The organism is Catenibacterium faecis (genome assembly GCF_014306455.1).
In the GTDB taxonomy this organism is placed as follows: Bacteria; Bacillota_I; Bacilli_A; order Erysipelotrichales; family Coprobacillaceae; genus Catenibacterium; species Catenibacterium mitsuoka_A.
Genome location: NZ_JACRWG010000005.1, coordinates 1 through 57671 on the forward strand (window position 1 = coordinate 1; position 57671 = coordinate 57671).

At 33.4% G+C, this 57671-nt stretch carries 49 protein-coding genes, 2 tRNA genes, 1 other RNA gene and 1 pseudogene (1 of these 53 running past the window's edge); 41 read left to right on the forward strand and 12 right to left on the reverse strand.

The window, feature by feature from the left end:
* Window positions 1-352 precede the first annotated feature (352 nt).
* Window positions 353-3586: a CAP domain-containing protein gene (locus tag H8909_RS02655; RefSeq protein WP_187011719.1), complete on the forward strand. Its 3234-nt coding sequence runs from the start codon at window positions 353-355 to the stop codon at window positions 3584-3586.
* Between the two features lie 92 nt (window positions 3587-3678).
* On the opposite strand, the gene H8909_RS02660 is transcribed toward H8909_RS02655, so the two are convergent.
* Window positions 3679-3755: transfer RNA gene (locus tag H8909_RS02660), tRNA-Arg, on the reverse strand.
* A gap of 163 nt (window positions 3756-3918) precedes the next feature.
* Here H8909_RS02660 and H8909_RS02665 point away from each other — a divergent pair.
* From H8909_RS02665 to H8909_RS02715, 10 genes and pseudogenes are all read left to right on the forward strand, one after another.
* Window positions 3919-4302: a YbaN family protein gene (locus H8909_RS02665; RefSeq protein ID WP_238928199.1), complete on the forward strand. Its 384-nt coding sequence runs from the start codon at window positions 3919-3921 to the stop codon at window positions 4300-4302.
* On the forward strand, window positions 4295-4621 hold the full coding sequence (locus H8909_RS02670; protein ID WP_187011721.1) for a nitrous oxide-stimulated promoter family protein: 327 nt from the start codon (window positions 4295-4297) through the stop codon (window positions 4619-4621). The genes H8909_RS02665 and H8909_RS02670 overlap by 8 nt, the downstream gene beginning before the upstream one ends.
* Window positions 4618-6357, forward strand: coding sequence for an ABC transporter ATP-binding protein/permease (locus H8909_RS02675; protein WP_187011722.1), 1740 nt, complete (start codon window positions 4618-4620; stop codon window positions 6355-6357). Before H8909_RS02670 ends, H8909_RS02675 begins: the two co-directional genes overlap by 4 nt.
* Entirely contained in the window at window positions 6357-8060 is a 1704-nt protein-coding gene (locus H8909_RS02680; RefSeq protein WP_187011723.1) for an amino acid ABC transporter ATP-binding/permease protein, read from the forward strand. The genes H8909_RS02675 and H8909_RS02680 overlap by 1 nt, the downstream gene beginning before the upstream one ends.
* 347 nt (window positions 8061-8407) lie before the next feature.
* The gene (locus H8909_RS02685; protein WP_187011724.1) at window positions 8408-8569 is read left to right on the forward strand and encodes a hypothetical protein; all 162 of its coding nucleotides are present in this window, start codon (window positions 8408-8410) and stop codon (window positions 8567-8569) included.
* A 174-nt stretch (window positions 8570-8743) separates the two neighbouring features.
* The gene (locus H8909_RS02695; RefSeq protein ID WP_202985886.1) at window positions 8744-10537 is read left to right on the forward strand and encodes a transposase; all 1794 of its coding nucleotides are present in this window, start codon (window positions 8744-8746) and stop codon (window positions 10535-10537) included.
* 211 nt (window positions 10538-10748) lie between these two features.
* Window positions 10749-11510: pseudogene (locus H8909_RS02700) on the forward strand (histidinol-phosphatase HisJ family protein); the annotation flags it as partial.
* A 127-nt stretch (window positions 11511-11637) separates the two neighbouring features.
* A tRNA-Arg gene (locus tag H8909_RS02705) sits at window positions 11638-11714 on the forward strand.
* Between the two features lie 151 nt (window positions 11715-11865).
* Complete coding sequence (locus H8909_RS02710) at window positions 11866-12360, forward strand: hypothetical protein (protein WP_117457998.1); 495 nt, start codon at window positions 11866-11868, stop codon at window positions 12358-12360.
* 5 nt (window positions 12361-12365) lie between these two features.
* Complete coding sequence (locus H8909_RS02715; RefSeq protein WP_117457999.1) at window positions 12366-12623, forward strand: DUF3592 domain-containing protein; 258 nt, start codon at window positions 12366-12368, stop codon at window positions 12621-12623.
* Here H8909_RS02715 and H8909_RS02720 read toward each other — a convergent pair.
* On the reverse strand, window positions 12604-13116 hold the full coding sequence (locus H8909_RS02720) for a hypothetical protein (RefSeq protein WP_117458000.1): 513 nt from the start codon (window positions 13114-13116) through the stop codon (window positions 12604-12606). The genes H8909_RS02715 and H8909_RS02720 overlap by 20 nt on opposite strands.
* Before the next feature lie 102 nt (window positions 13117-13218).
* On the opposite strand from H8909_RS02720, the gene H8909_RS02725 reads away from it, so the two are divergent.
* The 13 genes from H8909_RS02725 (at window position 13219) to H8909_RS02785 (ending at window position 28702) form a co-directional block, all read left to right on the forward strand.
* Complete coding sequence (locus tag H8909_RS02725) at window positions 13219-14916, forward strand: ribonuclease J (protein ID WP_187011726.1); 1698 nt, start codon at window positions 13219-13221, stop codon at window positions 14914-14916.
* Between the two features lie 46 nt (window positions 14917-14962).
* Entirely contained in the window at window positions 14963-17194 is a 2232-nt protein-coding gene (locus H8909_RS02730; protein ID WP_187011727.1) for a DNA translocase FtsK, read from the forward strand.
* Window positions 17195-17290: 96 nt separating this feature from the next.
* A complete protein-coding gene (locus H8909_RS02735; RefSeq protein ID WP_187011728.1) occupies window positions 17291-18388 on the forward strand; it encodes a BMP family lipoprotein in 1098 nt (365 codons plus the stop codon).
* A gap of 564 nt (window positions 18389-18952) precedes the next feature.
* Window positions 18953-20488 (forward strand): ABC transporter ATP-binding protein, encoded by a 1536-nt coding sequence (locus H8909_RS02740; protein WP_187011729.1) that lies wholly within the window; start codon window positions 18953-18955, stop codon window positions 20486-20488.
* A complete protein-coding gene (locus H8909_RS02745) occupies window positions 20478-21596 on the forward strand; it encodes an ABC transporter permease (RefSeq protein ID WP_187011730.1) in 1119 nt (372 codons plus the stop codon). The genes H8909_RS02740 and H8909_RS02745 overlap by 11 nt, the downstream gene beginning before the upstream one ends.
* A complete protein-coding gene (locus tag H8909_RS02750) occupies window positions 21593-22555 on the forward strand; it encodes an ABC transporter permease (RefSeq protein WP_187011731.1) in 963 nt (320 codons plus the stop codon). Before H8909_RS02745 ends, H8909_RS02750 begins: the two co-directional genes overlap by 4 nt.
* Window positions 22556-22641: 86 nt before the next feature.
* Window positions 22642-23934: an EF-P 5-aminopentanol modification-associated protein YfmF gene (gene yfmF, locus H8909_RS02755; protein ID WP_187011732.1), complete on the forward strand. Its 1293-nt coding sequence runs from the start codon at window positions 22642-22644 to the stop codon at window positions 23932-23934.
* Window positions 23906-25198 (forward strand): EF-P 5-aminopentanol modification-associated protein YfmH, encoded by a 1293-nt coding sequence (gene yfmH, locus H8909_RS02760; protein WP_187011733.1) that lies wholly within the window; start codon window positions 23906-23908, stop codon window positions 25196-25198. The genes yfmF and yfmH overlap by 29 nt, the downstream gene beginning before the upstream one ends.
* Before the next feature lie 34 nt (window positions 25199-25232).
* Window positions 25233-25390: non-coding RNA, 6S RNA (gene ssrS, locus H8909_RS02765), on the forward strand.
* A gap of 29 nt (window positions 25391-25419) precedes the next feature.
* Entirely contained in the window at window positions 25420-25647 is a 228-nt protein-coding gene (locus H8909_RS02770; RefSeq protein WP_187011734.1) for a DUF896 domain-containing protein, read from the forward strand.
* A gap of 97 nt (window positions 25648-25744) precedes the next feature.
* Window positions 25745-27715 (forward strand): transketolase, encoded by a 1971-nt coding sequence (gene tkt / locus H8909_RS02775; RefSeq protein ID WP_187011735.1) that lies wholly within the window; start codon window positions 25745-25747, stop codon window positions 27713-27715.
* Between the two features lie 123 nt (window positions 27716-27838).
* Window positions 27839-28042 carry a YneF family protein gene (locus tag H8909_RS02780; protein WP_006506632.1) on the forward strand — a complete coding sequence of 68 codons (204 nt, stop codon included), beginning with the start codon at window positions 27839-27841 and terminating at the stop codon, window positions 28040-28042.
* A gap of 27 nt (window positions 28043-28069) precedes the next feature.
* The gene (locus H8909_RS02785) at window positions 28070-28702 is read left to right on the forward strand and encodes a histidine phosphatase family protein (protein WP_187011736.1); all 633 of its coding nucleotides are present in this window, start codon (window positions 28070-28072) and stop codon (window positions 28700-28702) included.
* Window positions 28703-28716: 14 nt separating this feature from the next.
* Here the strand turns inward: H8909_RS02785 and plsY are convergent, their stop codons facing one another.
* Window positions 28717-29325 (reverse strand): glycerol-3-phosphate 1-O-acyltransferase PlsY, encoded by a 609-nt coding sequence (plsY, locus tag H8909_RS02790; RefSeq protein ID WP_187011737.1) that lies wholly within the window; start codon window positions 29323-29325, stop codon window positions 28717-28719.
* A 104-nt stretch (window positions 29326-29429) separates the two neighbouring features.
* Between plsY and parE the strand changes: the two genes are divergently transcribed.
* The 10 genes from parE (at window position 29430) to H8909_RS02840 (ending at window position 40956) form a co-directional block, all read left to right on the forward strand.
* A complete protein-coding gene (gene parE, locus H8909_RS02795) occupies window positions 29430-31361 on the forward strand; it encodes a DNA topoisomerase IV subunit B (RefSeq protein WP_117458011.1) in 1932 nt (643 codons plus the stop codon).
* Between the two features lie 10 nt (window positions 31362-31371).
* Window positions 31372-33921: a DNA topoisomerase IV subunit A gene (gene parC / locus H8909_RS02800; RefSeq protein ID WP_187011739.1), complete on the forward strand. Its 2550-nt coding sequence runs from the start codon at window positions 31372-31374 to the stop codon at window positions 33919-33921.
* 71 nt (window positions 33922-33992) lie between these two features.
* Entirely contained in the window at window positions 33993-35081 is a 1089-nt protein-coding gene (yqeH, locus tag H8909_RS02805; protein ID WP_187011740.1) for a ribosome biogenesis GTPase YqeH, read from the forward strand.
* 11 nt (window positions 35082-35092) lie between these two features.
* Window positions 35093-35377, forward strand: coding sequence for a ribosome assembly RNA-binding protein YhbY (gene yhbY, locus H8909_RS02810; RefSeq protein ID WP_022424384.1), 285 nt, complete (start codon window positions 35093-35095; stop codon window positions 35375-35377).
* Window positions 35377-36477: a nicotinate-nucleotide adenylyltransferase gene (locus tag H8909_RS02815; RefSeq protein ID WP_187011741.1), complete on the forward strand. Its 1101-nt coding sequence runs from the start codon at window positions 35377-35379 to the stop codon at window positions 36475-36477. The genes yhbY and H8909_RS02815 overlap by 1 nt, the downstream gene beginning before the upstream one ends.
* Window positions 36470-36814, forward strand: coding sequence for a ribosome silencing factor (rsfS, locus tag H8909_RS02820; protein ID WP_187011742.1), 345 nt, complete (start codon window positions 36470-36472; stop codon window positions 36812-36814). The genes H8909_RS02815 and rsfS overlap by 8 nt, the downstream gene beginning before the upstream one ends.
* Window positions 36814-37527, forward strand: a complete 714-nt coding sequence (locus H8909_RS02825; protein ID WP_187011743.1) for a class I SAM-dependent DNA methyltransferase — start codon at window positions 36814-36816, stop codon at window positions 37525-37527. The genes rsfS and H8909_RS02825 overlap by 1 nt, the downstream gene beginning before the upstream one ends.
* A gap of 1 nt (window position 37528) precedes the next feature.
* Window positions 37529-38221, forward strand: coding sequence for a 5'-methylthioadenosine/adenosylhomocysteine nucleosidase (locus H8909_RS02830; protein ID WP_187011744.1), 693 nt, complete (start codon window positions 37529-37531; stop codon window positions 38219-38221).
* Entirely contained in the window at window positions 38222-40531 is a 2310-nt protein-coding gene (locus H8909_RS02835) for a U32 family peptidase (RefSeq protein ID WP_187011745.1), read from the forward strand.
* A 98-nt stretch (window positions 40532-40629) separates the two neighbouring features.
* Window positions 40630-40956 carry a helix-turn-helix domain-containing protein gene (locus H8909_RS02840; RefSeq protein ID WP_006506644.1) on the forward strand — a complete coding sequence of 109 codons (327 nt, stop codon included), beginning with the start codon at window positions 40630-40632 and terminating at the stop codon, window positions 40954-40956.
* 32 nt (window positions 40957-40988) lie between these two features.
* Here the strand turns inward: H8909_RS02840 and H8909_RS02845 are convergent, their stop codons facing one another.
* Window positions 40989-41528 carry a YfcE family phosphodiesterase gene (locus H8909_RS02845; RefSeq protein ID WP_187011746.1) on the reverse strand — a complete coding sequence of 180 codons (540 nt, stop codon included), beginning with the start codon at window positions 41526-41528 and terminating at the stop codon, window positions 40989-40991.
* 149 nt (window positions 41529-41677) lie between these two features.
* Here H8909_RS02845 and H8909_RS02850 point away from each other — a divergent pair, with 149 nt between their 5' ends.
* From H8909_RS02850 to H8909_RS02880, 7 genes are all read left to right on the forward strand, one after another.
* Window positions 41678-41995 carry a PTS sugar transporter subunit IIB gene (locus H8909_RS02850; protein WP_055234226.1) on the forward strand — a complete coding sequence of 106 codons (318 nt, stop codon included), beginning with the start codon at window positions 41678-41680 and terminating at the stop codon, window positions 41993-41995.
* A 173-nt stretch (window positions 41996-42168) separates the two neighbouring features.
* On the forward strand, window positions 42169-42441 hold the full coding sequence (locus H8909_RS02855) for an ACT domain-containing protein (RefSeq protein ID WP_275055504.1): 273 nt from the start codon (window positions 42169-42171) through the stop codon (window positions 42439-42441).
* A 12-nt stretch (window positions 42442-42453) separates the two neighbouring features.
* The gene (locus tag H8909_RS02860) at window positions 42454-43818 is read left to right on the forward strand and encodes a PFL family protein (protein WP_187011747.1); all 1365 of its coding nucleotides are present in this window, start codon (window positions 42454-42456) and stop codon (window positions 43816-43818) included.
* An 18-nt stretch (window positions 43819-43836) separates the two neighbouring features.
* Window positions 43837-45060 (forward strand): ATP-binding protein, encoded by a 1224-nt coding sequence (locus H8909_RS02865; RefSeq protein ID WP_187011748.1) that lies wholly within the window; start codon window positions 43837-43839, stop codon window positions 45058-45060.
* Between the two features lies 1 nt (window position 45061).
* Complete coding sequence (locus tag H8909_RS02870; RefSeq protein ID WP_238928200.1) at window positions 45062-46771, forward strand: GNAT family N-acetyltransferase; 1710 nt, start codon at window positions 45062-45064, stop codon at window positions 46769-46771.
* Between the two features lie 14 nt (window positions 46772-46785).
* Complete coding sequence (purF, locus tag H8909_RS02875; RefSeq protein WP_022424373.1) at window positions 46786-48207, forward strand: amidophosphoribosyltransferase; 1422 nt, start codon at window positions 46786-46788, stop codon at window positions 48205-48207.
* Between the two features lie 159 nt (window positions 48208-48366).
* Window positions 48367-48723 carry a DUF6465 family protein gene (locus H8909_RS02880; protein WP_187011750.1) on the forward strand — a complete coding sequence of 119 codons (357 nt, stop codon included), beginning with the start codon at window positions 48367-48369 and terminating at the stop codon, window positions 48721-48723.
* Window positions 48724-48812: 89 nt separating this feature from the next.
* Here the strand turns inward: H8909_RS02880 and H8909_RS02885 are convergent, their stop codons facing one another.
* The 8 genes from H8909_RS02885 to dxs form a co-directional block, all read right to left on the reverse strand.
* Window positions 48813-49073 carry a hypothetical protein gene (locus H8909_RS02885; RefSeq protein ID WP_187011751.1) on the reverse strand — a complete coding sequence of 87 codons (261 nt, stop codon included), beginning with the start codon at window positions 49071-49073 and terminating at the stop codon, window positions 48813-48815.
* Entirely contained in the window at window positions 49073-50272 is a 1200-nt protein-coding gene (locus H8909_RS02890) for a phosphopentomutase (protein WP_129982342.1), read from the reverse strand. Before H8909_RS02890 ends, H8909_RS02885 begins: the two co-directional genes overlap by 1 nt.
* Before the next feature lie 193 nt (window positions 50273-50465).
* Window positions 50466-51629: an RNA-guided endonuclease InsQ/TnpB family protein gene (locus H8909_RS02895; RefSeq protein WP_187011753.1), complete on the reverse strand. Its 1164-nt coding sequence runs from the start codon at window positions 51627-51629 to the stop codon at window positions 50466-50468.
* 485 nt (window positions 51630-52114) lie between these two features.
* The gene (locus H8909_RS02900) at window positions 52115-53002 is read right to left on the reverse strand and encodes a tyrosine recombinase (protein ID WP_187011754.1); all 888 of its coding nucleotides are present in this window, start codon (window positions 53000-53002) and stop codon (window positions 52115-52117) included.
* A 34-nt stretch (window positions 53003-53036) separates the two neighbouring features.
* Complete coding sequence (locus H8909_RS02905; protein ID WP_202985887.1) at window positions 53037-54212, reverse strand: DNA polymerase IV; 1176 nt, start codon at window positions 54210-54212, stop codon at window positions 53037-53039.
* A gap of 38 nt (window positions 54213-54250) precedes the next feature.
* On the reverse strand, window positions 54251-55894 hold the full coding sequence (gene recN / locus H8909_RS02910) for a DNA repair protein RecN (protein WP_187011755.1): 1644 nt from the start codon (window positions 55892-55894) through the stop codon (window positions 54251-54253).
* Window positions 55895-55900: 6 nt separating this feature from the next.
* The gene (locus H8909_RS02915; protein WP_187011756.1) at window positions 55901-56710 is read right to left on the reverse strand and encodes a TlyA family RNA methyltransferase; all 810 of its coding nucleotides are present in this window, start codon (window positions 56708-56710) and stop codon (window positions 55901-55903) included.
* Window positions 56691-57671, reverse strand: the 3' portion of a protein-coding gene (gene dxs, locus H8909_RS02920) for a 1-deoxy-D-xylulose-5-phosphate synthase (RefSeq protein WP_187011757.1). The gene runs 891 nt beyond the window's last position; 981 of the gene's 1872 nt are visible here — the last part of the coding sequence; its start codon lies beyond the right edge, outside the window; its stop codon occupies window positions 56691-56693. Before dxs ends, H8909_RS02915 begins: the two co-directional genes overlap by 20 nt.

Consider the following 57671-nt stretch of genomic DNA (forward strand, 5'->3'; position numbering starts at 1 on the left):
TGTAGAAGCGTTGAGATTATTGAGACAATAAGTTTCAATTCTTTCAATAGTATCAAAATCAGGTTCATCAAAGAATTTGAAATCAAAAGAATTAAAGGCTGACTTGATGTTTAGTGAAAAATCTTGTATCATGTTTCTTGTATCATCAGTATCAACTGACGATTGAAAAGGAACAGTGTTAGAGGGGTAGGATACTTTAACGGGCTGTTTCTTTTCTTTTCCCTTTCTAAATATTTCACATGATTATCATACTACAATCAGATCACAAAAACAGGTGGAAGATTATGCCGTCATAAAAGGCACATTTTCCACCTGTTTATTAATTTAATTTGCGGTTTTATTAGTTTATATTATGGGTAGAGTTTGCGGTTTAACAACTACTTCACAAAATCAGGTTGATCAGACTCTTGCGAAAGAAGTAAAAGATAGAGCCCAGGTCGTTTTACAGCTACAGGAAACTTTATCATCACAGAAACAGCAAAAAGAAGCTTTAGATAAAGCTGTAGAAAAAAAGCAGAATCAATTAAAAGATGCACAGGACAAATACTACAAAGCACAGGCTGATTATAATAATTTGGCTGATAAGAATAAGGATACTTTAGATAAGTTAAAACAGGCTGAAGAGGACAAGGCTCAATATGAAAAAGACCTTGCCAGCTTAAATGATCAGTTGACTACTTTAAATAAAGATATTGAAACAGTTACTACAAAACTTAATGAAGAAAAGAAGTCATTAGAAAACAATAAGACTACTCTTAATCAGTTAAATACAGAAAAACAAAAACTAGAATCACAGTTAAAAACTTTTAATGATAAGCTTAATTCTTTAAAAGATGCACTCAATAAGCAGCCAACAACTGAAGAAGTAACTCAGTTACAGAAAGACATTGATACTCTTGAAAAGGATATCGATAATAAGACAACTCAGTTATCTACTTTAGACCAGGAAATTAACAGCTTAACTACTTCAATTGAAGCACAGACTACAACTGTTAATGAGACAACAAAGAAAAAGGATGACTTAACTAAGCAGTATGATGCTTTAACTACACAGGTTAATGAAGCAAAAACAAATCTAGTTACTGCAAAAACTAACTACGATGCAGCTAAAAAAGCAGTAGATGACCTCAACAATAATGTAGATACACCAGAACTTGCAAAATTAAAGTCTGAACTCTATCAATTACAGAAGCAGCTGTCTGCCTTACAAGCACAAGTGGACGCTACTAGCAGCAAGTTAAAAGCAGCTGAAACTGAATTAGCCAATGCTTATACAAAATATGATAACAACGTTGTCAACTTCTATAAAGAAATCTACAACAACACAGGTAATTTAGATGCTTATTATGCTTATACAGAATTAGAAAAGTATGATGGTATAAAAGTAGGATCAGCGACTATTTATGATAGCAAGAATTATGATAAGACAATGGCTTCTTTATCTGATTTAAAGGAAGCACTTAATTATATTAAGATGTGTAACCAGATTAGAGCATATGAAGGTGTAGCACCACTTAAAGTCTCTTATTACCTTATGAGTGTATCAGCTATTCAAAACCAGTATTCATCAGTGACCTTAGGTCATTCTCAAATATATCGTGTAGGTGAAAACCTCTACTGGAGTAGTCAAGATAACAATTCTGAAGATTTTCTAGATAAAAATGGTAATTTAGATGTTAAATCTCTCTATGAACTAGGAAAAAAACCAGACTCTTTTAATATTCAAAGCAACAACCCATTTTATGGTTGGTGGACTGAAGAGAAAATTTTATATGAACAGACACACAACGCAGATAAGGCTGGACATTATTTCAATATTGTTGATAAAAAATATACTTTAACAGGATTCAGTCACAATAATCAAAAGCATGATTTAGGTATGTATACTTGGGGGCAGGTATTTAAAGATAGTTTGAAATTAAACAACCTTAATGGAGAAGGACAAACTACTATCACAGGTCTTACAGTAGATGACTTTGAAAAGACACTAAATGCCTGGATTTTAAAGAAGGCTAATGGAGTTCAAATTGAACAGAATAAAGTTGATGCTGCAAAAACTGAAGTTGAAAAGGCGACAAATGCACTCAATGATAACAAGCAGAAAATCAGCACAAAACAGACTGAAATCAATAATTATAAGGATAATGTAAATGCACAATTTAAAGCTGCAGAAACGACTTATAACAACGCTAAGAACACATATGATAATCTAGTCAATAAACAATCTTCAGTAAAAGCTGAATTAGATAATACTTCTAGTACACTTAACGCACAAAAAGATGCTTTAACTAAACTAGAAGATCAGTTAAAAGCTGATAAAAAGGAGAAAGATACTTTATCTAAGCAAATCACTGATGAAAAGGCATTATTAGCTCAAAAGAAAGAAGAACTTGCAAATGCCACTAAAGATAAAGCTGAACTAGAACAGGCTCTTAAAGATGCGAATGCTGATGTTGATCGTATCACTGCTTTAATTGATGAAAATGATAAGAAGATTAAAGCACTTGAGTCAGAAATTAACGCTAACCAGCAGAATATCAATGCATACAATGCTAAGTTAAATACTTTGAACTCTGAAGTTACTAGTAAAGAAGCTGAAAAAGATGCATTATCTGCCAATATTGATATGTTAAATACTGCAATTAATGCATATAATAAACAGTTAGAAGAATGCAATAAGGCAAAAGATGCATTAGATGCTGCTAAAAACAATCTTGATAATGTTCATGCTGAATATGATCAGGCTGTTAAAGGCCAAAAAGCTCAAGCTGATGTCGTAGCTGATACTACTAAGAAGCTAGATAATGCAAATGAAAGTCTTGCAAAAGCTCAAAGGGCTACTGCTGACTGGAAAGGTATTAAAGCAGGTACTGGTGATCATTATGCACCTTATCATGATGAAGTATTAGATAACTTAATTGATACTGTATTAGTTTATGTAAGTGCGAAAGATGCTGCTGGTTCAATTGAAACTAAGCTTGCTGATGCTCAAAAGGACTATGATGAAAAGACAAAGAATTATGAAGATGCTTTAAATGCCTATAACGCAGCTCTTAATGAATATAATGACGCAAAGGCTGATTTAGATGCATTTGATGCAAAATATGGTATTGTCACAAAAGATACAATTACTTTGCCTAGTGAAATGACTTATACTGGTAAACAAATCAAACCAGAAGTTGTAGTTAAAGATAGTAAAGGTAACGTTGTTGATCCAAGTGAATATACAATCACTTATGGTGATAATACAGGAGTAGGGGAAGGTAGTGTTACTATTAAGTTAAGTGACGAGTATTATGTTGGTACTATCACTAAAACATTTAAGATCGTCTTAGCGTCTACCAATAAAGATGACAATACAACTCCACCTGCAGATAAGAAGGACGATGTCACAACTACTCCTACCGATAAGAAGGATAACATTACTGTCACTCCAACACAGAAGAATGATACTACAGTAAAATCTGACAAGACTTCTACTATTGTAAAAACAGGTGATTCATCACCAATCGTAATCTTTAGTCTTTTATCAATGCTTTCTATGTTCTTCTATACATTATTAAGAAGAAAAGAAAATAAAGAATAATATGAAAAGTACCCAGGCGTAATTTAGCGCTTGGGTACCTTTTTACTTCTATATAAAATAAAAACCTCGGATCAACCGAGGTAATTTTTAGATGGCGTCCACGAGGGGATTCGAACCCATGACCGCACGCTTAGAAGGCGTGTGCTCTATCCAGCTGAGCTACGTAGACATTTGTTTTTCTACTGCTCATGTATAATACCATGACTTTTTACATAATGCAAGCACTTTTTTCCATAAATATATGTGTTGCTTTAGTAAAGCATCTCACATATAATAAATATTAGTTTGATAAGACTAACAATTATTAGTTGAGACTAAGTAAGGAGATGAATATGAAAATTATTTGGATACTACTAGGATTTATATCTTTGATACTTGGAACTTTAGGAATTATACTACCTATTTTACCTACAGTCCCTTTCTATATGGCAACTGTATTCTGTTTTGCAAAAAGTTCAGATAAGCTTCACCACTGGTTTACGCACACAAACCTTTACAAAAAGCACTTAGATAGTTTTGTACAAAACAGATCTATGACATTAATGACTAAATGTAAAATCATGGGTATGGTTACAGCTATTATGTTAGTAGGGTCCATCTGTATGAAAAATGTACCTGTAGTAAGAATATGCATTGCAATTGTCTGGATTTTCCATATTCTGTATTTCTTTTTCCGAATAAAAACGATAAAGAAAGAAGAAATAATCAATGAATAAAGTAGAAAAAAAGAGAATTAAAGAACAGGAAACGATTGAAAAGATGATTCATATCTATTGTATAAAGAATCATCATACAAAAGAGTTATGTTCTGAATGTAAGGAATTAGTGAATTATGCAAAAGCACGTAGTCAAAGATGTCCTTTTATGGCAGAAAAGACATTCTGTGCACATTGCAAAGTGCATTGTTATAGGCCTGAAATGAGAGAAAAAATCAGACAGGTCATGCGTTTTAGTGGTCCTAGAATGATCATCTATGCCCCTAAAACAGCTTTATGGCATATGCTATGTACTATAAAAGAAAGGATATTAAAATGATTAAAACCAGACTTATAAAACTATTGTCTCACTCTAAAAAATATATTATTTATACAGTATTCTGGCAATGGATTTCATTACTCGCACAGATCACTGCTGTATTTACTATTACAGACTTATTGGGTTATGTATTAAATAATACGCTTACTATAAGTCATCTTAAATCTACATTTTTATTATTACTAGGAGTCATAGTGATTCGCTATACATGTGAACGTATGAGTGCTCGTACATCATACCTAGCAAGTGTGGATGTAAAACGTATATTAAGAGAAAAGATTTATGATAAGATGCTTAAACTCGGAGCCTCTTATAATGAATATGTGTCTTCTTCTGAAGTAGTACAGGTGTCTACAGAAGGTGTAGAACAATTAGAAACATATTTCAGCAAGTATCTCCCTCAATTATTTTATAGCTTACTTGCACCAATCACATTATTCATTATATTAAGTCGGGTAAATCTAAAAGCAAGTCTCGTACTATTAATCTGTGTACCACTTATTCCTATGTCTATAGTAGCTGTACAGAAGTTTGCGAAAAAACTATTAAGTAACTATTGGTCTACTTATACAGGACTTGGAGATTCATTCTTAGAAAACTTACAAGGATTAACAACTCTTAAAATATATCAGGCAGATAAGATGAAAGCAGAAGAAATGGATCAAGAATCCGAAAAGTTCCGTAAGATCACTATGAAGGTTTTGACTATGCAGCTCAATTCTATTAGTGTGATGGATATTGTCGCTTATGGTGGTGCTGCAGTTGGAATGACCATTGCTTTATTAGAATATCTCCATGGACATATTAATATGCAGGGTACTCTCTGTATCATTCTTCTAGCCAGTGAATTCTTCCTTCCATTAAGATTACTTGGATCTTTCTTCCATATCGCAATGAATGGGATGGCAGCGAGTGATAAAATCTTTAAGATTCTTGATATTCCGGAAATAAGTTCTGGAAAAGAAGTATTATCTGATCATAGTCTAGATATCTTATTCAAGGATGTTCATTTCTCTTATGAAGAAAATAGAGAAATATTAAAGGGTATTGATATGACATTACCAAAAAACTCTTTTATTTCATTAGTTGGAGAATCAGGATGTGGTAAGAGTACTATAGCTGGTATTCTTGCTGGAAAGAATAGAGGATATACAGGTGATATCACAATTGGTGGTACTCCCTTAAAGGATGTCAATGAAGAAGATTTAATGAAGCATATTTTATTAATTAGACATAACAGCTATTTATTTAAAGGGACTGTAGAAGAGAATCTTCGTATGGCTGATCCTCATGCTACAAAAGAAGAAATGAAAGCAGTACTAGAAAAAGTAAATCTTTTAGGATTTCTTAACTCACAGGATGGTATAAAAACAAAGTTATTAGAAAAAGCATCTAACTTGTCGGGTGGTCAGTGTCAAAGATTAGCCCTTGCTCGTGCTTTACTTAAAAAAGATGTATCTGTCTATATCCTTGATGAAGCAGCTTCTAATATTGATATTGAAAGTGAAGAACTGATTATGAATGTCATTCATGAATTAGCCAAAACAAAAACTGTATTACTTATTTCTCATAGACTTGCCAACGTAGTAAAGAGTGATCATATCTACTTCTTACAAGATGGACAAATCAAAGAACATGGTTCACATACTGAATTAATGAATCAGAATGGTGCCTATAAACATTTATATGAAGCACAGATGGCTTTAGAAAACTATGGAAAGGAAGGAACTGTATAATGAATAAAACAAATCGTAGAAGTGCTATTCAAATTATGGGTCAGTTGATTGGTTTAGTTAAACCACTCCTTATTTTTATGATTGCTGCCATTCTTCTTGGTACTGTTGGCTATTTATGTGCAATCTTCCTGACTATCCTTGCAGGACAGGTACTTGCTCATGGACTTATTCCACAATTATTTTTTCGCATAAGAAATCCACGTCTTGTCTTTATGCCTGTTAAAACAATCTTGACTATAATGATTGTGATTGCTTTATTACGCGGTATTCTGCATTATATCGAACAATACTGCAATCATTATATTGCCTTTAGATTACTTGCCATTATTCGTCATAAGGTCTTTGAAGCATTACAGAAGCTCTGTCCCGCTAAGCTAGAATCTCGTGATAAAGGAAATCTTATTTCTATTATTACTACAGATATAGAATTATTAGAAGTATTCTATGCACATACTATTTCTCCTATCTGTATCGCATTTCTCACTTCTTTATTTATGGTGCTCTTTATTGGACATTATCATTATTTAGCTGGATTACTTGCACTTATTGCTTATATTATTGTTGGTGTGATTATTCCGGTTATTAATGGCAAACTGGGAAGTGCTGAAGGGATGACTTTTCGTAATAATTTTGGTGAATTAAACAGTTTTGTATTGGATTCCTTACGTGGATTAGATGAAACAATCCAATATAATCATGGTGAAGAAAGAAAACAGGAAATCATTGAACGTTCTAAGCAGCTTGCAAAACAGCAGGAATACTTAAGCTATAGAGAAGGGGCTCAACGTTCTATCACAAATACAGTTATTCTTTTAGCTTCATTTGGTATGCTTTTCTTAACGCTATTCCTTTATCTTAATCATGAATTAGGTTTTGAAGGTATTATTACATGTACTTTATCGATGATGGGTTCATTTGGTCCCGTAGTCGCTTTATCAAGTCTTTCTAATAACCTCACTCAAACCTTAGCAAGTGGTGAACGTGTTCTTTCACTTCTTGAAGAAAATCCTCTTGTAGAAGAAGTAGAAGGGGACAAAGAAACTACTGATTCCTTTAAAGGAGCTACACTTAAACATGTTACTTTCTCATATGATGATGAAACAATCCTAGATGATTATTCATTAAAACTAGAACCTGGTAAGATTACAGGAATACATGGTGTGAGTGGTTCTGGTAAATCTACAATACTAAAATTATTAATGCGTTTCTGGGACGTGAATCAAGGCTCTATTACTGTAGATGAAGAAGAAATTAAAGATATTCCTACAAAACATTTACGTAATATGGAAAGCTATATCACACAGGAAACTCATCTCTTCCATGTCTCTATCGCAAATAATATTGCGATTGCGAAAAAAGATGCTACTCATGAAGAAATCATGGAAGCTTGCAGAAAGGCTTCTATTCATGATTTTATCATGACTTTACCTAAAGATTATGATACAGAAGTAGGGGAATTAGGTGATACACTATCTGGAGGAGAGAAACAAAGAATTGGAATTGCGCGTGCATTCCTACATGATGCACCAATGATTCTTATGGATGAACCAACATCTAACTTAGATTCACTCAATGAAGGTATTATCTTGAAATCATTAAAAGAATCTTCAAAACAAAAAACAATTGTTCTTGTATCACATAGAGCATCTACAATGAATATTGCAGAAACTGTTTATGAGATGAAGGATGGTAGAATTTCTTAATAAGAGGATGTTCACGCATCCTTTTTTCATGTTAAGATAACTATGAGGTGAACAAATATGTTATAAATTTTGTGGCGAAAAACCCACACGCTTGCATGTGGGATGAAAGCCACATTTCACTTGATAAATACTTAGAAAAATGATATATAATCTATGTATATTAAAGTATAGAAAGTCAACAGATCATTAGTAAAAGTAACTATGATATAAACACACATACAATAAAACAACTATCACTGTAATCAGAAAAATCCTAATAATGCTGCACATATAGCGAACAATAATAACCATGCAGAACTGTGCAATCCTAATAATTCAGCATATCATTCAAGTTGTGGGAAAAAGTAATGGCACGAACTAAAAGTGACAATGTACAAATAAATATTTCCATTCCTGCTGGATGGAAAACAGAACTTGAAACCCCTGCACGTATCTATTCTGTTGAGGAAGGTGAGAGTATCATATTTCTTGACTTGCTGCGTAGAGGAATTCAAGAAAATATCAATTAGGTGAACAAGACAGTGAGAAACAATATCATAGTGCTTCGTATTGAAAATATCTGATACAGTATCACATCATCAGGTATTCTAAATTCATATTTCTGGTATTAAAAGGTAATGTAGAGGAAATATTGAAACAGATATTACAGAAAAATCTATTATCACATTAAGGCTCTTGTTGTAATGCCTGACCATATACATGTCTTTGTAGATGTACCACAGACTGCTGCTTTCTGTGATGTTGTAGGGACTTTTAAAGATATAAGTGCTATTGAACTATTCAAGGCATTTCCACAATTAATACAATTCTGCAGGATGCGGTATTTTATATCTACAGTAATTAAGATATTAAGGAGCAGAAAAATGATGACTGATAAAGAACATAAAAGACATCTTAAACAATTTCATAAGCTTTCTGACAGGCATATCTTGGTTGCTGAAACTGATATGTCTTCTTCTGATATACAAAAAGTTGTAAAGCTTTCGAATAAGATCAGAAAAGCAGGTAACGAACTTGTAGGTCTTATGAGAAAGAATTATGACCAGCTTATGCGTACAAAGAGATACCGCAAATTATTATTTCTGTATGGTAACACTAAAGATAGGGATAAACGAAAAACTTATGCCAAACAACTTAATGAAATGCAGAAAGCTTATAATATTACATGGGAATACTGCAGAACATCCATGATTCCAATAGGCAAGAAATATGGCGTAGACGCTGTATTTGCTCTGACTAAGGCCGAAGATATATGGCGTGGCATGGAAAAATGTTTATATGGTAATGGTAATATCTTACATTTCTCAAAATATGGAGAACTTCCTTGTATTCGTGCAAAGCAGATCAACCGTGGTATACCTATATCCGTTACAGATAATAAGCTTCATTTCAAACTTGGCAGGATGATATTTGGAATAAAGGTTAATGATAGATTCCAGCAGGATGAAGTAGATGCCATTTTATCATATCTTGCCGAATCTGAGATTTTGGATGACAGGGCTGCTAATACTCTTATTAAAGATGGCTGTTGCATAGATACATACAGACCCTGCTATGCTACGCTTGTTCCCAGGATGATAAGAGGTAAATACAGAGTATATCTGCATCTTACTATTGAGGGTAAAGCAAAGCAAAAGTATGATAAGCATGGCAACCGAAGACATAAGTTCGGCAAAGGTATTATAGGTGCTGATATTGGTACACAGACTGTTGCTTATACATCTGATACGGAAGTCGGTCTAAAAAACCTTTCAGAGCGTGGCAGCAGTATTCAGACTTCTGAGAGAAAAGAACGTCTGCTTCACCGTGCTATGGACAGGTCAAGACGTGCAACTAATCCTCAGAATTATAATGATGATGGTACTGTTAAAAAAGGCCGTAAGACTTGGAAATATTCCAATCATTATAGAAAGCTGAAATCAAAACACTCTGAACTATGTCGCATCAATGCCATAAACAGACAGCTTGCAATAAATGAAGACGCTAACCATTTAAGAAGTCTTGGAGATGTATTTATCACAGAACCCAAAAATGCAGGCAGGCTTATGAGACGAGCCAAAGAAACTATGGTCAATAGTAAAGGCAAGTTTAATAGGAAAAAACGTTTTGGCAAATCCATAAAGAACAGATGTCCTTCTGGGTTTCAAGCTGCTGTAGAACAGAAATTCAAGGTATCAGGTGGTATATATATTGAAGTATCTAATGATTACAGAGCAAGTCAATATGATCATACTGTTGATGACTATATTAAAAAGAAACTATCTGACCGAATGTATAAGCTGCAAGATGGTACAGAGGTACAAAGAGACTGGTATTCATCATTCCTATTATACTGTTATGATTACAGAACCAAAGATATAGATAAAAACAAATGTATTTCTGAATTTTATAAGTGTTACAGCAAAGAAAAAGCTTTAATCGAATGGATTAAGGTTAACGAGATCAAGGTATTAAATAGCGGAATTAAGATAGCGTAAAACATATTCAGGGAGATTGACTATACTTCCTTACGAAAGTAGAAATTTACCGTTAATGTGGTCGCTGGACTGCTTGGTAATGAAAGTTCTGATTCAAATAGATTTACACTTGTAACTCCAAAGTCTGAAAATGATGTACGATTACAAGCTACACTTGGCAATCAGATCCCCACGGGCTTGCCCGTGGGAGTAGTCAGGTGATTATCATGTACATACTATCTATAGTGATGATTCTGTTTATGAAATGGAAGAAGTTGTAAAGGATGGCATTAAAAGAGATGTGGATGATCCTCTTGGTCCTGTATATCTCAATGGACAACCCATAACCAATGTTGATTATCCTAAGTATTATGAAGAATATCTGTATGTAAAAGAAAAGTATAAAGATCAAATTACACTAAAGCTAGGTTTAGAATTTGGTATCCAGGTACATACAATTAACCAATATGAAGCATTATTTAAAGCTTATCCCTTTGATTTTATTATCCTTTCTATTCATCAGGTAGATGATTTAGAACTCTGGACAGGAGATTATCAAAAAGGGAGAACTGAAGAAGAATATTATACACGATACTACCAGGAATTGTATGATGTAGTAAAGAACTATAAAAATTATAGTGTTCTAGGTCATATGGATCTCATGAAGCGTTATGATGATCATGATGGCTATGATAGCTTTAATAAGCATAAGGATATCATTACTGACATTCTAAAAATCGTCATCAAAGATGGCAAGGGAATTGAAATCAATACATCATCAGTACGCTATAAACTAGATGATTTAATGCCTTCTAAAAATATACTTAAACTTTATTTAGAACTTGGTGGTACTATTATCACAATAGGGAGTGATAGTCATCAGGAAGATCATTTAGGTGCCTATATAGAAGATACTAAAAAGCAGTTAAAAGCATTAGGGTTTAAACAGTATTGTACATATAATAAAATGATTCCTGAGTTTCATAATTTGTGATATTTAAATTATATTGAACAATACACATTTTTTCATATTTTTGTGTAAATAATGCGTGTTTTTATGTAAAAAAGCACTTGCAATACATCTCTTGGCATGTTATTATACATGAGCAGTCAAGAGAGATGTCTACGTAGCTCAGCTGGATAGAGCACACGCCTTCTAAGCGTGCGGTCATGGGTTCGAATCCCCTCGTGGACGCCATCTGAAAATCACCTCGGTTAATCCGAGGTTTTTTTATATTAAAAAAAAATATTTAAAACGCCTATAAATAGGCATTATGAGCAAATACTTCAACGCATCATATTTCTAAATCCTTTATAATCATAGATGTAGAAAGGTTTTGGTGATAAATATGAATAAAAATAATTACTCTTTATATCGTTTAATGAATATCTATATGAATGATTCTCTTGCAGGAATCCGTTTCTTCTATAATATCAAATGGCCTCAAGGATTTGCTTGTGAAGAATGTGGTAGTTCTCATTATATTTATGATGAGGAAAATAGATGTTTCATCTGTGCTCATTGTGGACATAAAGAAGATTTACTGGCACATACTGTTTTATCAGAATGTCTTGATAATCCTAATTCTCTTGTCTTAGGACTTTATCTATGTCTTACAAGCAAGCGTAGGGTGACTCAAAAAGAACTTGCCCAGCTTGTAACTATTCCTACTAAAAGTGCTGCAATACTTATCAAGAATACAGAAATGATTGATGAATGTAATATCCAGGAGGATATTATTAAGAAGATGTTTGAAGTAACTGAAAATCCCTTATTAAAAAATGTATCTTATAGTAATAAGAATGACTCAAATCGTGCTATAATACCAACGAAAGCAGGGTGATTTGTATGACAGAAACAACAGGTTCAATTATTAATATAGTGAATACTGGTCAGGTGATTACATTGACTGTAAAGTATATAGTTGATCATCACGTTTATTCATTTAAAGAAGAAGCTGTATTAAAGCCAGCAAGACAATTATTATTATTTAAATCTAAAAGAAAAGTACCTGTATTAGGTACTTTAAGAGTAGGACAGGAAGTCACTGTCTATTATGATGAAAAACATCCAAGTACTGCTTATCTTAAAGATAATGCGAGATAGAATGTTTATAAGTTTCTAGGAAAATGATAAAGGATAGAAAGCATAGCCATTCAAACAAGCCTGTAATATCTGCAAGAAAGTATAATACAGTCGTTAACATAAGACATAATGATATCAATAACTGCAGGAGCTTATAGGCTAAGTAAGTATGAGTTTGATGTAAATCATAGAGAAACATTGCAAGAGTAATGACTATGAATACAATTCCAATAAAACCTATATAAGTATGACATTCTGAAAAGAAGTCATGACTTGATCTTTTAAAAGGCATAAAAAGACTTATAAGAAGACATAGACCTGATATATGGACAAGTGCTTTACGTTTTGTGATTTGGTATAACTGATACCAGTAATAGATTAAAAACACAAAGAAGAAGCACTGCATTGGATAATGATATTGTGGCATGCTCATGACTCCAGATAAATTATTATGTATTAAACTGAGTCTTGAAGCAAAATATGCCAGTATTGTAAGAAAAATGATATGTACCATAAAAACCTCCTGCTTCATTATAACCGCTTCTATTTGAGAAGAATAGAAAGATATGCTAAAATATATTAAATGTGATAGGTTGAACATATTGAAAGGAGTATTATGAAACACAATAATGTTAAAATCATGCCTCTAGGTGGACAAGCCGAAGTAGGCAAGAGTATGTACAGTATAGAAGTAAACGGAAAGATTTTCATCATTGATGCAGGTTATCGTTTTCCGGATTTAGATAAGCTTGGTGTTGATATCATCATTCCAAGTTTTGATTATTTAATTGAAAGAAAGAAGGATATTGTCGCCATCATTATCACTCATGGACATAATGATGTTATGGCGGCATTACCTTATTTATTAAATGCTATTCAGGGTGTTCCTGTATATGCGCCTAATTTAACTGCAGACCTCATTGAAATGATGATTGATCATTATCAAAGACATCAGAAAAAAAATCTTCATATGGAACTCATTCGTGTAAAACGTGATGAATCTATTAAGATTGCTGGTATTCCAGTAGAATTCTTCCCTGAAACACATTCTATTCCTGGAAGTGTTGGTGTAGCCATCTGGACTCCTGATGGATATGTTGTATATGGTGGAGAGTTCATTATTGACTTTGGTTCTCCTGAAGGATTTAGATGTAATATCCAGAAGATGATGGAAATTGGGAAGAAGGGCGTTCTTGCCTTAATGGTTGAATCATCAGGTGCAAGTAATCCTGGTTATACTTCTCCAAATCATAAGCTTACAAATAAGATTGAATCTATGTTTGAAGATGCATCTGGTAGAATTATTATTTCTTCTTATGCCCAGAACGTCTTTAGAACAAAAGAAATTGTAGAACTTACTAAGAAATATCATCGTCAGATTGTCTTCTATGGTCGTGATAAGTATGATCAGACAAATAGCATTATTCGTTTAGAAAAGACAACACGTGAACCAGTTATTACTGTGCCAAGTAAATATCTAGGTAAGAAAGAAAATGTAGGTATTCCAGCAAAGGATTCTAACTATGTTATTTTATTAAGTGGTGCACCTAATACAATCTATAATGATATTTGTGATATTTTAGATGGTGGAGATGAACTATTAAAAATCAGAGAAGGGGATACATTTATTGTTGCTTCTCCAGTACTTCCAGGTACTGAAAAAATTGCGAATAAAGCACAGAATGATTTATTTAGAACTCCTGCTGATGTTCATATTCTTAAAAATAAAGAATTACCATCAATGCATGCTTCTATCGAAGATATCAAAGTATTTATTCAGTTATTTAATCCTAAGTACTATGTTCCAATCAAAGGTGAATATCGTCGTTTTGTAGCTAATGCACATATTGCTAATGAAATGGGCATTGATAATGATCATATCGTAATATTAGATAATGGTGAAAAGTGTGCTTTTGAAAATGGACAGTTAGATGAAAATCGTGAAGTCATTGAAATCGAAGATGTCATGATTGATGGTATTGGTGTAGGTGATGTTGGAGAAAAGGTTATTGATGACCGTATCCAGTTATCTAATGACGGAATTGTAGTAGTAGGTGTCACTATTGATTCACGTACTAAAGAAATCATTGCCCAGACAGACTGTCAGACACGTGGATTTGTTTATTTAAAAGATTCTGGTTATGTCATTAAAGAAATTATTAATATCTGTGAGGGTGTTGTTTCTAAGTTAAAGGATGATCCTCAAATGGATGTTCAAGATATACGTAATGAGATGAAAGAATTATCTATGCGTTATATTATGAAAGAAACAGGTAAGAAACCTGTATTCATTGGTGTTGTAGTAGAAATATAAGCAGGATTTATTCCTGCTTTTTAAAACTACGAAAGGAAGTGAAAACATGGCTGAAAAGAAAACAAAGAAACCTAAAAAAGCACCTGTATCCAAACAGCCAAAAAAACAAGAAGAACCTAAATCTAACAAGATCAAAGTAAGACTCATCGCCTTATTCTTATTGTTTATATTCTTTATTAGTATATGCCAATTAGGAATAGTAGGGGGATTCTTCCATACACTCATGGTTTATATTTTTGGTAGTATGATGATTTATCCAATTCTTATTATACTCTCTATTATATCTGCTTATTTTGTAATAAAGGGAGAAGCACCTCAATGGAAAGGACCACAAGCTATAGGGCTTGTTATGATGATTATTGGTATCTTACTTATTTGTACGTATGCAGGTAATATGCATTCTACAGGTAGTATGAATAACTATATAAAGCATGATGGTGTAACAAGTGGTGGTTTAATAGGTTCATTATTATATGCACCACTAAGTGCTTTATTTTCTCCTATTGGAACTCTTATTTTTGGTATTATTTTACTACTAGCCGGTCTTGCATTATTCTCTAGTAAGTATATTCATCAATATAAGATCAAGCAGAATGAAAAAGAAGCACAGGATGCAGTAGAAGTATTTGAAAACAAGAAAGAAACATCTAAAGTAAAGGATTTCTTTGCACCTAAGCAAAAAGAAAAGGGATTCTTCCCTGATAAAGTATTTGAAGAGAAAGAACCTTTAAAGGAACCTGATATAGATCTTACTTTTAATCAAAAGAGTATGCGTTTAGATATTGAAAAGAAGAAACCTAAAAAGATGGAATACAAGGATGGTGTTTATCAGCTTCCTTCATTTGATTTATTAAATCCTATTCGTAATACAGGTAACTTATCAGAAGAAGCCAAACATGCTAAAAGTACAGGAAAGATTCTTGAAAACATGTTTGAAGAATTTGGTGTCAATGCGAATGTAGTCCATCTCTATATTGGACCTACAGTTACTAAATTTGAAATTAAGCTAGAAGCAGGTACACGAGTTAATCGTATCTTGCAGTTGCAGGATGATATTCAGCTTGCATTAGCTGCCAAAGAAATTAGAATTGAAGCACCTATTCCAGGTAAACCTTATGTTGGTATTGAAGTACCTAATAAGACAGCCGCTATGGTCCCATTTAATGAAGTTTATCAGCTTTCTATGCGTGATCATACATGGGATAACAAGTTAGCTGTTCCACTAGGTAAAGATGTATCTGGTAACCTGATTGTCGCAGAACTCAATAAGATGCCTCATTTACTTATTGCAGGGGCGACTGGTTCAGGTAAATCAGTCTGTGTGAACTCTATTATTACTTCTATTCTTATGAAAGCAACACCAGATGAGGTAAGACTTATTCTGGTTGACCCTAAGAAGGTTGAATTATCTAACTATAATGGCGTACCTCATTTATTATCTCCTGTTGTCACTAATCCTAAAAAAGCAGCAGGTGTATTACAGCAGGTTGTTGCAGAAATGGAAAGACGTTATGAAGTCTTTGCTGATAATGGACAGCGTAATATGGAATCCTATAATATTTATGCAAGAACGTTCAATGAAAAGGCTAATGATGAAGATAAAAAAGAAATCATGCCTTATCATGTTGTTATCTTAGATGAAGTTGCTGATTTAATGATGGTCGCTTCTAAAACAGTAGAAGACTGTATTATGCGTATTTCACAGATGGCTCGTGCTGCAGGTATTCATCTCATTGTCGCAACACAAAGACCATCTACTGATATTATTACTGGTGTTATCAAAGCTAATATTCCATCACGTATTGCCTTTGCAGTATCTTCAAGTGTTGACTCACGTACAATATTAGATGCAACAGGGGCTGAAAAACTACTTGGAAAAGGAGATATGCTCTTTAGTCCAATGGGTTCTAGCTCACCAGTGCGTGTACAGGGTGCATTTGTGGCAGATGAAGAAGTAAGTCGTGTTGTAGAGTTTGTTTCTAAACAGATGGATGCAAATTATGATGATAATTATGTCAATGCGAAAGAAGTATCCAACGGTGGCTCTTCAGTCAATGATTCTTTAGATGATACAGAAGAAGAATATGAAGAATGCCGTGAATTCGTCATTAAGGAACAACGTGCAAGTACTTCTTTATTACAAAGAAGATTCAGAATTGGCTACAATAAAGCAGCTCGTATCATGGATCAATTAGAACAAAATGGTGTAATTGGCCCACAGATAGGTTCTAAACCAAGAGAAGTTTATATTCGAGGTTATAGTGAAGAAGATATTTAAGATATCTTCTTTTTTTGATTAATTAAGCGTTAACACTTTATAAAGTAGCAATAAAGTGTTAAAATTAATATATATCAAAAGGAGGAATTGAATAATATGAAAAAGCTTATGGCATCTGCTGTAGTACTTTCAATGGTACTCGTTGGCTGCGGTTCTAGTTCTAAAAAGGACACAAAAAAACCAGAAATCGCTTTGATTACTGACTCAGGAGGAATTAACGATAAGTCGTTCAACCAGTCAGCATGGGAAGCAGTAAAAGAGTATGGAACAAAAAATGATAAGGGTTATAAATATTATAAACCTGCTTCATTCGATACTGCTGGTTATAAGGATCAGATCAAGAACGCTGTTGATAATGGTGCAAAAGTCGTTGTTTTACCAGGTTTCAAATTTGCTGCTGCATTAGGTACAATCCAGAATCAAGAAAAATACAAGGGTGTTAAGTTCGTTGCGATCGACTTCACACCTACTGATGAAAAAGATAACGCTGTAGATGTTGCAGATAATGTTTACAGTGCAACTTATAAAGAACAGCAGCCAGGTTATTTAGCTGGTTATGCTGCTGTAAAAGAAGGCTACACAAAGATTGGCTTCATGGGTGGTATGGCACTTCCTGCAGTAATTAACTATGGTTATGGTTATTTACAGGGTGCTAACGACGCTGCAAAAGAATTAAATATTAAAGTTTCTGCAAAATATACTTACACAGGTACATTCAATGAATCACCAGAAATTAAGACTAAAGCTACTGGATGGTACAATGGTGGTACTGATGTAATCTTTGCTTGTGGTGGACAGATTTGTAACTCTATCTTCGCTGCTGCAGAAGATACAAACAAAAAGTCTATCGGTGTAGATAGTGACCAGAAAGATGATTCAAAAACAGTTATTACTTCAGCTATGAAGGGCGTTAAACAGACTGTATTAGATGAAATCACAAATGCTTTCAATAACAAGTTTGAAGGTGGCGCTCATGTATTAGGTGCAGAAGGCGACTACATTGGTCTTTCAACTGATTTCTCAAGATTAAAGAAATTCACAAAGAAAGATTACGAAAAAGTATTCAAAGAAGTTAAAGATGGCAAAGTAAAGATTATTACTTACTCAGATGTTGATGAAAATGCAAAGGGTGATCCTAATACAAAAGTATTAAAGGATGCTTTAACTAACGTAACAGTATCTTATGAAAACTAAATAGAATCTGTAAAAGTGGCTTAAATAGCCACTTTTTTTGATTAAGAAAGATAACAGATAGGCAAAAAAGATAGATTTCTCATATTATAAAAGAATAATTTTTAGCATACACCCAAAAAAATAAGGACCAAAGCTTATATGCTCTAATCATTATTTGCTTTTTCAATAACGGCTTCCATAGATTTTCACATGCTTATCTAAACTCATTTACAAACTCAGTTTTATAACTTGCACCAACTGTTTTCACATTGCTTATTAATCAAAGTTGCCCTTATTGATTCATTTAAAAAATTAATTTTAAAGCACTAAGAATCAAAACAATGAGCGATAAAATCTGAACGATTGTGGTAGTGTCTTTTAATACCCTGTTTCACTTTTTTATTTTAGTCATACCCTCTCTTACCAAATCCTATCATATTAATAATTTTACACATATAAACATTAATATCATTCCAAGCTCTTATCAAATTTATTATTTTGTATATGTTTCTTTATATTCAAAAATACATTTAGTTATTTTTAAAGTGAACAATTTATAGTATAATATGGTCAGAGGTGAGAATATTGGAATATGCTATTGAAATGCTTAATATCACAAAAGAATTCCCTGGTATTAAAGCTAACGACGATATTACTCTTCAAGTAAAAAAAGGCGAAATTCATGCTTTATTAGGTGAGAATGGTGCTGGTAAATCTACTTTGATGAGTATTTTATTTGGTCTTTATCAGCCTGATATGGGTGAAATAAAGATTAATGGACAAAGCGTTAAAATCAATGACCCAAATGATGCCAATAAATATAACATTGGTATGGTGCATCAGCATTTTAAACTTGTTCATAATTTCACTGTTTTGGAAAACATTATTTTAGGGGTTGAAGAAAAGGGGTTATTTGGTAAGCTCAAGACAGATAATGCGCGTAAGAAGGTGATGGGCTTATCTGAAAAGTATCATTTAAACATTGATCCAGATGCAAAGATTGAAGATATTACTGTTGGTATGCAGCAGCGTGTAGAAATCTTAAAGATGTTATATAGAAATAATGATATCTTGATTTTTGATGAACCTACAGCAGTACTCACTCCACAGGAAATTGATGAGTTAATGAAAATCATGAAGGAACTTATTAAGGAAGGTAAATCCATCATTTTCATCACTCATAAGTTAAATGAAATCAAAGCAGTAGCGGATCGCTGTACAATCATTCGTAAGGGACGTTATGTTGGTACAGTCAATGTAGCTGATGTGACTAAAGAACAGTTATCAGAAATGATGGTTGGTCATAAGGTAAACTTGACAGTCACTAAAGATGAACATGAACCATCTGATGTTGTATTAAAGGTTGACCATTTAAGCTATCAGCCTAAGACTTCAGATAAACTTCTTTTAAATGATGTTTCATTTGAAGTAAGAAAAGGGGAAATTGTTTGTATTGCTGGTATTGATGGTAATGGTCAGAGTGAATTGATTTATAACTTAACTGGACTTGAACAGCCTAATATGGGTCATGTTTACTTAAATGATGAAGAAATTACACATAAGAGTATTCGTTATCGTAATGATCATGGTTTATCTCATATCCCAGAAGACCGTCATAAACATGGGTTAGTTCTTGATTATACTCTTGGTGAAAACTTGATTTTAAAATCATATTATAAGAAAGACTTCCAGAATCATGGCATTATTAATTTTGATGCAATGAATACTTATGCTGATCATCTTATTGAAGAATATGATGTACGTTCAGGCGAAGGTAGAAATTCTATTGTACGTGGTATGTCCGGTGGTAACCAGCAGAAGGCCATTATTGCGAGAGAAGTAGAACAGAATGATGACTTACTTATCGCTGTACAGCCTACACGTGGTCTAGATGTTGGGGCTATTGAATTTATTCATAAGCAGATTGTTAAGACAAGAGACAACAATAAAGCAGTATTACTTGTGTCACTTGAACTTGATGAAGTTATGAACTTATCAGATCGTATTTTAGTGATGTATGAAGGGGAAATCGTTGCGGATCTAAATCCAAAAGAGACTACTATTCAGGAATTAGGACTTTATATGGCAGGTTCTAAGAGAGGAGAAGGTTATGAAAAGTAATAAACCCGCTTTAATGGAACGTGCCAGCTTCAAATCAATTGTGTCTTCTTTAATCGCAATTTTAATGGGGCTAGTCGTTGGTTTTATCATTATCTTAATTGCTAATCCTAGTGATGCATTACAGGGATTATCTATTTTATTAACAGGTGGCTTTAGAGAAGGGTTATCTAGTATTGGACAGGTTATTTATTTAGCTGTACCAATCATGATGACAGGTCTATCTGTTTCATTTGCTTATAAATGTGGTGAATTCAATATCGGTGTTCCTGGTCAGTATTTAGTAGGAAGCTTCACTGCTGTATTTATCGCATTAAGAGCTACTTTTATTCCAGATAACTTAGTATGGATTTTTGCTATTTTAGGTGCAGGTATTGCTGGTGCTTTATGGGCACTTATTCCTGGTATCTTAAAAGCAACTCGTAATGTAAACGTTGTTATTTCTGGTATCATGTGTAACTATATTGGTATGTTACTTGTTATCCAAGGCATTAAAGCCACTATCTACAACTCTACTGGTGCAGAAAGTTATGCTGTATCTAAAGCACGTAGTATTCCTGGATTTGGCTTAAATCAGATCTTTGGTGATCGTGTTAACCTTGGTATTATCATTGCAATCTTACTTTGTGTACTTGCTTGGTTTATCATGAATAAAACTACTTTTGGTTATGAACTAAAAGCATGTGGTTTCAATAAAGATGCAGCAAGATATGCAGGTATGAACGAAAAGAAATGTATCGTTTTAGCCCTTATGATTTCAGGATTCTTTGCTGGAGTAGGAGGAGCCTTAACATACTTATGTGGTACTGGTAAAACATTACCAATCACAGAAACATTACCAAACGAAGGCTGGAACGGTATCCCAGTTGCCTTACTTGGCTTCTCTAATCCAATTGGCTGTATCTTTGCTGCCTTATTCATCGGTTATATGAATGTTGGTGGTAACTACATGCAGGCACTTAATATTGCGATTGAAGTTATTGATATTATCGTTGCTGTTATTATCTACTTTGCTTCATTCACACTATTCATTAAAGCCTTATTAGAACGTTATCAAAGAAATAAAAAGAGAAAAGCAGAAATGCAGAATGAAGGAGGTAAAACAGAATGAGTTTAGTTTATTTCCTTTTTGCTCAGACTTTACTATTTGCCATTCCATTAATGATTGTTGCTTTGGGTGGTATGTTCTCTGAACGAAGTGGTGTTGTTAACTTAGCCCTTGAAGGTATTATGATCATTGGTGGTTTTGCTGGTGTATTCTATTTAAATTATATGCAGTCTAATGATATTCTTCATGGTCTGCCACTATTATTAACAGGTTTACTTATTTCTGGCATTGTCGGTATACTATTTAGTATGCTTCATGCCTTTGCAGCCATTCATTTAAGTGCTGACCAGACTATTTCTGGTACTGCATTAAATATGCTTGCTCCAGCACTTGGTATCTTCATCGCAAAAACTGTACAGGATGGTATGCAGAACGTTTCATTCACTAATGAATTCAGAATTTCTGAAGTGCCTGGTTTAAGTAGTATTCCAGTACTTGGTGATTTATTCTTCAAGAACTGCTACTTTACTACATTCCTAGGCATTGCGATTCTTATCATTTCTTGGTATTTCCTTATGAAAACTAAGACTGGTTTAAGAATCCGTTCTTGTGGTGAAAACCCTCAGGCAGCAGATGCTGCAGGGATCAGTGTTTATAAGATCAGATATCTAGGTGTAGGTATTTCTGGTTTCTTAGCTGGTATGGGTGGACTTATTTATATTCTACCTATCTCTACAGAATTCACCTGTACTGTTGCTGGTTATGGTTTCTTAGCCTTAGCCGTATTGATCTTTGGTAACTGGGCACCATTAAGAATTGCTGGTGCAGCATTCTTCTTTGGTTTCATGAAGACATTGTCTTATACATATAACTCAGTTCCATTACTTGCTAAAATGTCTTTACCTGATACAACATATAAATTAATTCCATATGTTGCCACTTTAATTCTATTAGCATTCACATCTAAGAACTCAGCTGCGCCTCGTGCAGATGGTGTACCTTACGATAAATCTAAACGTTAATAGAGTCGGACTCCTTAGGGAGTCCTTTTTTCTTGCACTACTATACAAAAAAGTTATAATGAATAGAGAAAGAAAAGAGGTATACAATGAACAAGATCTATCAAATGAATGGATATCAACTTCACTTGATTTCATCTAAGAAATTTAAAGATATTACAATCTCTGTTCGTTTTAAAGGACGTTTTACAAGAGAAACAGTCACAAGTAGAAGTGTTCTAGGATTTTTAATGATCACTGGAACTATGAAGCATCCAACACAAAAGGACTTATCTAGAACACTAGAAGATTTATATGGTGCAAATCTTTCTGCTAATATTTCTTCAGCAGGTAAAGGTCATATTATTACTTTTAAGAATACATGTGTTAATCAGGAATTCCTCCCTATCAATGAAAATCTACTCATTAAACAGGTAGATTTATTAAATGAATTAGTAAATCATCCTTATATTGTAGATGGCCATTTTGATGAAGAAATGACTGAACTCAAGAAACAGGAAATCACATATCGTATTATGGCTGATATGGACGATAAGATGGGCTATGCCTTTGATCGTATGGTAGATTATATGGGCAGAGGAAATGTGCTAGGATTACGTTCTACAGGCTATATAGAGGATATGGAAAACATCAATGCTTATACTCTTGTAGAAACATATAAAGATATGATTCAAAATGATGATAAGCATGTTTATGTAGTAGGGGATATAGATGAAAGTATTATTTCTATCTTCAAAGAAAAGCTACAATTCCCAGAAGTGAAACATAATCCTTATCCTAGCGCCTATATGTATCAAAATGATCGTAAACATCTTTTAGATATTATTGAAAAACAGGATATCGTTCAGTCTAAGCTCGTTATGGGTTATAAGGCAAACTGCTGTACCTTAAGTGAAAATACAGCTGCAATGAGCGTATTTTCTAATTTATTAGGAGGTTATTCTCAATCTAGACTATTCCAGGTAGTCAGAGAAAAGAACAGCTTATGTTACTTTATTCATTCAAGTTATGATCCAATGAATGGTATTATGACCATTGCCGCAGGTATTGATATGAATAATTATGATAAGACTAAAGAGTTAATTGGAAAACAGATAAAAGACTTACAGGATGGGCATATCACTGATGAAGAATTATCAATGGTAAAGACTATGCTTATCAATGCATTATCTAAAGTAGATGATGATCCTGATGCCATTATCTCATTCAACTGGAGAAGAGATATTATTAATAGTCAGGATTCAATTGAAGACAAACAGAATGCAATTAAAAATGTCACAAAAGAAGATGTCATCAAATGTGCTCAAAGTATAGAATTAGATACCATCTATTTCTTAACTGGAAAGGAGTTCTATGAAGAAAACTTATTATCCAACAATTAAAGAAACACTCTATCATGAAAAGATGAGCAATGGACTTAATGTCTATTTGATGCCAAAAGATGGCTTTACTAAGACATATGGTTTGTTTTCAACACGTTTTGGTTCTATTGACCGTAGTTTCATTCCTCTAGGAGAAACAGATTTAATCACAGTACCTGATGGTGTCGCTCATTTTCTAGAACATAAGATGTTTGATATGGAAGATGGAGATGCCTCAGAAAAGTTTGCTGCACTTGGTGCGAGCAGTAACGCCTTCACTTCTCATAGCCGTACTGCTTATTTGTTCAATACAGCTGCGAATGTTGATGAATGTACTGAATTATTATTAGATTTCGTGCAGGAACTCAATGTTACACCTGAAAGTATTGAAAAAGAAAAGGGCATCATTAATCAGGAAATAGGCATGTATAATGATGATCCTGACTGGCGTGGTTATTTTGGTGCCATCAGCAACCTTTATCATAATCATCCTGTTAGAATTGATATTGCAGGTACTGTTGAAACAGTGGCAGAAATTGATTATGACATCTTACAAAAGTGCTATCATACATTCTATCATCCATCTAATATGATGTTATTTGTGTCAGGAAACTTTGATCCAGAACACTTAATGTCTATTGTTAGAGATAATCAGGCAAAGAAAGATTTCAATGATATGCCACCAATTGTAAGAGGAGATCATAATGAACCAGAAACCATCTTTAAAGCTTATGAAGAAAATGAGATGGATGTTACTATGACTAAGGTCAATGTTGCAATAAAAGTCAACAATGTGCCTGAATCACCTGAAGAAAAACTCAAAAGACAACTTTCATTCTATATTTTCATGGATATGTTATTCTCTAAGAGCAGTGATTTAAGAGATGAATGGACTAAGAAGGGACTCATCAATGATTCTTTCTTCACTAACTTCTCACAGGAACGTGATTTCTCTCATATTATTTTTGCAGGAGATAGTCCTAAACCTGAGGAACTTCTATCTTATATACATAAACTTATTGAAGATATTCCTCATATGACACTGGATGAAGAAGCATTCAATAGAATGAAAAGAAATAATATTGGCACTCTTATTGGCTTCTTCAATTCTGTTGAAACAATTGCTTCATTATTTAGCCAGTACTATTTAGAAGGTATTAATTTATTTGATCTGTTTGAGGCCTATCAGGCTCTTACTATCGATGATATTAAAAATATTTTACCCCTATTTTGTAAGGATTTAACATCTAATTTTATTGTCAGACCACTTAAGGATAACGCCTAGATGTTGACTAAAAAGGTGCTTATGCTATAATGGTGGTGACCTGAGAGTATATGGATTTCCTACATTTTTGATAAGGGAACCTGATTGTTAGAAAGACGGTGTTGAAGACCTGCTACGAGTAGGGATCCTAAAGTTTTTCACAAGGTGCCCACCTGTATTTAACAGGGATAATCAACGCCTCTTAGGTCTTTTCGTTTGTTTAAATTATACAGGAGGTCGTTATGGCTATTGATCAGAAACTTATCAATGAAATTAATGCACTTGCTCATAAAAAGAAGACAGTAGGTCTTACACCTGAAGAACAGGTTCGTCAGCAGAAGCTTAGACAGAAATACCTAAAAGAATTTAGAAGAGGCTTTGAACAGCAGCTTCAGAGTATCAAAGTTGTTGATGCAAATGGTAACGATGTCACTCCTGCTAAAGCAAGAATGCATAAAAAAGTAAACTAGACAGTCTTTGTGAAAAGATTGTCTTTTTTATTGCGCAAAAAATGGTTTACACATCAATAAAATTATGTATAATGATGGTGATTAGGAGGTACTCGAAATGGATTCGAATTTATCGATCGCTACAATAAGATCGCTTTGTATTGACATGATCAATAAGGCAAATTCTGGTCATCCAGGTATGGTTCTAGATGGCGCACCTGCTTTATACACATTGTTTACTAAGGTGATGAACATAAATCCCTCTTTGTCTAGTTGGCAAAATAGGGATCGCTTTGTTCTTGCAAGTGGTCATGCTAGTTCTTTACTTTATGCTTTATTACATCTTTCTGGTTATGATTTAAGTCTTGATGATTTAAAACAGTTCAGACAGTGGCAGTCAAAAACACCTGGACATCCAGAAATCACTATCACAGATGGTGTAGATGCATCTTCAGGACCTTTAGGTCAGGGTGTTCCTACAGCCACAGGTATGGCAATTGCTGAAAAGTTCCTTGCCGAAAAGTACAACAAGGAAGATTGTTCAATTGTTGACCATTACACATATGTATTATGTGGTGATGGTGATATGCAGGAAGGTGTGACTTATGAAGCATCATCTCTTGCTGGTCATCTTTCATTAGGTAAGTTAATTGTTATCTATGATGCCAATGAAGTAACACTTGATGGTCCTCTTTCATATTCATTCAGTGAAAATGTAAAGAAGAGATATGAAGCAATGAATTGGCAGGTTATCGAAGTGGCTGATGGTAATGACATTCAGGCCATCAACCGTGCATTAAAGCGTGCTAAGAAAGAGTTATTCAAACCATCTATTATCATCATGAAGACTGTTATTGGTTATGGTTCTTGCAACCAGGGAACTAATAAAGTTCATGGTGCACCTCTAGGTGAAGAAGACGGTAAGAATGCTAAGTTATCTTATGGATTTGACCATGATCCTTTCTATGTTCCTGAAGAAGTTTATGATGATTTTAAGAAGAACGTAAAAGACCGTGGTACAAGAGTATATAAGAAATGGTTAAAGACTGTTGAAGAATATGCTGAAAAGTATCCAGAAGAATATAAAGAATATAAAAATGCTATTGAAGGTAATTATCATTTAGATATTACAGAACTTCAAAAGGAATTCAAACCTGGTTATACAGAAGCGACTCGTAATATTTCTCATAGAATTATTCAGGAAGTTGCTAAGCAGAACCCTACATTCTTATCTGGTACTGCAGATCTATCTTCATCTACTAAGACATCAATCCAGGGCGAAGGAAGATTTAGCTGTGAAGACTATACTGGAAGAAATGTATATTTTGGTATCAGAGAATTCGCAATGGTGTCTATTATGAATGGTATGACATTACATAAGGGTGTTAAGATTTCAGCAGGGGGCTTCTTAGTATTCAGTGATTACTTTAAAGCAGCCTTAAGAATGGGTTCTTTACAAGAATGTCCAATCATTCTTCCATTATCACATGACTCTATCGCAGTTGGTGAAGATGGTCCTACACATCAGCCTGTTGAACAGCTTGCAATGCTTAGAAGCAGTATTGATGTTGAAGTATTACGTCCAGCTGATGCAAATGAAATGCTTGCATCTTGGAAGATTGCTGTTGAAACAAAGAACATGCCAGTCGCATTAATTCTTACTAGACAGCCAGTAGAAAACCTTACAAATTCTACTTATGAAGATGTATTACATGGTGCTTATATTGCTAGAAAAGAATCTGGTGACTTAGAAGGTATCATTATCGCTTCTGGTTCTGAAGTGGGTCTTGCTATTCATGCACAGGAAGAATTAGAAAAACAGGGACATTCAGTACGTGTTGTTTCTATGCCTTCAATGAACTTGTTTGATGCACAGAGCGATGAATATAAGGAATCCGTTTTACCAAATAGCTGCAGAAAACGTCTTTCTGTAGAAATGTTATCTGATTTTGGATGGCATAAATATGTTGGTTTAGATGGTAAGACTATGGGTGTTGATACTTTTGGTGCGAGTGCTCCAGCAAACAAAGTCATCAAAGAATATGGCTTTACTGTAGAAAACGTAGTAAAAGAATACAATTCATTATAAAAACAACTAAAAAGAGAGGGTATCTTAGGATATTCTCTCTTTAATTAGTTCTAAAACACTAAAACAATTTACAAACATAATCTAGTTTGGTATAATTATTTAACGTTAACGGAGGTATTTACAATGGTAGCAGGATATATTATTACTACAATTATTGGTGCTCTTGTTGGATTCTTCTTTGCAAGATGGATGTTCAAGAGAGAATTAAAGAAAAACCCACCAATTTCAGAAAAAATGATTCGTGCTATGTTTATGGAAATGGGACGTAAACCTAGCGAAACTCAGATCAAGAGAATCATGAAAAGTGTCAATGACCAGTATAAATAAGGGATAATACCCTTATTTTTATTTAATATGAAAATTACAATTACTAGACATTCTAAAACGCTTTGGAATAAAGAAAAAAGACTTCAAGGATGTAAAGATTCTCCTTTAAGTCCTGAAGGCATGGACAATATTCTTGCATTAAAAGAACACATCAAGAATAACCATTATGATGCTATTTATTCTAGTCCTATTAAGCGTGCCTATGATACCGCAAAACTCTTATTTGATGATCAGTCCATCATTACTGATGAACGCATTAGAGAAATGAACTTTGGACTATTAGAAGGACAGAAAATTGATGAAATTCCAGAGGAATATAAAAAAGCTTATCATAATTTATGGTGTCACCCTGAAATATCCAATGGTATTCCAGAAGGGGAAACCTATGATGAAATTGAAGAAAGAGTTAAAGACTTCTTAAATGATCTTGTAAAGAAGCCTTATGATAATGTCTTTATTGTCACTCATGGATTCTGTTTTACTATTATTATGGCCACTATCATGAACCTTGAAAGAATTGACTATATTAAAGTCAATAGTCCTGTTGTGGATGGCTGTTCTGAAACAATTGTGGATTATAGTAATGGCGAGTTTAGTGTCGAAGTTTATGGAAATAATGATTTCCTTCCACACCAGTCAAATGAATCATTTTCTAAATAAATAAAGTCAAATGGCTAAAACCATTTGACTTTATTTTCTGTTCCTTCTTTTATTCTTATAATATTTGCACGATGTCTATAGACAATAAGTGCGACAACACATATATTAGTAATGATTCCAGTTGTAGAATATCCAATAAATGGTGATGCAATAAGTACAGCTGTTGCACCAAGGATACTAGATAAAGATACATACTTAGTTGTCTTTAATGTAATTAAGAATACCGCAACTGCGATAATAAAACCATATATATTAGTCATTAATGTATAGGCGATTGCACTTGATACAGCCTTACCACCCTGAAAATTCGCAAAGATAGGATAACAATGACCAATCATACAGAATAGTGCACATGGATAAATGATATTAGCTGAAATACCAGATACTTTCGCAATCCATCCTGTTAGTAGGATGGTAATGATACATTTTGTTGCATCAAGTAAAATAACTGTCATTCCGGCTTTTTTGCCTAATACTCTTCCTGCATTGGTACCACCTAGATTATGTGATCCATATTGACGAACATCAGTATTATAAAACACTTTACCAATGACTAATGCAAAAGGTATTGAACCATATAGATAACTTATTAATAAACAGATGATTATAATTAAATATTTCATCGACTCACCTCACAAAAATTCATTATACATAAATACTACAAAAAATCAAACTTTCCTAAAAAAACCTTTTTGTGTTATACTAGTCAAGTTGAGGAGGTATGCTCATGTCAAATACACATTATGATGAATCCGATATTCAAATCTTAAAGGGGCTAGAAGCCGTAAGAAAAAGACCAGGAATGTACATTGGTTCAACTGATTCTCGTGGTTTACACCACCTTGTATGGGAAATTGTTGATAACTCTATTGATGAAGCCATTGCTGGTTATGGTAAGAAGATCACAGTTACATTACATAAAGACAATAGCGTAACGGTCGAAGATGAAGGCCGTGGTATGCCAACAGGTATTAATAAAGAAACAGGAAAGCCAACTACAGAAGTTATTCTTACTGTATTACATGCAGGTGGTAAATTCTCTGAAGATGGTGGTTATAAAACTTCAGGAGGCTTACATGGTGTAGGGTCTTCTGTCGTCAATGCGTTAAGTGAATTTTTAGAGGTGACTGTCCATCGTGATGGTGTGATTCACACACAGCGCTTTGAAAATGGTGCTACAAAAATTGGAAAGTTAAAAAAAGTAGGAAAAACTAATAAGACAGGTACTATTATTCATTTTAAGCCTGATGCATCTATTTTCTCTACCACAACATTTAGTTTCCAGACAATTAGTGAACGACTCCGTGAAGATGCATTCTTATTAAAGGGAATGACAATAGAACTTATTGATGAACGTACTGATAAAGATGAAACATATCAGTATGAAAAAGGCTTAGAAGAATTTATTGACTGGATCAATAATGATAAAGAAGCTGTTTCACCTATTATCTCTTTTGATGATACTAATAATGAAATAGAAGTAGAAATTGCGATGCAGTTTACACAAAGTTATCAGGAAAATATTATTTCATTTGTTAACTTAGTGCGTACTGGAGATGGAGGTACACATGAAGTAGGATTCCGTTCTGGTTTAACTAAAGTATTTAATGAATATGCAAGAAAATATGCTTTATTAAAAACAAAAGATAAGAATCTTGAAGGTAGTGATGTACGTGAAGGATTGAATGCAATTATTTCTGTTAAGATTCCAGAAAAGTATCTTCAGTTTGAAGGACAGACTAAATCTAAGCTTGGTTCTCCTATTGCCCGTAATATTCTAGAAAATGTGACTTTTGAACGTATTACTTATTTCTTAGAAGAAAATAAAGATATTGCAGAGAAACTGATTGAAAAGATGATCAAGGCAGCTAATGCAAGACAGGCAGCACGTAAAGCTAAGGAGCAGGCAAGAAAAGGTAAGAACAACCGTGAAGCAAAATTCTTAAGTGGTAAGTTAGCACCTGCACAATCCAAAAATAAGCGTAAGAATGAATTGTATCTTGTCGAAGGTGATTCTGCCGGAGGTAGTGCAAAACAGGGGAGAGACCGTAAATTCCAGGCTATTCTTCCACTTCGTGGTAAGGTTATTAATACAGAAAAAGCAACACAGGCAGATATCCTAAAGAATGAAGAAATCAGTACAATGATTAATACAATTAATGCAGGTGTAGGTGCTGATTTTAATGTGGATGATAGTGCTTATGATAAAATCATTATCATGACCGATGCCGATACTGATGGGGCACATATCCAGATCTTATTGCTTACATTCTTCTATCGTTATATGCGTGGTTTAATTAAAGCAGGTAAGGTTTATATTGCCATGCCACCACTTTATAAAGTTTCTAAGAAGTCTGGCAAGAAAGATAATGTTATTTATTGCTGGGATGAAAAAGATTTAGAAGCCGCTCGTAAGAAAATGGGAAGAGGCTATGATGTACAGCGTTACAAAGGTCTTGGTGAAATGAATGCAGAACAGTTATGGGAAACAACTATGAACCCTGAAACTCGTACTCTTATTCAGGTTACTATCGATGATGCTGCAATTGTAGAAAGAAGTGTCTCTGTATTAATGGGTGATAAAGTACAACCTAGACGTGAATGGATTGAAAACAATGTACAGTTCTCATTAGAAGATAGCTTCTTTATGGAAGGATAGGTGATCAAACATGACAGAAAAAAATATTATTATGTCCTTAGAGGATATCATGGGTGACCGCTTTGGACGTTATTCTAAATATATTATCCAGGATCGTGCATTACCTGATGTAAGAGATGGATTAAAACCAGTACAAAGAAGAATTTTATATGCTATGTGGAAGGAAGGAAATCTTCCTACTAAACCATATCGTAAGTCTGCTAAGACTGTTGGTACAGTTATTGGTAATTATCATCCTCATGGTGATTCTTCTGTTTATGAAGCGATGGTCCGTTTATCACAGGACTGGAAGATGCGTATGCCTTTAGTAGATATGCAGGGGAATAACGGGTCTATTGATAATGACCCGGCTGCTGCCATGCGTTATACTGAAGCACGATTAGCACCAATTGCGTTAGATTTAATTAAAGATATAGATAAAGAAACAGTGCCGATGGCACTTAACTTCGATGATACAGAATATGAACCAACTGTATTCCCAGCTAAGTATCCTAACCTATTAGTCAATGGGGCCACAGGTATTTCAGCTGGTTATGCCACTGATATTCCTCCTCACAACTTAGAGGAAGTCATTGATGCTACTATTTACCGTATTAAGCATCCACATTGCTCATTTGATGATCTTCATCAATTTATTAAAGGGCCTGATTTTCCAACAGGTGCTATAGTAGAAGGGGCAAGTGATATTGCGACAGCCTTAAGAACTGGTCGTGGTAAGGTTGTTGTCCGTTCACGTTATAAGATTGTTGAACAGAAAAATATCAATCAGATTCTTATTACAGAAATTCCTTATGAAGTCAATAAAGCTGAACTTGTAAGAAAGATGGCTGAAATTCAGTTTAATCGTGATATTGATGGAATCATTGAAGTCAGAGATGAATCTGACCGTAATGGATTATGTATTGCGATAGATTTAAAGAAAGATGTTGATGCAAGAAATACATTAAACTACTTCTTTAAAAATACAGATTTGCAGAAGAACTATAACTATAATATGACTGCAATCAAAGATAAGCGTCCAGTACTTATGGGTATTGAAGATATTCTTGATGGCTATATCAAGCATGAATGTGAAGTCGTAACTAAGCGTTCTATTTTTGATCTTAATAAAGCACAGGAACGTGAGCATATTGTAGAAGGGCTTATTAAAGCTATTTCTATTCTAGATGAAGTTGTAAAAACAATTCGCGCATCTAAAGATAAATCAGATGCAAAAGTGAATTTAATGAACGCTTTTGGCTTTACTGAAAGACAGGCAGAAGCCATTGTGACTTTACAGCTTTATCGTTTAACTAATACTGATATTGTATCTTTAGAAAATGAGCAGAAAGAATTACAGGCTCTTATTGAAAGCTTAAATGCGATTTTAAATAGTGAAAAAGTATTAAGAAAAGTAATTATAAATGAGTTAAATGAGGTTAAGAAAAAATATCCAACACCTCGTCTCACTGAAATCAAAGATGAAATCATGGATACATCCGTCAATCAGCAGGCAATGATTATTTCTGAAGATGTGTATGTTTCTATTACACGTGACGGGTATTTCAAAAAGATTTCTACACGTTCTTATAAGGCATCTGATGAAAATACATTTGGTAAGAAAGATACGGATATGCTTGTTGACCTATTTGAAGCCAATACACTTGATGTTATTCTTTCATTTACTAACAAGGGTAACTATTGTTTTGTCCCTGTTTATAAGTTAGAAGACTTCAAGTGGAAGGATTTAGGCAAACATCTAAGTTATTTAATTAAATTAGGTAATGATGAGAAGATTATTGGTAATATTCTTGTAAAATCATTCGATTTAGACCAATATGTTGTCTTATCAAGTAAGAATGGACAAATTAAACGTGTAAGCATTAAAGACTTTAATGTTAGCCGTTTCTCTAAGCCATTAAAGTGTATGAACTTGAAAGACAATGATGAATTAGTGAGTGTTGATATCAGTGATGGAACAAAGGGTATTATTACTGTCACTAAAGCAGGATATGGTACTTTATATAGTGAAGATGAAATATCTGTATTAGGTGTAAAAGCAGGTGGTGTAAAGGGTATTAATATGCGTGATGATGAAGTGGCCTTTATGTGTGTCTTTGATCCTTCAGTTGTCTCTTCTTTATTACTTATTTTAAACCCAACACATTTCAAACGTATACATATCAGTGATATTCCAGCATGTCATCGTGCAACAAAAGGAACATTACTATTTAAGTCATTAAAGACTAAACCAACTAAAATCTTTACTGGATTCATATCTAATCCACAGGATGAATTTATAGTTAAGAGTGGTACAGAAACAATGAAGATTGTATCTAAAGATATTAGCTTTGGTGCACTAAGTGCTAAGGCCAATACTTTAAAACAATGTCCATTTGACTTTATTGATGATGTACATCTCACTCGTTCTATGATTATTGAAGAGCATATACAAAAGAAAGTAGAAGAAAATAAAGTAGATCTTACAATTAAAGATCCAAATCTCTTTGATGAAATGGAAGGGGACCCTGATACTGAGTTTGAATTCATTTCAATGGATGATTATCTTGATGAAAAGTAGGAAATATCCTTGCTAGCTCTATGTAATTGAATAAAAATAGTGTAAAATGACCTAAGAAAAGGAAGGTATATATGACAGAAATAAGATGTTATGGATGTGGCGCCATCATTCAAAGCGCTGATACAAAAAAGCCTGGCTATGTGCCAGAATCTGCTTTAAGCAAGGAAAAGATTCTTTGTCAGAGATGTTATAAATTAATGCATTATCATCAGAAGATGGAATCTCATTTAACTAAAGATGATTTCTTACATGTTTTACAGACTGTAGGAGAAAAAAATTGTTTAGTTGTTTATATCGTTGACTTATTTGACTTTAATGGTTCTCTTGTGCCTGGTCTTATGCGTCATATTGGATATAATGATGTACTTGTACTAGCGAATAAGAGAGATATCTTACCTAAGTCTTTAAAGGAACATAGACTTAATACATGGGTAAGAAGACAGTTCAAGGAATATGGTATCAAGCCTCTTGATGTAGTTATTACAAGTGGTAAGAAGAATATGAACTTTGATGAAATCTTTGATAAGATTGATGAATACCGTCATGGCCGTGATGTATATGTTGTAGGTATTACTAATGTTGGTAAGTCTACATTTATCAACCGTATGTTGAAGAACTATTCAGATGCATCTAATCTTATTACTACAAGTGAATTCCCTGGTACCACTCTTGATTTAATCAAGATTCCTCTTGATGATCATTCATCTTTATATGATACTCCAGGTATCATGAATGAACATCAGTACACATCTGTTGTAGATGAAAAAGATTTGGCTTATATTATGCCTCAGGGCGAAGTAAAGCCAATGATATACCAGTTAAATGATGATCAATCAATCTTCTTTAGCGGTCTTGCAAGAATTGATTATACAAAGGGAGATAAAGGAAACTTCATCTGCTACTTCTCTAGAAATATGCAGATTCATCGTACAAAGACTGAAAAAGCAGATGAATTGTTTAATAGACATAAGCAGTTACAGGTTTATGGACCTGCTTCATCAATGAAAGAAATGAAGGCTTATGAATTCACTTTACCAGAAGAAAAGCGTGATATTGTGATTTCTGGTTTAGGATTTATATGTATTCATGCACCTAAGGGTAAAATCAAGGTTTATGTGCCTGAAGGTATTGATGTATTTATGAGAGAAAGTTTAATTTAGAGGATATATGAATGTTAAATAGTAAACAGAAGAAATTTTTAAGAAGCGAAGCACATAGCTTAAAGCCAATTTTTCAGGTTGGTAAAGATGGTGTAGGAGAAAAACAGATCAACAGCATCAATGATGCATTAAAGGCTAAAGAACTTATTAAAGTGAAGTTATTAGATACTTGCCCTGAAACAGTGAATGAAGTAGCTTTAGAAATCTCAATGGGCACTAAAGCAGATGTTGTTCATATTATTGGACATACAATCGTTTTCTATAAATCAAGTGAAAAAGGAATTTATAAGATCTAATGAATATTGGATTACTTGGTGGTAGTTTTGATCCTATCCATAAAGGGCATATAGAGATTGCAAAGGATGCTTTATCTTTGCTTTCTCTTGATTCATTTTACTTCATTCCTACTAAAAATAACCCTTGGAAGGATAAACAGAATGCCCCTGGCGACAAGCGTAAAGAAATGATAGAGATTGCGATTCACCAGGAACCAAAAATGAAGGTTTGTACTATTGAACTTGATTCTGCAAGTAATGAAAAGAATTATACAATTGATACGATTCATGCATTAAGAGAAATGTATCCTAATGATAATTTATATTATTTAATGGGTATGGATCAGGCTATGGCGTTTGAAAAATGGAAACAAGCTGAAGAAATATCAGAATTAGTCCAGCTAGTAGCCTTTAACAGAGGTAGTTATCCTATAACTCATCCTAATTTAGAGACATATCACTTTATTAAGATGAATAATGTAGAAATCACAGCATCTAGCACAGAAATTAAAGAAGGAGCATTAGATATGCTCGATAAAGATGTACTCAAATATATTTCTAAAAATGGCTTATATCTTGACACAATGATTAGAAATAGAATGAAAGAAAAACGCTATAAGCATACTCTAAGTGTCGCTTCTCTCACAAGAGATTTCTGTAAAAGCAATGGCATTGATCCTCTCAAAGGCTATATTGCCGGTATGATGCATGATGTTGCAAAAGAAATGCCTCATGATCAGGCTAAAAAATTAATGAAGAAGCATTATGCTTCTCATTTAGATCAGCCTGAACCTATCTGGCATCAATGGCTCTCACGTTATGTATGTGAGAATGAATTTCTTATCAGTGATGAAGAAATCTTAAAAGCCATCGAAGATCATACAACAGCTTCTACATCTATGAGCCTTCTTGGTATGTGTTTATATTGTGCTGATAAATTAGACCCTTTAAGAGGTTATGATTCATCAGAACAGATTACTTTATGTAAACATGATATTGAAGCAGGATTTAGAAACTGTCTGACTGATTTTTATGAATTTTCCACAAAGAAACATCGTCCAATCGACCCATGTTTCTTTGAAGTTTATGATAAATATGTAAAAGGAGTTAATAATGACTAAAGTAGAATGTATTGTGAAAGCAATGAACGATAAATTAGCCCAGGATATTGTGGCAATCAATATGGAGAACGCCTCTCCTTTATATGACACATTTATTTTATGTACTGCATCTAATAAACGTTTATTAAATGCGATTCAGGATAATGTAGTTGACCAGTGTGAAATGAATGGTTTTGAAATTAAAAGCATAGAAGGCCGTGGTAATGCGGAATGGATTCTTATTGATGCAGGTGATGTGATCTGTCATATCTTCTCTGAAGAAGCACGTAAAGAATATAATTTAGAGAAGTTATGGAGTGATATGCCTACTATTGATATCAAGGAGTATCTTGCATAATGGCTGCCTATAAAGAGTTTTCTTATTATTATGATTCTTTAATGGACCCGGACTTCTATTCAGATTATTTAGAATTTATTCATGAACATGCTAATCTTAAAACAGTATTAGAACTAGGATGTGGAACTGGATTAACTGCTATTGAACTTGCGAAAGAAGGTCATCAGGTTCTAGCCACTGATTTATCTGAAGATATGGTAAACATCACTGCCTTAAAAGCTAAGGATGAAGGTGTTGAACTTCTAACTGAAACAATTGATATGTGTGATTTTGCCTTATCTCAGCCTGTAGATACTATTCTTTGTTTAACAGATGCAATTAACTATGTTTTAAGCAAGAAGAAGGTACAGGATGTCTTTAATAATGTTTATGAAGGTTTAAAATATAATGGAACATTTATCTTTGATGTTAATAGTCTATATAAATGTAATGTGATTTTAGATGATTACCATGAAAAGAATGAAGATGAAGATTTCTTCTTCTCATGGGATGTAGAAAGCGATCATGAAGGTGGTATTACCCATCATATTATTATTGACGAAGATGGTCATCATGTTGATGAAACACATCGTCAAAAAACACTTCCTGTTAAAGAATATATCCAGATGCTTAAAAAAGCAGGATTTAAATCAATCGCGTATTATAGTGATTTTGGTGAATACAAGCAAGAGTGTGAACGTATTATATTTGTAGTAAAGAAAGTGAGGGATTAACATGTTAGGTATTATTGGTGCAATGGAAGAAGAAGTCAATGAAATACTTGCTTTAATGAATGTTGAAAAAGAATACCAAGAATGTAATTATCATTTTTATGAAGGTTTATTAGGGAAAAAAGAAGTTGTAGTTGTCCAGGGTGGTATTGGTAAAGTCAATGCAGCTATTTCAGCTACTCTTTTATTAAAGAACTTTGATATTGATCATGTTATCAATGTTGGTTCTGCAGGTGGTCTTGATTTAAAAGAAAATGTCGGAGATGTTATCATCAGTGAAAAGGTAGCGCATCATGATGTCGATGTCACTGCTTTTGGACGTCCATATGGACAAATACCTGATATGCCTCTTTACTATGAAGCTGATGTGACACTAGTTTCTTATGCAAAAGAAATCTTTGAACATAATGGCTTAACAGTATATAGTGGTCTTATTGTCTCTGGTGATCAATTTGTTGCAAGAAAAGATCAGGTTGATGCAATCAAAGAACACTTCCCTGATGCATTATGTTCTGAAATGGAAGCTGCAACAGTAGCTCAGGTATGTACAGTCTTTAATAAACCATTTATTATTGTACGTGGATTAAGTGATATTTTTGATAAAGGCAGCAGTTCTATCCAGTTTGATCAATATCTTAAGGAAGCTGCAAAGTCATCAGCACGTATGTGCTATGATTTAGCTCAAAAACTTGTATAAATGAATAGAATTGAATTATTGGCCCCTGCAGGTGATTTTGAGTCTCTGCAGGGCGCTATTGCGAATGGCGCTAATGCGATTTATCTTGGAACAAATGCCTTTTCAGCACGAGCCTTCGCTAAGAACTTTAATCTAGAAGAACTAGACCAGGCTATACAGTATGCACATCTAAGAAATGTAAGAATATTTGTAACTGTTAATACACTATATCAAGATGATGAAATGAAAGATGTTCTTTCATTAATTGATAGTTTATATGAGTTACAAATAGATGCACTTCTTATTCAAGATATTGGCTTATTAAAGCTCGTTCATGAAAGATATCCTGATATGGAACTTCATACTTCTACTCAGATGAGTGTGATGTCATTAGAGGCATTACGTTATTTTGAAGATCTAGGTGTTAAAAGAGTCGTTCTTGCTAGAGAAAATACCATTGATGAAATTAAATATATCTGTTCTCATACAGATTTAGAAATAGAAGTATTTGCGCATGGTGCATTATGTGTGGCTTATTCTGGACAGTGTTTGATGTCTAGTATGATTGGTAGAAGAAGTGGTAATAGAGGCGCCTGTGCACAGCCATGCCGTTTACCTTATAGTTTAGAAGAAGATGGAAAAATCATTAATACAAGCTATTTAATGTCTACTATGGATCTGTGTACCTCCGATCATATTAATGAGTATATTGAAGCAGGTGTTGCTTCTTTAAAGATAGAAGGGCGTATGAAGCGTCCTGAATATGTAGCTGCAGTCACTCAGGTTTATTCTAAAGCTATTAAACATTATTATGAGAATACACCTAACTATACAAAAGAGAACTTCAATGATATGAAACAGATGTTTAATCGCCATTATACATCTGGTTATCCATTTCATGCTGATAAGATTGTAGATGAGACATTTTCAGGTAACCAAGGCGTTTTCTTAGGTTATGTTAAAGGATATGACTACCATAGTAAACGTGTTTCTATAGCCCTAAAAAATGATTTAACACAGGGTGATTCTATTGTCTTTACAGAAATAGATAAAGGAAGACCTGTCAATAAGATTTATTATAAAAATAAGCTCATCAATAAAGCAGAAGCCGGCATGAATGTACAGATTGAGTTTGATGATGTAGTGAAGGGTGGAACTGTTAATAAGACAATCAGTGTAGATACAATTAACCGTATGCAGAAAACATATCAGGAAGAAAAGAAATATCGAAAGATTGATATGTCCTTTAAAGCATCTCTTAATAAGCCTTGTACACTTGTTGTAAAATGTGATGATGAAGAAGTATCTGTAGTAAGTGAACAGATCATTGAAGAAGCATCAAAGCGTGCTGCCACTAAAGAGAATATCATTGATCATCTCAATAAGCTTGGTCATACTGTGTATGAAGCAAATAAGATTGATGTAGAGTTATATGGTGAATTATTTATACCTATCACAATCATCAATAATATGCGTCGTGAGGCGCTTTCTAAACTAGATGCATTATTTACCTTTAAGAAGCACCACAAGGCTCCTATTAAAGAAATACAGCCTCTTAAAGTCATTCCACAAAGTGTATCTGAGTATCATGTAGTAGTTTCTAATATAAAACAGTTAGAAATTGCCTTAAGAGATTATGATCATGTATATTACTACTATGATGCAGATCTAAAAGAAGCATTAGAATGCTTCAAAAAATATGATAAAGTACCTAATCTTTATCTACCTCGTATTATGCATGATAAAGATATACAAGAAGTCATTCACAATCCTTTATTGAAAGAATTCAATACATTAATTGTCAATGACTTTGGAAGCTATAGATTATTAAAAGAGCATCCTCTTATTATTGGTCAGGGATTTAATATTTATAACCATTATGATGCTTATGCATTTAAAGAACCAGTCATTGCATCATTTGAATGTACAAGAAAACAGATTAAACAGATGAAGGATTATAATGCTGATCTTATTTTGCCTATCTATGGTAAAACAGAAAATATGATTAGTGAACACTGTGTCATTTCACAATCTTATTTCCATAAGAAAGTACCACATTGTGGTATGTGCAAGAAACATTCTTATAAGATTGTAGATAGAAAAGGTGTTTCTTTTGATATCTTTACCGATGATCAATGTCGTAATCATATACTACATAATGAGCCAATCTATGTAGAAAACCATCAATCCCTAAATATTTCATATTTTATTATGTTGACTACAGAAGATGAAAATGCGACTGTAACCGTTTTAGAAGACATTAAAAAACGTACTTCTAAAGGGAAAAAAAGTGATTTAAAGAAGCCTTATGTAGTAGGATATTTCAAATAACATTTTAGATAAAATCTATATTTTTCATAATTTCTAAATTGCCACCTTTATTTTTTTGTGTTATAATAAACCCCAGATAGAAATGGGGAGGTAAACTTATGGCATTAGATATGGATCTCGCTAAGCGTTTAAAAACTTATAGAACTTTTAAGAACTTAACACAAAAAGAAGTTGCTGCACATCTTAATGTACCTCATTCTGCAATTTCAGATATTGAAAATGGTAAAAGAGATGTAACAGTAGGGGAATTAAAAGTTCTTTCACGCTTATATGGACGTAGTGTTGAAGAAATCATGAGTGGTAAGAAATATGACTACTATAATATTGCGAATATTGCTAGATTATTATCTGAATTACCAGATGAAGATCTAAAGGAAGTCATGTTCATCATTGAATATAAGAGAAAAAGATTAGAAGAAAAATAGTATTTTAAAAGGGAGATAGTTCGCTATCTCCCTTATTTCATATTCTTTACAATCTTTTTGAAGTCATCAAGTAATACCATACCTTCTTCAAGAACTTCCTGGTTACAGATATGATGATCTAGACTATCATAATAGATGACATTAAATGGTTCTGTCTCCACAATAGCATATGTTCCATAACCATAGCTTCCTCGATTGATCATAGCACTACCTGGATTCACAAAAGTGATTCCTTCATGAATCTGAATCGTAGGCACGTGTGTATGTCCATGAAAACATATCGTGCAATGATTTTCTTTACATGCTTGTATAAGTTCATCATAGCCTGTATAGACATGATAATCATTACCATGGGTCACAAATATATCTTTGTAAACTACATAGTGAGGAAAGACTTCTTCATCATGATTTCCATGTACAACTATATCATAATCTTTAAGTAATGGATCATCGGGAAGGAGAGAGGAATCTCCACAATGTACCAATAAATCCACCTTGTTTTTCCATTTATTTGTGATATGTTCTAATATATCGTTATACATATGCGAATCGCTTACGACTAATATCTTCATTTTAACCACCTCTAAAATATTATAAATTAAATTTATAGCCTTTTGAATATCATTTTTTGTATTATGCCAAAAAAACTTTTGGGTAAGTGTTTACATCATGGCTAAAAATTAGTATAATTAATACAGAAATTAGAAAAGGAGTAATGACAATGAAAACAATTTTATTAGTATGTTCTGCAGGTATGTCTACTAGCTTATTAGTAACTAAAATGGAAGCCGCAGCTAAGGAACAGGGAGTTGAAGCAAAGATTTTCGCTTTACCATTCTCTGATGCACCTAGAGTGTTAGAAGAAGTTGACTGTATCTTACTTGGCCCACAGGTTAGATTCCAGAAAGCTGCAATCGAAAAATTAGCTGCTTCAAGAAAAGCTGGTGCTATCCCTGTTGACGTTATCGATATGAGAGATTACGGAACTATGAACGGTAAGGCTGTTCTTGCTACTGCTCTTAAATTATTAGGTGAATAACATAAACATAAAAGAGAAGGAATAATTCCTTCTCTTTTTTTGATATTACAATCAATTAAAATTACTTTTAAAGGCTATTATTTAGTCTAAGCATATTTTTTACACTTTTTATTTATCTTTTTACTTAGTTTTGCTATAATGTTTAAAAAATTATGAAAACGGAGGATTCGACTGTGAAAAAAGGTATTATTACTGTAGTTGGAAAGGACCAGGTAGGTATTATTGCAAAGGTATGTACTTATCTTGCTGAGAATGATGTTAATATTTTAGATATCTCTCAGACTATTGTACAAGGTTATTTCAATATGATGATGATTGTCAATCATGATGCTTCTAGTAAAGCATTTAATGACTTAGCAGATGAACTTGCTGCTTTAGGTAAAGAAATTGGTGTTGATATTAAAATTCAGCATGAAGAAATCTTTAATATGATGCATAGATTATAAGGAGATGTGTAGATGATTAATCAGTTTGAAGTTATTGAAACAAATAAAATGATTGAGCAGGAAAATCTAGATGTAAGAACTATTACAATCGGTATTAGCTTATTTGAATGTATTGATTCTTCTTTAGATGTTCTTTGTGACAATATTTACAACAAAATCATGTCTACTGCAAGAAATCTTGTACCTGTAGGACAGTCTATTGAAAAAAAATATGGTATTCCTATTGTAAATAAGCGTATCTCAGTTACGCCTATTGCAACAATCGGATCTTCAGCTTGCAAGAAGCCAGAAGACTATGTACAGATTGCAAAAACACTAGATAAGTGTGCAAAGGAATTAGGTATTAACTTTATTGGTGGTTATACTGCCATTGTTTCTAAAGGTATGACTAAAGCTGAACGTATGCTTATTGAGTCTATTCCACAGGCTATGAAGGAAACTGAATTTGTATGTTCAAGTGTTAATGTTGGTTCTACTAAGACTGGTATTAATATGGATGCTGTCGCATTACTTGGACAAATTGTAAAAAAGACTGCATATGCTACTAAGGATATTGAGTCTATTGGCTGTGCAAAGCTTGTTATCTTCTGTAATGCCCCAGATGATAACCCATTTATGGCTGGTGCATTCCATGGTATCAGTGAATCAGACACCATTATTAATGTTGGTGTCAGTGGTCCTGGTGTTATGCATAAAGCAATTAAGAACGCAAAAGGTAAAGACTTTGGTGAATTATGCGAAATCATCAAGAAAACTGCATTTAAGATCACTCGTGTAGGTCAGTTAGTTGCTTTAGAAGCATCTGAAGCATTAGGTATTCCTTTTGGTATTATTGACTTATCTTTAGCACCTACACCAGCTATTGGTGACTCTATTGCCGATTGTTTACAGAGCATGGGTCTTGAAAGAGTAGGGGCTCCAGGTACTACTGCAGCACTTGCTATCTTAAATGACCAGGTAAAAAAGGGTGGCGTTATGGCTTCATCTTATGTAGGTGGTTTGTCAGGTGCCTTTATTCCAGTCAGTGAAGACCAGGGTATGATTGATGCAGTCAATGCAGGATCTTTAACTTTAGAAAAGCTAGAAGCAATGACTTGTGTTTGTTCAGTAGGTCTAGATATGATTGCAGTTCCTGGTAATACAAAAGCTGAAACAATCTCTGGTATTATCGCAGATGAAATGGCTATTGGTATGATCAACCAGAAAACAACTGCAGTAAGACTTATTCCAGTTATTGGTAAGGATGTAGGAGATACAGTTGAATTTGGTGGTTTATTAGGTTATGCCCCAATCATGCCAGTGAATTCATTCTCTTGTGATGAATTTGTGAACCGTGGTGGACGTATTCCAGCTCCTATTCATAGCTTCAAGAACTAATGAAAGAAGGGGTTATTTGTGTATTTAAATGATTTAACAGTATATTATCAATTAACAGATGATGAAGATGTTCTTTTCCTATTAAAGAACGTTGAACAATTAGACAATAAGGCAATTCAGCATGATTTTATTGCGAAATTCTTACAGGTTGCTGAAAAATATGATCTTCATGATCACTTGATGCAAAGCTTACTTACTCATTTGCTTGCAATGCATGAAAATGCCTTTTCACTTTCACTAGAACGTGTTGTAGATGTTGATGATACATTAAAAGCACTTGTATTAAGAGATCTCACTTACTTCTATGATTTATTTCACTCTTCATTTGATGATCTAGAAGGACTAAGTAGAGAGATTCTCTTCCATTTCTCACATTCTAAGCCAATTATTAATAAAGAGATTTATGAAGTCTTCAGTGAATTACAAAGTAACCTTGCACAAAGCACATCTGTTGAAGATTTTTATAGCATCCTCTATAATCATTATCACAAGTATGGTGTTGGTAAATACGGTTTAAATAAGGCTTTTAGATATGTAGATGGCAAAATCGTTTCTATCAATCATATAGAAGATAATACACTTGAACAGCTCATTGGCTATAAACGTCAAAAGGATCGTTTAATTGCGAATACAGAAGCATTTATTAATGGCAAGAAAGCAAATAATGTCTTATTGTATGGTGATAATGGAACTGGTAAATCATCAAGTATCAAAGCTATATTAAATCGTTATTACAAGGACGGTTTAAGAATGGTTGAAGTGTATAAGCATCAATTTATCCATCTTCCAGAAATTATTGGAGAATTACAGAACCGTAATTATAAGTTCATTATCTTCATGGATGATTTATCTTTTGAAGAATATGAAACCGAATATAAATATCTCAAAGCAGTCATTGAAGGGGGACTAGAAAAGAAACCTGATAATGTCCTTATTTATGCCACAAGTAACCGTAGACATTTAATTAAGGAAACTTGGGGCGAAAGAGATGACAATGAAGTGAATGTCAATGATGCTAAACAGGAAAAGCTATCACTTGTTGCCCGTTTTGGTGTCCAGATTCTTTATGTTCATCCAGATAAGCAGCACTATCTTGATATAGTAGATGGACTTGCAGATCAGTATCATTTAGATATTGATCGCAATGAACTCCATCGTTTAGCTATGGAATGGGAATTAAGAAACGGAGGCTATTCTGGGCGTGTAGCTAAACAATTTATACATATGATGCTTGGAAAATAAAATGAAACCCTTAAAATTATCTGATTTAAATACTGTTTTACCTTATTTAGATAAAGCCAATTATGAAGGCTATAACTCAAATTTCGTGACTATGATGATGTGGAATCATGAATATCATATTGAATATGAGATTCATGATCACTTCTGCATCATGTTACATAACTATAAAGGACATCGCTTTTTTGCGATGCCCTTTGCGTCTTGCGAATACTACAAAGAAGCTATTGAATACATGATGGATTATGCAAAGGAAAATAAGTTTCCTTTTATGATTGATTGTGCTATTCCATCTTTTGTAGAAAAATTAAAGAAGGTATGTCCTGGACAGTTTGTTTATGAGCATACAAGAGATTTAGATGATTATGTATATGATAAAGAGAAATTAATTACATTATCAGGTAAGAAGATGCAGAAGATGAGAAACAATTATCATAACTTCATTTCACAATATCCTAATTATGAATATCGTACATTGAATGCGGATGATGATATGCCTATGATTTTCAATGATCTATTAAAATGGGAAAGGGAAGAGCATGAACAGAGTGAATCCTTAACTTCTGAAGTATATGGAATTATGTATCTTCTTTCTACCCAGGATCAATTACCTATTAAGATAGGCGGCATCTTTATTAATAACGAATTAAAGGCTTTTATGATTGGGTCTCCATTAAAACATGAAACAATCCAGATTCATATTGAAAAAGCTGATAAAACTATTAGAGGTCTTTATGTGACTTTAAGAAAAGAATTCTTAGAACATGAATGTGCGGATTTTAAATATGTAAATAGAGAAGAAGATATGGGAATAGAAAATCTTCGTATCTCTAAAGAACGTATGCATCCTTGTCATATGGTTGAAAAGACACGTATCTTTATTAATGATGCCATCGTTACACAGGCAACAGATAAAGATACTGAAACAATCAAAGAAATCTGGATGGACCGTTTTGAGGATGAAGATGAAGTCTCTACTGAATTCTATTTTAAATATAGATATAAGAAAGAGAATACATACGTTGTACGTTTTAAAGACAAAATTATTTCTGCTTTGCAGATTGTACCTTTTAAAGTAAAAGATTACGAAGATAGTTATTTTATTCTAGGAGTTTCTACAAGAAGAGAGTATGAAGGACAGGGATTCATGAAATTATTAATGAATCATGTACTGGATATTTATAAAGATAAACGTATTTATTTACAGGCTTATCATCCTGAAATTTATATGCCTTTTGGCTTTAAAGAATCTCATAGACATATTCTTTATAAGCTTGATAAAGCTAAGTATTGCCTTCCTAGTAATATTTGCCTGTCCCAGGATATAAATCATCTCTATGATGATTACATGCGTTATACAGCAAATTTCAACCATTATTTAATGCGTGATGAAGATTATTTTAATAATTATCTAAGAATTAGATGTGCTGCATTTAACGATTCTGTTCTAACATTTAAAAATGAGTATGGACAACAAGGATATATGATTTATAATGATAGGGGGAAGTTTGTCTATATTTCAGAATTTATATACAATAAAGAATATTTAGATGACATCCTCAAAACGATTTCTGTTTATTTCTATAAAGACATTCGCATCGAAACAGATTGCATGGCGTCTATTCATGGTGAAAAAACAGATATGATCACAATGATGTGTAATCAGGAGGATAATACACCTCTTGAGAAGCGCTATATCAATGAAATCTATTAAACAGGGAGGCTATTATGATCAAGAATCATGATGAATTACATGAAGAATGTGGAGTTGTTGCTATATGGGGCGATGACAATGCTGCTCAATTAACATATTATGGCTTACATTCTTTACAACATCGTGGACAGGAGGCTGCAGGTATTGTTGTCCGCAATAAAAGTAGAAAGCTTAACATCCATAAGGGTGAAGGCTTAGTCAGTGAAGTATTTAATAAAGAAAAAATTGAAAAATTATCAGGTAATGCAGCTATTGGACATGTACGCTATTCAACTGCAGGTGGGGGAGGAATCATGAATGTTCAGCCATTCTTATTCCGCACTCTCGACGGTATGATGGGTATTGCCCATAATGGTAATATTGTAAATGCTAACTTATTAAAGAAGGAACTCGAAGAAAATGGTTCTATCTTTAATTCAACAAGTGATACTGAGGTTCTTGGTCATTTAATTAAGAGAGAAACAGGACGATTTGTAGATCGTATCTGTAAATCATTAGAAAAGATTGATGGAGCATTCGCATTTGTTATTTTAGTAGAAGATGCTCTTTATGTTGCAAGAGATAGATATGGTTTAAGACCTTTATCTATGGGTAGACTTCCAAGTGGAGGTTATATGTTCTCATCTGAAACATGTGCTTTAGATATTGCGGGAGCAGAATATGTAAGAGATGTTGAACCAGGTGAAATCATCCGTGTAAAAGATGGTATTATTAAATCTAAGAAGTATACTGAAACTTTACCTATCTGCAATAAGCTATGTGCAATGGAATATATTTACTTCTCTAGACCTGATAGTAATCTAGATGGTATTAATGTTCATACAGCACGTAAGACTTGTGGTAAGACTTTATTTGAAGAAGCACCAGTAGAAGCAGATTTAGTTATTGGTGTACCTGATAGTTCTATTTCAGCTGCTATTGGTTATTCTGAAGCATCTGGTATTCCTTATGAAATGGGGCTTATCAAAAATAAATATGTAGGTAGAACATTTATCCAGCCAACACAGGAAATGCGTGAACGTGGAGTAAGAATGAAGCTTTCAGCTGTATCTTCTATTGTAAAAGGTAAGAGAGTTATCATGATTGATGACTCTATCGTAAGAGGTACAACTTCTAAGCGTATTGTAAAGTTATTAAAAGAAGCAGGAGCCACAGAAGTACATGTTAGAATTGCTTCTCCAGCCATTAAGTTTCCATGTTTCTATGGTGTAGATATTTCTACACTAGAAGAATTAATCTCACATCGTATGAATGTAGAAGAACTATGTCAATTCATTGAAGCTGATTCTTTAGCATTTATTTCAATGGAAGGATTAAAGAAATCTGTTAAGCATGATATGGATGGAAACTGTGATTTATGTATGTCTTGCTTTAGTGGTAATTATGTCACTAAGTTATATGATTCTATCGATCGTGCAAATAAGGACGAAAAATAGTACTATAAAACTCCCTACATTGGGAGTTTCTTTCTTATATATATTACTTCGCATAATATATATTATGTAATTTTTTGATTATATCTGTTACATTTGAATTGTAAATTGAGTGTGCTATAATAATAGTAATAATTAGAGTATCAAAGGAGGATCTCCATTATGAAAAAGACGACTACTGCAGCATCTAAAAAGACAACGGCTCAGGCCGCTAAACCTAAGAAAGCTGCTACTAAAAAGACTACTACAGTAAAGAAAGAAACTGTAGCTAAGAAAACAACTGCTAAGACTACTTATAAGCCTGTTAAGATGAATATTCAGGTACAGTATAACTATCATGATGTATCTTTAGATGATATTGAAAATATGGTTATTAATCATCTTGTAGAACTTGGTTATAAGAAGACTTCAATTCTTACTTTAGATATTTATTATAAAGCAGAAACAAGTGAAGTTTTCTATATTGCGAAAACAAAAAATAAACAAGTACTCAAAAACGATGAGCCTTTATATATCTAGTTTATTCCTCCCCTTTTTAATAGAAGGGGATTTTTTTATTAGTCCCCTCCTCTATTTGTCAAAAAAGAAAACACCGTTTTAAACGGCGTTTAAATGATCAAATTTCCAATAAATAGTACTTCTAGTACTACATTGATGATTATCAAATAAATATAGAGTGCTTTCTTATACTTTTTATAATTATTAAATAATGAAATAACTGCAAATACAACAAGTAGTGAAGCCATAACAAGATAGAGTGCTGCAATGATGATGTTCCCTTTCGCAAGAGTAATTCCAAATACATAAAGTATAACAGCCATTAAGCTTGCTGCAAGAGAGACTATAATGATTTTTCTCTGTTTTTCCATTAAGCATCCCTTTCAAGTTCTTTTAATATAGATTCACCAATACCTGGATTTTCTACATTAAAGTTATCTGCAATAGTTGCACCTATTACTGCATAGCTTTCAAGTAATCCTAAGTTTTTAGGATGATGTAATGATTTGCTGTAGATAAGTAGTGGGACATGTTCTCTTGTATGGTCTGTACCTTTCCAAGTAGGATCATTACCATGATCAGCTGTAATCATGATTAAATCATCATCATTGATTGCAGCCATTAAATCAGAAAGCTGTGCATCAAATTCTTCAATAGCATCTCCATATCCAATTGCATTTCTACGATGTCCATAAACTGCATCAAAGTCTACTAGATTCACAAAGATGAGTCCATGTTGGTTTTCTTTCGCAAGTTCAATTGTCTTTTCCATACCATCTTTATTAGAAACAGTATGAATACCTTTTGTAATACCTTCATCTACAAAAATATCAGGAATCTTACCAACACCTACTACATCTAGTCCTGCATCCTTTAAACTATTAAGTACTGTTTTACCAAATGGCTTTAAAGCATAGTCATGTCTATTAGGTGTACGTTTAAATTCTCCTTTTTTACGTCCTACAAAAGGTCTAGCAATTACACGTCCAACCTTCCATCTTTCATCCATGAGTAATTCTCTTGCAATATGACATGCTTCATATAATTCTTCTAATGGAATTATTTCTTCATTCGCAGCAATCTGGAATACAGAATCAGCTGATGTATAAACAATCCAGTCTCCTGTTTCTAATTGCTTTTCTCCTAAATCATCTAAAATCTTAGTACCACTTTCTGCATAGTTTCCAAGACATTTTCTACCTGTCTTTTCTTCAAATAGTTTTATAAATTCTTCAGGAAAACCTGTATCAGTAAATGTCTTAAAAGGTTTAGTGACTTTAAGTCCCATCATTTCCCAATGACCTGTCATTGTATCCTTCCCATTAGATACTTCTTTTAAAGAGGCAGTAGTACCTAGTGGATGTGCAATAGGATGAATACCTTTAAAGTCTCCTAGATTACCTAAACCTAAGCCTTCCATATTAATTACATTTAAACCATCTTTTGCTTCACAAATATGACCAATCGTATTGGCACCTTCATCACCAAATAAAGCTGCATCTTCTGCATGTCCAATACCCATCGAATCACATACAATCACAAATACTCTTTTGTATAATTCTTTACTCATCATCTTTCCTGCCACTCAAAATGTGATTAAATATACTCACATCGAGATAATGTAAGTTCTCACGAACATTACTTACTATGTCATCGTGTATGCTTTGGATTGACCGAAATCATATCTACTCACAAGTTCTTGTACACTCCATAGTCGTAAATTCCTGAAACAGCCTTCGGTACATACCTACGTTTGCATTTGTTTATGCAACTTCGTAAGTCGTAGCATCTCTCAGATTAAGTGCGGCATTGAAATCTCTGTCTTCGATATAACCACAATCACATCTGAAAAGTCTATCTGAAAGCTTTAAATCTTTCTTGATATTCTTACAGCAATGACATGTCTTAGATGATGGGAACCATCTATCTACTATTCGAAGTTCAATTCCATTCTCCTTGCATTTAGCTAGAAGCTTTGTTTTAAATTCATAAAACTTCTGCGAAGCAACTGCCTTTGAAAGATGTCTGTTCTTCATCATTCCTGATACGTTTAGATCCTCAATTGTTATATGAGATGGCTTGGTTTTCACTATCTCTGCGATTGTCTTATTGATGTAATCAGTACGAATATTGTCTATCCTATGATGAAGCTCCTGTATCTTAAGCCTTTGTTTCTGTATATTTCTTTTTTGAGTGGATCCTCCTTTCTTTAGATTTTCATATTTTCGAGAAAGACTTCTCTGCTCTCGAACAAGCTTTTTTTCAAGCTTCTTTAATCTAGCAGATTTGTTGATGTTCTTATAAGTCTTGCCATTAGAGACAATTGCAAAGTCCTTTAATCCCAGGTCAATGCCAATTCCTTCACTGGAATGACTGGCTATCTTGTAATCTGGGATTTCTATAAGAACTGAAACATAGTATCTGTCAGCCTTTATTGAGACATGACCGCTCTTAATTACATATCCGTCTTTTGTTGTGGGAATATATCCTTTTTCTTTGATGCGTATCCAGCCAAGTGACGGAATCTTAATTCTGTGTCTTTCGCAAAGGCAATCTTTTGGATTATTCCTTACAAAATACATCTTCACATCAGATCTGCCTTTCTTCTTAAATTTTGGGAAGGCGCTCTTGTAATTAAAGAATTTTTCAAATGCGGTCTGTCCGTCATTTACTGCCTGTGTTACCGATTTTGAATAAGCTTCCTTGATCCAGGAATATTCTGGATGGCTTGGAAGATACTCATTGTTAAGCCATACTCTAAACTGACTGCTGCTCATAAACTTTCTGCCACTTTCATGAAGCTCCTTATTATGAGCAAGATAGAAGTTATAGATAAATCTGCAAGTACCTATCGTTTTACGAATCTTGACTTTCTGTTCATCTGTCGGATTTATTTCCGTCTTGAAGCTCTTCAGCAATTTCCTCATCCCTTTCTATCAGTTTTTTATACTTACGAAGCCCTTTGCAACCTGCAGGAGAACACATGGAATATTGAAATAATATCCTGCATGAGTTCTCCATCTGATTTCTAATCTAATTATAGTACAAATGGAAAATCCATGCATCAAGTTCAGCTTCATGAACGCCTTTTAATCGGCGTTAATAAAATTTAATTTTCACTAGCCTGTGGTCTGTGGGTATTCAAATAATTCTTTTACATTACAAGACTATCTTAAAAATGCAACTTGATTTAGTAAATGCTGATTGTAAGTATAATGATGCCTTTAGTTTGGGGTCGGTTTGCCTTTAAATTTCCTTCACTAGCTAAACGTTATAATATCTTAACAGATACGCCTAAAAGTTCAGCAAAATCCTTTGGCTCATAATTTGTGATATTTGATGTGTTCATTTTAACGCTCTCTCTGAGTATATATAAACACGATCAAACACATTAGACAATATATTCAATTACTTATAATTTCCTCCTTGCATTACCTGGATGAAACTTATTATAGTCACCCATAATCTGCTTATGTGTTACATGTGTATATATTGTTGTGGTTGAAATATCCTGATGTCCAAGCATAACCTGGATAGATCTTAAATCACAATGATTTTCCAATAACGTAGTCGCAAACGTGTGTCTTAACATATGGGGTGTAAAATGATCTCGAACCCCTGCTTCTAATACAAGTTTTTGTAAAATGTTATAGAAGTTTTCTCTTGTCATACGACGACCATCGTTCATCATAAAAAGCCAAAGGCTATTTTTCTTATCAAAGAAAGAGCGTTCATTTTGCATATAGCTATAAACATAATGAAATGTCTCCTGATCTAAAGGAATAAGTCTTTCTTTATTACCTTTACCTATTACACGAACATTAGACACTGAATGATTGATATCATTGATTTCTAAATGAACGAGTTCACTTATTCTCATACCTGTACTAACAAGAAGAAGCATCATTGACTTATTTCTTTTCCCCGCAGGGGTCGTATCATCAATATGATTAATCACCTTAACTATTTCTTCTAAGCTTAATACTTTTGGGAGTTTTTTTTCAGTTTTAGGTAATTCATATTGGGACATCACATCCTTCATCCCTTTTGTACGAGAAAGAAACTCATTATACTGTCTTAAAGAGACAATTTTTCTTCGAATAGAAGTTACTTTATACCCATCATCCTTTAATTCGCTAAAATAAGTGTCTAGATGAGCCAAATCAAAGTTTTTGATATCATAATCAATATAATCATAAAAAGCTCTTAGATCTCTCATATAACCATCTACAGTATTCTCGCTTAATCCTCGTTCAAACATTAAATAGCTCTTAAAATCTTTTAAATCATAATCTTGCACGTGTCACACCTCTTGCTAATTATAACAACTTTTTTTAACTTTTTCCATTTATACGATAGTCTTTTGCTTTAATCAGATGTGCACTCGTCATTTTATTGATATTTTCAATCAAACTATCAATAGGATCTACTGCTTCATTCTTTGCATCAAATATATTCATCTGTTCAATGATTGCTTCTTTTCTTTTTACATTATTAAGAGTAACACCAATAAGTCTTAATGGTTCATGGGTATAATGCTTATTAAAAAGCATCATCACATAACTATATATTTTCTCATAATCATTCATATATTCCTGCACCAGCATTTGTCTTGTAACACTTTTAAATCTTGTATATTTTAAGGTAATCACAACACAGTTAGAATACATATCATGTTTTGATGCACGTTCAGCTACAGTTAAACATACCTTCTTGAATTCCTCTTTTAAGCTATCTTCATCACTAATATCACTTTCAAAAGTTGTAGAATGACCAATAGATTTCATATCCGTATCTTCATAAACAACTGGAGATAAATCCCTACCATTGGCACGATTATAATATATAAGTGTGTTCTTTCCTAGAAATTGTCTAATTGTCTGATAGTTATCATAATTCGCAATATCCGCAATTGTCTTAATACCCACTTCTTCTAGTTTAGGTGCTGTCTTTTTTCCTATGCCATACATATCCCCTACTTTTATAGGCCATAATACTTCTTTTAAGTTTCTTTGAGTAATAATAGTAATACCTAAAGGTTTTTTCATATCAGAAGCCATTTTAGAAAGAAACTTATTAGGAGATATCCCAATAGAACAAGGAAGAGATAAAGTTTCTAAAATCTTATCTTGTATTTCCTTTGCTACAACATAAGGCTGCGCATGAGTCAATGTGAAATAATCACTCATATCCACATAACATTCATCAATGCTGGCTATTTCTACCTTTTTACTATACGTATAAACGATTTCAAAGAATCTTTGTGATAAGTTATGATAAAGATTAAAATGTGGTTCTACTACTATTAGATCAGGACATTTCTCTTTTGCCATAAATAGAGGCATTGCGGAATGAACACCAAATTCTCTTGCTTCATAAGAAGCAGTAGAGACAACACTTCTTTTAGAATTATGACTAATGACAATAGGTTTTCCTTTTAATTCTGGATGCTGAGAAATCTCACAATTTGCATAAAATGCATTCATATCAATATGAAATATAATACGCATACCTATCCTCCTAAAAAATGAGCATATGTGTTATATGCTCATCCCTGTAATAATCTTTTCGCATTATCGATTGCTTCTGGAGTAATCACATCACCAGAAAGCATCTTCGCAATTTCTTCTATTCTTTCATCTTCATTTAATACTGCAAGCGTTGAATATGTTTCTTCATCATGAGATGATTTCTTAATCGCATAATGATGATCAGCATGAATGGCCACTTGAGGCAAATGTGTAATACATAATACTTGATTGTTTAATGAAATAGAATGCATCTTTAATCCAATTGCATCAGCAACTTTACCACTCACACCTGTATCAATTTCGTCAAAAACAACTGTATTCATATGGTTTTGATTCATAGTAATTGTTTTAATGGCTAACATCAAACGTGATATTTCACCACCACTTGCTGTTTCATTTAAAGGAGTAAAAGCCTGTCCTTTATTCATAGAAACCATAAACGTAATGTCGTCTTTTCCAGTATCACTAAGACTGCATTCCTTTATATCTACCTTTAGTTTTGCATCAGGTAGATAAAGATCTTTTAATTCTTTTTCTAGTGTATCAACAAAAATGAGTCCCTGTTCTTCTCTTAACGATGTTAGTTTTGACGCAATCTGATATGCTTCATGATAAGCTTGATCTTTTTGTTTATTTAAATCAGCAAGTACATCTTCACGATTCAACGCAGCATCTAGCTTTTCTTTTAATTCTGTCTGTGCCTGATAGATATCATCTACTGAGTATCCATACTTTCTTTGCAGGCGATGAATAGTAAAAAGTTCTTCCTGAAGTTCATTGAAACGATATTCATCAAAATCAATAGAATCAAACGCTGTTTCTATGCGATCTACAAGATCCTGCATACTATAATATTGATTATAGAATTCATCATATAATTCATTAAAAGATTCTGTATTACTCATATGACCAAGTGCACCTAATGCATCATTTATTTGATTTAATGCACCTTGCTTGTCAGACATAGCTTCATCAAACTCAGTCATATATTTATGCATGGATTCATAGTTTTTCATCATTCTGAGTTCTTCTTCAAGCTGATCAATTATTTCATCTGTATATTCAAAATCCTTTAGTTCATCATACTGTTTCTGATAATATTCTATTCTTTCATCACTCAGATCCTCTTGTTCAAGTTTCTTGAGCTTCTGTGAAATTTTCTTATATTCAAAGTAGTATTTATGATATTCAGATAGTAATGAGTCATCCTGGTGATTCATAAATGACTGCAATATCTTTAAATGATTTTTTACATTAAAGATTTCTTGTGTTTGATATTGTGAATGAATATCTAATAAGTAGGGAGCCACTTGTTTTAAAGCACTATTTGTGACAGTGCGATAATTGATTTTAATTGTTGAACGTCCATTGTCTAATATCTCTTTTGTGATAATAAGATCATCATCACCGTCTATATTCAATTCGTCTAGAATCTTCTGAATTGAATCATTCATATCAAAAACACCTTCAATGACTGCTTTCTTAGAGCCTTTTCTTACAAGTGAAGAAGATGCTCGTGCGCCACATAATTGTTCGAGCGCATTAATAATAATAGATTTACCTGCACCTGTTTCACCTGTTAAGGCTGTCATGCCTTCATCAAAGTCAACGGTTGTTTGATCGATAATGACAAAAGAAGAGATAAATAGACTTTTCAACATTTAAAATCACCTACTTTCATTAAAATGTTTATGTGCTTCACTTACAACATCATCAATACAATAAATTGAATTCTCTTGATGATCATTTACAAAATAACCTAAGAATTCAATATTACCTTCCCCACCAGTAATAGGTGAGAATGTTAAACCTTTTAAAGAGAAGCCATTATCATTTGCATATCCAATAACTTCTTCAATAACTCTTCTATGGACCTTTGGATCCTTTACAATACCATGTTTTCCAACATCATCTTTACCTGCTTCAAATTGAGGCTTGATTAAAGATACGATTACACCATCAGGCGCAATCACATTCTTTAATGCATTGAACATATGTCTTAAAGAAATAAAAGAAACATCAATAGAAGCAAATGTAGGCATGCCGTACTTAAAATCATCAAGCTTAGCATAACGGAAATTATATTGTTCCATGACTTCTACACGTTCATCATTACGAAGTTTCCATACAAGCTGATTGGTTCCTACATCTACAGCATAAACCTTCTTTGCCCCATGCTGAAGCGCACAATCAGTAAAGCCTCCAGTAGATGAACCAATATCAATCATAATGACATCTGTAAGATCTAAATTGTATAGTTCAATCGCTTTTTCAAGTTTCAAACCACCACGTGATACATATTTTAATTTTTCGCCCTTGACAAAAAGTTTTGTATCAACTGGAATCTTTGTTCCTGGTTTATCAATATAATCATTTTCATCTCTTACAATGCCCGCCATAATGGCTCTTTGAGCCTGATTTCTAGACTCAAACAACCCCTGCTGGACACATAAAATATCAATTCTTTCTTTTTTCATGTTTTATTTCCTCAATTTTATTTTTCAAATCATTCAACGAAATATGTTCCTGTTTATATAAGGATTCATTATCTCCAAAAGTGACATAGTGATCTTCAATACCTATAAAACTCATATCAACATCTATATGATTCTTTTCATAATATAAACTCATGATACTGCCTAAAGACCCATTGATAAGATCTGTTTCATAAACAATAATTGGTTTATCACTTATTCTTTCCAACATTTCTGTATCTACCGGCTTAATGAATCGTGCATTAATAATATTAATAGGTAGATGATCTGCTTCTGCCATTTCTACTACAGCATTCACATTATCGCCATAGGTCACTACATTAATCATTGCATCATTTGCTTCTTTGATTAATTCCCACTGACCTAGTTTTATAGTATCATCAGTATGTTGATGGGTATTAAGGACTTTATTTTTAGAATAACGCATCACATACGGATAATCTTTGTTGTAATATGCTGTATTGATAAGTTTCTGCGCTTCTACTTCATCTTTAGGCGCCATGATAACTACTCCTGGAATAGGTGCAATCAAACCAATATCAAATACACCATGATGTGTTGCACCATCACCACCTACAAGCCCGGCACGATCAATTCCAATAAGACATGGAAGATGCATTCTCGCAATATCATGATTCAATTGATCATAAGCACGCTGAAAGAAAGAAGAATAAACACTTAGGAACGGAAATTCTCCTCCTTGGGAAAGACCTGCTGCAAGAGTCATCGCATGTTCTTCTGCAATACCCACATCAAATGATCGCTCAGGATACTTTTTAAAGATATTCTGTAAACAGCTTCCTGTAATCATTGCAGGAGTTATCACACATATATCATCATTCTTACTCATCAAATACTCAATATGATCACTTACTGATTGACTCCATGAATGTTTTTCATCATCAACAACTTTTTGCACACCTTTAGATATATCAAAAGGTGC

What these genes read in the sequence shown, in the direction of transcription:
- H8909_RS02655 (WP_187011719.1), top strand. Translation starts at nt 353, where the DNA reads ATGGGTAGAGTTTGCGGTTTAACAACTACTTCACAAAATCAGGTTGAT.
- H8909_RS02665 (WP_238928199.1), top strand. Translation starts at nt 3,919, where the DNA reads ATGAAAATTATTTGGATACTACTAGGATTTATATCTTTGATACTTGGA.
- H8909_RS02670 (WP_187011721.1), top strand. Translation starts at nt 4,295, where the DNA reads ATGAATAAAGTAGAAAAAAAGAGAATTAAAGAACAGGAAACGATTGAA.
- H8909_RS02675 (WP_187011722.1), top strand. Translation starts at nt 4,618, where the DNA reads ATGATTAAAACCAGACTTATAAAACTATTGTCTCACTCTAAAAAATAT.
- H8909_RS02680 (WP_187011723.1), top strand. Translation starts at nt 6,357, where the DNA reads ATGAATAAAACAAATCGTAGAAGTGCTATTCAAATTATGGGTCAGTTG.
- H8909_RS02685 (WP_187011724.1), top strand. Translation starts at nt 8,408, where the DNA reads ATGGCACGAACTAAAAGTGACAATGTACAAATAAATATTTCCATTCCT.
- H8909_RS02695 (WP_202985886.1), top strand. Translation starts at nt 8,744, where the DNA reads ATGCCTGACCATATACATGTCTTTGTAGATGTACCACAGACTGCTGCT.
- H8909_RS02710 (WP_117457998.1), top strand. Translation starts at nt 11,866, where the DNA reads ATGAATAAAAATAATTACTCTTTATATCGTTTAATGAATATCTATATG.
- H8909_RS02715 (WP_117457999.1), top strand. Translation starts at nt 12,366, where the DNA reads ATGACAGAAACAACAGGTTCAATTATTAATATAGTGAATACTGGTCAG.
- H8909_RS02720 (WP_117458000.1), bottom strand. Translation starts at nt 13,116, where the DNA reads ATGGTACATATCATTTTTCTTACAATACTGGCATATTTTGCTTCAAGA.
- H8909_RS02725 (WP_187011726.1), top strand. Translation starts at nt 13,219, where the DNA reads ATGAAACACAATAATGTTAAAATCATGCCTCTAGGTGGACAAGCCGAA.
- H8909_RS02730 (WP_187011727.1), top strand. Translation starts at nt 14,963, where the DNA reads ATGGCTGAAAAGAAAACAAAGAAACCTAAAAAAGCACCTGTATCCAAA.
- H8909_RS02735 (WP_187011728.1), top strand. Translation starts at nt 17,291, where the DNA reads ATGAAAAAGCTTATGGCATCTGCTGTAGTACTTTCAATGGTACTCGTT.
- H8909_RS02745 (WP_187011730.1), top strand. Translation starts at nt 20,478, where the DNA reads ATGAAAAGTAATAAACCCGCTTTAATGGAACGTGCCAGCTTCAAATCA.
- H8909_RS02750 (WP_187011731.1), top strand. Translation starts at nt 21,593, where the DNA reads ATGAGTTTAGTTTATTTCCTTTTTGCTCAGACTTTACTATTTGCCATT.
- yfmF (WP_187011732.1), top strand. Translation starts at nt 22,642, where the DNA reads ATGAACAAGATCTATCAAATGAATGGATATCAACTTCACTTGATTTCA.
- yfmH (WP_187011733.1), top strand. Translation starts at nt 23,906, where the DNA reads ATGAAGAAAACTTATTATCCAACAATTAAAGAAACACTCTATCATGAA.
- H8909_RS02770 (WP_187011734.1), top strand. Translation starts at nt 25,420, where the DNA reads ATGGCTATTGATCAGAAACTTATCAATGAAATTAATGCACTTGCTCAT.
- tkt (WP_187011735.1), top strand. Translation starts at nt 25,745, where the DNA reads ATGGATTCGAATTTATCGATCGCTACAATAAGATCGCTTTGTATTGAC.
- H8909_RS02780 (WP_006506632.1), top strand. Translation starts at nt 27,839, where the DNA reads ATGGTAGCAGGATATATTATTACTACAATTATTGGTGCTCTTGTTGGA.
- H8909_RS02785 (WP_187011736.1), top strand. Translation starts at nt 28,070, where the DNA reads ATGAAAATTACAATTACTAGACATTCTAAAACGCTTTGGAATAAAGAA.
- plsY (WP_187011737.1), bottom strand. Translation starts at nt 29,325, where the DNA reads ATGAAATATTTAATTATAATCATCTGTTTATTAATAAGTTATCTATAT.
- parE (WP_117458011.1), top strand. Translation starts at nt 29,430, where the DNA reads ATGTCAAATACACATTATGATGAATCCGATATTCAAATCTTAAAGGGG.
- parC (WP_187011739.1), top strand. Translation starts at nt 31,372, where the DNA reads ATGACAGAAAAAAATATTATTATGTCCTTAGAGGATATCATGGGTGAC.
- yqeH (WP_187011740.1), top strand. Translation starts at nt 33,993, where the DNA reads ATGACAGAAATAAGATGTTATGGATGTGGCGCCATCATTCAAAGCGCT.
- yhbY (WP_022424384.1), top strand. Translation starts at nt 35,093, where the DNA reads ATGTTAAATAGTAAACAGAAGAAATTTTTAAGAAGCGAAGCACATAGC.
- H8909_RS02815 (WP_187011741.1), top strand. Translation starts at nt 35,377, where the DNA reads ATGAATATTGGATTACTTGGTGGTAGTTTTGATCCTATCCATAAAGGG.
- rsfS (WP_187011742.1), top strand. Translation starts at nt 36,470, where the DNA reads ATGACTAAAGTAGAATGTATTGTGAAAGCAATGAACGATAAATTAGCC.
- H8909_RS02825 (WP_187011743.1), top strand. Translation starts at nt 36,814, where the DNA reads ATGGCTGCCTATAAAGAGTTTTCTTATTATTATGATTCTTTAATGGAC.
- H8909_RS02830 (WP_187011744.1), top strand. Translation starts at nt 37,529, where the DNA reads ATGTTAGGTATTATTGGTGCAATGGAAGAAGAAGTCAATGAAATACTT.
- H8909_RS02835 (WP_187011745.1), top strand. Translation starts at nt 38,222, where the DNA reads ATGAATAGAATTGAATTATTGGCCCCTGCAGGTGATTTTGAGTCTCTG.
- H8909_RS02840 (WP_006506644.1), top strand. Translation starts at nt 40,630, where the DNA reads ATGGCATTAGATATGGATCTCGCTAAGCGTTTAAAAACTTATAGAACT.
- H8909_RS02845 (WP_187011746.1), bottom strand. Translation starts at nt 41,528, where the DNA reads ATGAAGATATTAGTCGTAAGCGATTCGCATATGTATAACGATATATTA.
- H8909_RS02850 (WP_055234226.1), top strand. Translation starts at nt 41,678, where the DNA reads ATGAAAACAATTTTATTAGTATGTTCTGCAGGTATGTCTACTAGCTTA.
- H8909_RS02860 (WP_187011747.1), top strand. Translation starts at nt 42,454, where the DNA reads ATGATTAATCAGTTTGAAGTTATTGAAACAAATAAAATGATTGAGCAG.
- H8909_RS02870 (WP_238928200.1), top strand. Translation starts at nt 45,062, where the DNA reads ATGAAACCCTTAAAATTATCTGATTTAAATACTGTTTTACCTTATTTA.
- purF (WP_022424373.1), top strand. Translation starts at nt 46,786, where the DNA reads ATGATCAAGAATCATGATGAATTACATGAAGAATGTGGAGTTGTTGCT.
- H8909_RS02880 (WP_187011750.1), top strand. Translation starts at nt 48,367, where the DNA reads ATGAAAAAGACGACTACTGCAGCATCTAAAAAGACAACGGCTCAGGCC.
- H8909_RS02885 (WP_187011751.1), bottom strand. Translation starts at nt 49,073, where the DNA reads ATGGAAAAACAGAGAAAAATCATTATAGTCTCTCTTGCAGCAAGCTTA.
- H8909_RS02890 (WP_129982342.1), bottom strand. Translation starts at nt 50,272, where the DNA reads ATGAGTAAAGAATTATACAAAAGAGTATTTGTGATTGTATGTGATTCG.
- H8909_RS02895 (WP_187011753.1), bottom strand. Translation starts at nt 51,629, where the DNA reads ATGAGGAAATTGCTGAAGAGCTTCAAGACGGAAATAAATCCGACAGAT.
- H8909_RS02905 (WP_202985887.1), bottom strand. Translation starts at nt 54,212, where the DNA reads ATGCGTATTATATTTCATATTGATATGAATGCATTTTATGCAAATTGT.
- recN (WP_187011755.1), bottom strand. Translation starts at nt 55,894, where the DNA reads ATGTTGAAAAGTCTATTTATCTCTTCTTTTGTCATTATCGATCAAACA.
- H8909_RS02915 (WP_187011756.1), bottom strand. Translation starts at nt 56,710, where the DNA reads ATGAAAAAAGAAAGAATTGATATTTTATGTGTCCAGCAGGGGTTGTTT.